Raw genomic sequence first — 57,671 nt, forward strand, 5'->3', positions numbered from 1 at the left:
TTTGGATTAGTTAAAGCAAGGCGTAAGCGTCATCGAGACATTGACGCTTACACCCAACAAATTTGGGCTTTATCTTCTTAAGTTGACACCAATGGCCAGTGCCGTGCCCCTACACCTTGCGATATAATGTTGTACCTCATCTGAATGGGAACCGCTATAAAACACATCTAATTTGCATATTAAAATTTTCTTAATATCTTGTGGGGTGGGCATCTTGCCCGCCCTGATTATGCAAGTTAAATGCCGATTAGCTTAATCGCAGAACTTCTGCATAAATTTGGTTATTGGTCAGCGATCAATAACAAAGGACTAAGTTTTTAGCACAATACTAAGTAAGTCGGCGTTAAAAAATCAACCTATCTAACGAAGTGTAAAATCAGAAAAGAGCTTATAAATGAATCATTTTTTAAATCAGATAATTGCCCTAAAAATAACCCCTACTCACTCCGATTTCATTCAGTCATCAAATCTGGCAAAAATGGTTGTTCCCCATCTTTAGGTGTCTCAGTTTGCTCATCAGCAGCAGGTAGCCAGTTGATAAATGGTAGAGGTAACAACGTGCTGAGGTTAGTAATTAGCACCAATAGCCAAAGTGACTCAAAGTTCGTTGCGGTGATCCCTAGCCAATAGGTGATTAATGCCCCGAATGCATGGGAAACCGTTCCTGCTGAATTAAATATTGACATTAACAAAGCAAATAATGTTGCTTCCACACCAGAGGGACAAAGCCTTGCTGCTAGCACCATCACTTGCATAAAGGCAATTTTCCCCATCACAGTGAGAATCAGGCTATCACCCAAACTAAACCAGTGATCATCTATACCCAACCGCCGGTTTGTGTGAGTCACTAACAACAGCATCGTCATTCCCAAAATTGACGAAAGGACTGTACTCCAAGCAAAAATCACGCGAAAAGGAATGCTTTTGAGGAAACGTTGGAAAATCCAAACACCTGCTAAAGAAGCGAAACTTGTCACCAAATGCACCCGCCCCAAAAATTCTGGTTCAAAGTGTAGTTCGTTGGTAGAGAAGTAGAAAAAGGCTGATTCAGCATTTGGGGTAGCTTGCCAGATGAAGATAAACGCCGTTGGTAGCCAAATTGTTTTTTGGGTAATGGCTTGGCGTAGCTGCTTCAGTTGATGTTTGATTGGTAAAGGGTTGGTGTGATTACTATCTTCAGCATTTTTGCTAACGGGGGACTCAGCAATTAACCAAGCTACCCCTGAGACAATGAGAGGGAATAAGGCGGTAATTCCAAAGACAGTACGGGTAGTAAAGTATTGGAGCAGCAGACCGCTAAAGTATGCTGTTATTAAACCTCCGATCGCAGAAGCACCCCAGCATAGAGATTGTAATGAACCGGCTTTTGCTTGGGATTCGCCTCTAACTCGTTCCACAACTAGCGAGTCAACTATGACATCACTCATGGCGACACTAAGAGAACCAAGGGCGATCGCTAAGGTAGCTGCCCAGCTAGTATGAACTATTGTGGCCAAACTCACCCAAGAAGCACATCCCAGTATCCCAGATAAAATCAAGTAAGGACGCCGACGATAGCCAAAGATCGGCAAGCCATCAGAGATAAAACCAAACACCGGCTTAATCATCCAAGGTAGGAAGACAATTCCCAATAGCGCCGACACCTGCACAGGACTCAGCAGCAGTTCATCTTTGAGGAAAAAGCTCACGGCTAGACGCGATAACCCTAAAATTCCTTGAACAAAGTAAACGGTGAGAATTGCAATCAACTCTGCATTGGGTTCATTACCCAAGAAGAGTTTTTGTGTTAATGAGTCTTTGATCTTGGACAAGCCAGATGATTGAACCACCATTTGATAAATATTTTTTAAATTTTATTTACTTTTCTATCATATCGATTCTTTGATTTTGACATTCTTCCCTTGCTCTCCATCCTCGTGTTTCTCTAGTCAACTATGCCACCTGAGTTTTTTTGACATCGGTAGTAACATGAATTAAACTACCTCTTGCAATCAACAAAAGAATCTTGATCAATGCATCCGACTGAAGAAGTTGCTGTCTCTACTCGCGTTATCGGTTTAATTAGTGGCACATCCGTAGATGGTATAGACGCTGCGTTGGTAGAGATTTCCGGTACAGAATTGGATCTCAAAGTTGAGTTGCTAGCCGGGGCAATATATCCTTATCCCGCCGAACTCAGAGAAAGAATATTAGCAGTTGGTGCAGGTGTTGCCATCTCAATGGCAGAATTGGCAGAAATAGATGATGCGATCGCCATTGTCTTTGCTCAAGCCGCCCAAAATATTCAAATTGGTCATCAGCCAGCCACTCTCATTGGCTCCCACGGTCAAACAGTTTATCATCGACCACCTGCGGATAGGGGAATGGGGAAGAAAACCACTCCCCACTCCCCACTCGGTTACAGTCTGCAACTAGGGCGCGGTGCATTAATTGCCCATCTTACGGGCATTACAACTGTGAGTAACTTCCGCATTGCTGATATCGCTATTGGTGGACATGGTGCGCCTCTCGTGCCCAGAGTAGATGCCTATTTACTCAGTCATCCCCAGGAGGGGCGTTGTATTCAAAATATTGGTGGTATTGGCAATGTTGCTTATATTCCGCCTCGGACTGACGACTGGCTCTCAAAAATTCGCGCTTGGGATACCGGCCCAGGAAATAGTCTGTTGGATCTGGCAGTGGAGCATTTAAGCGATGGTGCGAAAACTTACGATGAAAATGGCAATTGGGCAGCCAGTGGTACTCCTTGCTATCCATTGGTGGAACAATGGCTCAAGCAAGACTACTTTCATCTACCGCCACCCAAATCCACTGGACGAGAGTTATTTGGTGTGACTTACCTGCATGAGTGTTTAAAAGATGCCCAAGTATACCAACTCAATGCTGCCGACGTACTGGCAACTCTTACAGAACTTACAGCTGCTTCAATTGTTCATAGTTACCGCGCTTTTTTGCCGGAAATGCCACAGAGGGTACTATTATGTGGCGGTGGTAGTCGCAATCTCTATTTGAAACAAAGATTACAGATGTTGTTGGCATCAATACCAATTTGGACTACAGATGAAGTCGGCTTGAGTGCAGATTTTAAAGAAGCGATCGCCTTTGCGGTTTTAGCCTACTGGCGAAATTTGGACATTCCTGGCAACCTACCTACTGCCACTGGGGCACCTCAAGAAGTGCTTTTGGGAGAAATTTACCAAGGTCATTTTGATTCTTCACTCAGCACTGGCTCAACGCCCCGCTATCGCTAACGCAACTCAGCCCTGCTATAACTGTAGTCTTCGCAGTACTCGATCAAGGCAGGGTATATAAAAGGTGGCTCATACTTTTTTATTGGAACCAGGACGCTGGATAATACAAGGAAATTGGCTGGAACGCAATGGTATGCCAATCAGCGTCAAGGGTATGACGTTGGTAGCTTGGAATCGAGATAACTGGTTCACTATGGCTACAAAACTCATATTTCCAGGTAGCGATCGCTCCGAAATCTCTCTACAATATAAAGGGCGGCTGCATGAGGGAGAGCGACAGTATACCTTTTTACTCCAACATAATCTTTTAGGGCAGGTTGAAGGTGAAGGCTGGATTGGTCTAGATACTATTGTGCAGCGTTACTGGGTACTAAGCGATCGTCAGCGTCGTAGTGGCTTTGAAACCCTGCATCGGATTTCGGAAGACACATACTACCTCAGTAGTGGCATCTTGGCTGGTCATTTTTTAACTAACACAATGGAAGCTAGCCTAGAACGTCAGTCAACCTAATGGCAGTTAAGTAACTAGTACATCACGGCAAAGATAGAGCAACCATCGCTGCCTAACAAAAGTATTACAGACTACAAAAGCTGACAGCATCCTTGGAGAAAAGTTTGTAATCTTATGTAATGTCTCATACCTGACCTTAACGAGTAATTGTTTATTTTATCTAACTACGAAGTTGTAAGTAAGTAGACAAGAATACATCAAACTATGTTCACAATGTAAATTTAATTAGATAGGCTTTTAGTAAGGGATTCAGCCCTATTTTGAAGGCTAAATCCTGACTACAAAGCTTGATTTATTCGCATCTATACTAAATATGTAGTAATGTATAGTAAAAAGGCAATTGTTAAATTATCAGCAGGATTTTAGCCTTTTTACCTAACCGTGTAGTCAGGAGTTCAGTTTTGTGAATCCTAAAGTCTCAGTCATTATCCCTGCTTACAATACTGAAGCTTATATTGCCAAAGCAATAGAGTCAGCCTTAGAGCAAACCCTCACTGATATTGAAGTTATCATAGTCGATGATGGTTCAACTGATAAAACTGTAGAAGTCGCTAAAAGCTTTACTGACCAACGTCTCAAAGTGATAGTTAATCAACAAAACCTTGGGGTTTCTGCTGCGCGTAATCGTGCCCTCGAAGCAGCCCAAGGAGAATGGATTGCTGTTCTTGATTCAGATGACTGGTATGCTCCTGAAAGATTAGAAAAGCTGGTGTTGCTGGCAGAAGAGACAAATGCAGATATGATTGCTGACGATCTTCATTTAATTCAAGATGGTGCAACATCTCCTTGGAGTACATTGATTCAAGAAAGTGGACAAAATATAGATAAAACTCTCCAAATTGATATCATTCATTTTGTAGAAACTGATGTCTATGGACAAGTAGGGTTACATCTTGGTTTAAGCAAGCCTATATTCAAACGAGAATTTCTGGTGAAGCACGGAATTGAGTACGATGAAACCGTAAAGACAGGTGAAGACTTTTGGCTTGATCTGAAATGCTTAATTAATGGCGCTCGCTTTTTTCTTGTGCCAGAACCCTATTATTTCTACCGCTCACGTACCACTTCTATTCTACATCAAAGCAAATTGTTAATTCTCAATCAATACTGCATAGCTACTAATTCTTTCATGCAACAAGAAGTTGTCAAAAAAAATCCAGCTTTAATACATGCTCTGTCTTATAATCTTGCAGCCTTTAAGAAGAATCTAGCTTACTTTGAAGTTGTAGTGCCTATAAAGCAAGGAAAATGGTTCATAGCATTAACAGAAGCAAGGAAGAACCCGCACTTTTTTCCTTATTTTCTTTCCCGATTTAACAAAATTATCGAACGTCGAATCCAATACTATATAATGGGTAATAAATCAGCTTTTGATATGTCTTATAACCTACAGATAAAACGAAAAACTACCAATTAGTATTAGAGGAATCAGATTTGAATAACGATCAGCATACTGAGACTAAAATCCTTGTTCAGCAAGGCTTTTATCTGAAAACTTTTCATTAATAAAGTCCCATTGCTATAAAATATATTTATCAATAAATAAATAATAGATTCGTTATGAGTCAGGAGAAGCCAGAAGGTTAAACAACTGGGAGCATCCCAATTTTGCAAGAACATATTTGTCATTGCGTATTCCTTCTGCGAGAGTTGGGTACGAAGCGACAGCGTAGTGTTCGCAATGACAATTTATAACCTGAGTTTGATATAACTAGCCAGTTATTTGGGATGCTCCCAAATAACTGGCTAGTTATATCATGTCCGAATAATTAGTTATGATTCCCACCGTCATTGCACCCCACACGCCAGATGCTCCACTTGGGGAGACCCCAGACGCTCTCTACGAGACGCTAAAAGCGAACGCAGACTCGAAGAGGCTGCGCTATCGCTTTTAGCGTCTCCCCTTCTCCCAAAGGGAGAGGCTAGCGCCTGCCGTAGGATGCCCGAAGGACTGTAGGGAGAAGACCGCCAAAGCTCCCCTTAATCCCCTCCCCGCAAGCAGGAGGGGAGACAAAGCATAGCTTTGGCTCTTTGGGGTTCTTCGAGTTTAATAAGTAATCAAGCGGACATGATATTAAAGGGTATCTTTCATTATCCCTACTTACAAAACAAAGGCAGAAGAGAGCCTTGCTGGAGGGACGAGGAAAGTACTAATTTAAAAAAGCTTTAGTTAGGGGTCATTGACCACTAAAATAACAGTTATAAATCCTAATAAGTTAGAGCATTATTTACGAGACATAAGGGCTTGGATCTGATAAAACCTGCCCAGCACCGCTTCATGTCGCCGCATCAGGCTTGATTGATATTCAAAATTCTGCACTCATTACTCAGTTATCAGAACTTTGTGGTGAGTGTGGTACTACGTGATTAAGGTTTTTGCCAGATCCTAAAGTTATCTATTTAGTCAAAATTGGGCAAACTAAAATTACACCATAATTAAAGTGCAAAATGGTACAAAGCGTCATTATAAATATACCCTTTCTACTTGTTTGATTTAGGATGTTGCACCAGTTGTAATAACCGTCTCGGTTCCAAACTGGCAGATAATGGTTTCAATCCTCTTTTAGAGGACTGAAAAAAACTAGTACAGCACCACCTAAATAGAGCAACGATTGGAAATCGCACAAAAGCCTACTCTGTAAGCTTCTTGCCCTCCAACTTCTGCCTCGCGGTACAAGCCGAGAAAGTCATTTATGGGCGCAATAATTCAGATATCAGTTTGAATGCACTTTTCCTCCCAAACACTTACAACCTGCTTTTGGAGTTGAATTTTCTATGTCAGACCCAAACATTGGTCGCTTACTCAGCAAACGCTACCAACTCCAGGAGTTAATCGGTACTGGAGCAATGGGTCGGGTTTATCGTGCTAAAGATACCTTATTGGGGGGTGTACCTGTTGCGGTTAAGTTTCTCGCTCTATCAATCCAAAATGAAAAGATGCAATTGCAAGACCGCTTTGAGCGAGAAGCAAAAACCTGTGCTTTACTAGGGCAAAAAAGCATTCACATTGTCCGAGTTATGGACTATGGCGTAGATGACAATAACACCCCGTTCTACGTCATGGAATACCTACAAGGAGAAAGCCTGAACAATATTATTCGCAAGCAACGACTGCCTTTACCAAGATTCCTGAGTATGGCGCGTCAACTCAGTCTGGGGTTACAGTGCGCTCATAATGGCATCCCAGTTGAGGGCACTATTTGCCCAATTATCCATCGTGATGTCAAGCCAAGCAATATGCTGGTAATTCAAGATCCCAGCTTCGGAGAATTGGTCAAGGTTCTAGATTTTGGGATTGCTAAGTTATTACAGTCAGATGGCGACCATACAAAATTCTATTTGGGGACATTGGCTTATTCTTCTCCCGAACAGATGGAGGGTAAAGAATTAGACAATCGTGCTGATATTTATAGTTTGGGTGTGATGATGTTTGAGATGCTCACAGGCAAAATGCCACTGGTGGCACCAACTCATTCTTTTGGAGCGTGGTATAAAACACATCACTATCAAAAACCGCGTTCTTTTGCTGAGGTTGTGCCTGGATTAGAACTACCAAAAGAAATCGAAAATTTGGTGATGAGTTGTCTAGCTAAGTTACCACGCGATCGCCCCCAAAGTATCACTGAAATCCTCAGAGTTTTAGGATCTCTAGAAAAGCCTGAGCATACACGTAAAATTCAGCAAGACAGCCATGCTCTAGTTCCTACTAATATAGTGAGCAATGAGGTTGAACAAAAGACTAAAGCCGATTTGCGGGTATCATGGTCTAACGATGAAATCGCTCGTGCCATTTCCTGGCCTAAAAATAAACCAATTGCTGATATTGTTTTTCCCCAGCCCATTCATACCAATGGGGAGGTTTTACCAGCTCTGTGGGTGATGCTACCGCAAGAAGAAATTCAAAAGCGCTTACTCTGTACCCGCTATAACCAATTTTTGTTCATCTCTATTCCCCATCCCATGCTGCTATGGATTACTGTCATCTACAACCGTAAGCATGACGCCAAATGGTTACCTTATTACCTTGATCTCAAAACCAGTGCTGGCCAGGAAATTGCTCGGTTACTTCAGCACACAGGTTACTACCGCCTGTTATTCTTTGCCCGAGAAACACCAAGTCGCTGTACCCATATTTTACTTTCTAGCGTCGCTTCTGCCCAGCGCCAACGACTACAAGAGTGGGTCGCAATGAGCAACACCTTAATGTCCTCTGCCGACCCACAAATCAGTAAAAGTTTACTCAAAAACGAGTACGAAAAGATTAAGCCCCAAATTATCACAAAACTTAAAAGTATTGATACAGATTCTCCTTATGATCTTTCCAGCTAACAATAATTTCTTAATGTTACGTATTTTAGATGTAAGTAAGGGGTAGTCACTCCCAGAATGTAAACTTTTATAAACAAAATATATATAAATATGTAAGTTCTAGTTATATGTATAAATAGTGGAATCACTAAGCAGTCAAAGCAATCTGATCTAAATTATGTCTAAATATTCCTGTGTATATGTTCCAGGAGATTTATGAAATTACGCAGGTGTGATTCTCGGACTAGACGAAACAAAAAGAAGTTTGGCTAAAGCAAACAAGGAATTTAGCTTACCATGCTAAAGTTATGTCTAGACTCAAAAAAGTATGCCGTAGACAATGTTTACTTATTCTTAGTTAGGTTTCCCTAATTGAACTTTTGTACTGATATTGTGGAATTACTTATCGAAGTTGACGCCCCGACATCCCCAGCTCTTTTCCTCCTTGGAACCAAGCAAGAGAAGGAGGTCGCCCACTGCGACATCAGAAAGACTCTATGCCATAGTGGAACCGGAATCTAAGCCCCACTGGTGCTTAAGAAGTTCTTGATAAGTTGCCTCGCGCACGACCATTTGCTCATAAAGCTTGACTAAAAAATCTTTAGCTTGATCGTGGCTCATGTTTTGCACCTGAGTAGAGAATGAGCAGATGCTGAATTGCTGTTCCAAGGATAGTTTCATGGGTTGATTCATAGTTAACTCCGAAAAAACAACGTGTAAAGGTGATATCGCTCACAGAAGTCCAAATGGGATAATATTTTGGACTGATATCTGTCCAACATTTGTTCCTCCGTATTAAGAAAGATAACAATTGTTTGACAGGTTTGCCCACATCCAAAGTGTGGAATTTTTCTGCTTTGATATCTTGCACCTAATCCTACTGATATACCACCCAAGTCAGCCGAACCATATTCGGGAAAATAGGCTCTGTTTGGCCTCAGATAGATAGATATAACTACCTCTCTGACTCCTTCCTACTTTGCCCAACTCTCCTTTGAGGAGAAGAGTAGGTGCTATCCTAAAGCGTCTTAGGTTTTGTGTTTAAGAAAAACTAAGATGCTGTCTCCCCCAGTATGGAGGAAGCTTCAGAGGGCAGGGATTTTAAGGAGGTTGGGGAATGAATGGTAATAAGCGTGAATTATAGCCGCTTTATCTTATTACGTGCAAGATGTCAATTTACCAATTGATGCAAATTTAGCCTCTTAATGTGACTTTGGAGGATAAAAGTATTTGTATCAAATTGTAAAAAGGAAAAATGCTCACACTGAACAAATTACTGAGTATATTTACCGGATTAGTCATTTGTCGCTTGTCCTTTCTCTTTGGACAATGACCAATGACTAATGACTAATGACTAATGACTAATGACTAATGACTAATGACTAATGACCAATGACTAATGACCAATGACTAATGACTAATGACTAATGACTAATGACCAATGACTAATGACTAATGACTAATGACTAATGCTCTTCTATGACTCTGAAGAGAGAATAATCCAAGCCATTAGAAATCGCGGCTACACAAACTCTCGTCCGCCTGTGCGGACTAACGCCAAAATAGGGTTTCAAATTTAATCTGGCGAGAGTAATAAAAGAGCGTTAATGACTAATGACTAATGACTATTTTCTTCGAGTGAGACGATGACAACTGTGATGTTATCGTGCCCTCCTTGCTCTTTGGCAGCCTCAACTAGAGAGATGGCAGCTTTATCAACCCAAGGAGTATCTTGGAGGCAGCTAGCAATCTTCTGTTCGACAAGTTCTTCTGTAAGACCATCGCTACATAACAGCAAGCGATCGCCTACTTTTACATCCATTGGTTGCACATCAATCTGATGCAAGTCTTCACGCCCCAAACAGCGCGATAATACGTGACGAAAAGGATGCGATCGCGCTTCATCTAAGGTGATGTCACCGATTTTGATTGCTCGTGCTACCCAAGTGTGGTCTTCTGTTACCTGCTCTAAGTAGGACTCCCGGAAGCGATACAACCGGGAATCGCCAACATGAGCGCACCAGGGCGACTCTGGGGCGCGGAAAATTACCGCTACAACTGTTGTACCCATATCGGCGCGTTCGGGATGACTTTGCTGATCGTGCAAAATCGCTTCATTGGCACCCCACAAAGCTTGCTCTAGCAATTCTTGGGAAGATTTAGGAGATTCCCAATTTGCTACCAAATACGCCTGAATTTCTTCGGTAGCAATCCGACTCGCCTCCTCACCTCCCGCATGACCACCCATGCCATCGGCGACAACGAAAAACCGCCCTTCTGGGTCGATATAGTAAGCATCCTGATTATTAGATCGAATAAGTCCCGGATCGCTAAAACCCGTGAAATTAAGTTTCATATTTTTTTTGCAACAATTAATACATACGATCGTAACGGTCAAGGCGTAAAATTAGTCTGATCAGGATCACTGAAAGCCCTGCTGCAATTAAACCAGGCATTAGTGCCCACCATAGATGGTTGCTAACCACTAAGATCGTAGCTGAAAGTGTGAAACCACTGATTAACAGAGCATAACTTATTGAAAGCTGAATACTGCTCTGTCGCCGCAGTAGGCGTTCAGTTTCTATGGATCGAACGCGCAAGCGCATATCTCCCCGTTCTAGCTTTTCTAGCGTATCCTCTAATCTACGTGGTAGACCAAAGGCAGTAGTACTTACTTGAGCTGCTTGGCGACTTAATTCGTTAAGAAAGCTATTCCCCTCAGAACCATTCATATCGGTCATAAGCTGCATTGCATAGGGTTTGGCAACTTCCATAAAGTTAAACTCTGGATCTAAGCCTTTGCCTACCCCTTCTAGGGTAGAAAAGGCTCGCATCACGAAAGTAAAAGTTGCTGGAAATCTAAATGGCTGATTATAAGCTATTTCATAAAGGTCGTCACTGATTGCGGCAACTGATTGGTTTTCAAAGGGCTTATCCATGAAATTGTCCAGCATATACTGGACGGAACGCCGTACTGGTCCCATGTCATCCGTTGGGGCGATCGCGCCTAAATCGATGAGAGACTGGACAACGCGATCGCCATCTTTTTGGGCAATCCCAAAGAGTGTTTGCATCAATCCTTCGCGGATGTTGGCTTTAATCCGCCCCATCATCCCGAAATCGTAGAATATTAAAGCGCCACTGGCACTAACGGCAATATTGCCTGGGTGGGGATCGGCGTGGAAAAAGCCGCTATTGAGTAATTGGAGTAAGTAGGCTTGAGCGCCTTGACGAGCGATCGCTTTTCGATCCAAACCTGCTGCTTCTAAAGCTTCGTATTGGCTAATTTTAATTCCAGGGAGATATTCTAAAGTCAGCACTCTAGAAGTAGCGTAACGCCAGTATATTCTCGGTACATTTACCCAATCGTAGCCACGAAAATTCCGGCGAAAAGTATCAGCATTTCGACCTTCGTTAAGATAATCAATTTCTTCCCAAAGAATGCGACAACACTCTTCGTAAATACCCAGCCAATCTCGTCCCCTTCCCCATTTGGGATGGTTTTGAAAGTAGCGGGTAATTCCCTTAAGAATCTGTAAATCTATTTCAAATAACTTTTTTAGTCCAGGACGTTGCACCTTGACAACAACTGATTCTCCAGTATGCAGCACAGCTTTGTGTACTTGCCCCAAACTAGCAGCAGCTAAGGGAATCGGTTCAAAATTATGGAATAGTTCAGGAATTTTCTTGCCTAATTCTTTCTCAATGGTCGCTTCTACTAGCTCATAGCTAAATGCCGGTACTTTGTCTTGTAATTTGGCTAGTTCTTCTACATATTCACCAGGGAATATATCAGCACGGGTAGAAAATAATTGCCCAACTTTGATGAAGGTTGGGCCTAAATCCAGTAAGGTAGTCCGAATCCACACCGCTTGGGTTTTGCGTCTTGCAGCTTGCTTTACCTCAGTCACACCACCCGGATAACTCCAAGATTTGTTGTATAGCCAAAGTTTGAATAATAAGGTCAAGACGAAAGACCAAATATCCACAAAACGCCGTCTGCTAGAGTATTTTTCCCGATTCCAACGGTATGCTTTCTCTGAATAACCTTGTTCCATATACTTTGTGTACCGTTGGTTTGCAACCGAATCACTTGGAAGAAAAGACACTCTGATTCCTAAACTATTTTTTCTTAAGTGTCCTTTGTCATTTGTCATTTGTCATTTGTGCATAATTTTTGACCAATACTTCTCTACGAGAGGCTGCGCCAACGACTACGCGGTAGTTGAGCGTAGCGATGCACTGAGCGTAGCCGAAGTGTCGAAACTCAGTACAAGTGACCAATGACTAATGACCAATGACTAAAATTTATGCAGAAGTTCGGCGATGATGTTGCAATTCTGTTCGTAACAGGGCAATTTCGGCTCGTAATTCATCAATATCTGCTTGCAAGTCACCGGAATCAGAACTAGCTTGGCCACTACCTGTGGTAGCTTGACCTGCATTAGCTGATTCTGCTGACCGATTTGCACGTTCTAGGACTTCTTCTGTAAACTGGCGCAATTGCTCTCTAGCTTCGGCATCAAATTTGCCTAAATCACTCAAAGCATCGGTCAAGGCGACCTCTAAACGCTCATTAACTACTTCAGCTACTGCTCTGCCTACGAAAAAGGCTTGCACAAGGGGGTTACTCATAAATTTTTGTGACGTTGCACCGCAAGAGAATTATAACTTGCCTGTATGCTTTGCGGCTCCCATCTAGTCTGCATAGGAGCTTAAGTTTTGAGGTTTTTGGGGAAAATTTGATCTCTTATTTGGGTGAAACCATTTTTTCGCTAGAAATGATGTGCAGATCGATGTTTTTGAGCAAGCGTACCAATTTTTGCGTCAAAGAGCCTTTGAGGAACATTTGCCAGCGCGATCGCTGACTTTCACCAATCACAATTTGGGTGATCCGATATTTCTCGGCAACTTCTGCGATCGCATCGGCTACGTTACCGTTGGTAGAACGAAGAAAAGTACCTTCAAATTCTTTACAAAGTTTCTCACAAGTGTAAATGTGTAAGCTTTCCTCCTTGGTGAGGAAGCGCTCTGGATTGGCAACGAACAAGCTATAAAGTGGCGCGTTCATATAGTTAGCTAGTCTCGCACCCCGGCGTAATAGCTGCACTGAGTTGGGATAGGTGGATACACATACCAAAACCCGCTCGTGAATATTACAGGATTGCCCATTGGGGGTAGTGGCGATCGCATTTCCTTCTACGTTGTCTGCCACTTCCCGCAAAGCCAATTCCCGCAAAGCAATCAGGTTGCGGCGTTGAAAAAAATTATCGAGGGATTCTTGGATTTTTTGCGGTGCGTAGATCTTGCCTTCTAATAACCGTTCTTGCAATGTCTCAGGTGTGACATCTATTACTAGTATTTCGCTAGCTTCATCCAGAATTCTGTCAGGAACACGCTCACGCACTACCACACCTGTAATTCTAGCTACCAAGTCGTTGAGACTTTCCAAATGTTGGACATTCATTGTGGAGTGGACATCAATACCTGCGGCTAAAACTATTTCTACATCTTCATAGCGTTTTTCGCGTGGAGAACCAGGGACATTGGTATGGGCAAGTTCATCGATTAAGACTAATTGGGGCGATCGCTTTAAAATAGCATCTGTATCCATATCCGTTAGCGTCAACTCATCCCGATTAAATTCCTTACGGGGTAGAATCTCTAGTCCCTCTGCCTTCTCAACTGTCTCTTTCCGTCCGTGGGTTTCCAAAAGCCCAACGACGACATCAATTCCTAGATGTTTGAGTGCGTGTCCCTCTTCCAGCATCCGGTAAGTTTTGCCGACTCCAGGAGCCATGCCAATAAATATTTTATGCTTGCCCCGCCGTCGTGGTGGATAAAGGGAGTAACTTGCAGAATTTAAAGGAGTGCCAGCCAAACTAGTATTACTATTATCTGACATTTTATTCTTGGTTCTTATAGCAATCCTATTTTATCGGAAAGCAAAACGGTCTAATGCCCCATGCCCACTTGCCCTGAGCGTACCCCTGCTCTTAAGCAAGCTAGGCGTAGCGTCTCGTAGAGAAGGGATGCCCCATGCCCAATGCCCAATTATTGATTCTGCTGACGATTAATATCTTGCAAGTCCAGAGCATAATTCAATCGGAGAACATTGACTCCTGGTTCGCCGAAAATCAATAGAAATCTGCTATCAGTATACTTATTAATCAAACGTAGGATCTCATCTTCATTTACTTTCCGGGCAACAGCAACCCGCGACAATTGCTGCCGTGCTGCTTTAAAGGAAATATGCGGATCTAAGCCAGAAGCAGAGGTATAAATCATATCAGCTATTGGTTGAAGATTTTCGTCTCGCAATTGATTTGCCTCTTCTAGAATCCGCTTTAGTAGTTCTGGATTGCTAGCAGCGAGATTGCTAGCTCCAGATATGCCAGTTGGCTTGGCTTTTTTTCCTTGGCTATATCTAACGGTGCTGGGACGAGGATGGAAATATCGATCAGATGTGAACACCTGACCAATTAAAGCCGAACCAATTGGTTCATTATTTAGATTCAGCATGATGCTGCCGTTAGCTTGATAAGGTAAAAAAACTTGACCGACTACCAGAATTATTAGAGGATAGATGATTGCAGTCAACAACCAAAGCATCAAAGTTATGAAAATTGCTCTGATAGTTTCTCGAATAATAGCCATAATAAGTTTTCTAATTGCTCCTAAGAATTTAATTTTTAATTTTAATTTTTAATTCTTTTGCCCACCAGCCGGACGTTACAGGGTGCTGTTAGCAACAGCATAAACAACTGGGGCAGTAACCACATTCAAGCACAGCACGATCAAAATAGCGAGTGGTAGGTGTTGTTTACGCCATTGCAACTAAATAAAGGACATCGCCAAAGCTCTGCTGAGTGAAAACGATATTTATTCATATTCTTGTTGTTTTGCCTCTCAACAGGTAAAAGTAAAAATGTTTATTATTTTACTTTGGTTAAGATGCGTGCGATCGCTTCGCTACGTTTATACTTGTGTTATCCTTAAGCCAAGCCGACAACTGAAATCAGCATATCGATCAATTTAATGGCAATAAAGGGCGCAATCAATCCACCTAAGCCATAAATTAAGATATTACGTTGGAGTAGCTGATTAGCTGTCAGAGGTCGAAACCGCACACCCTTTAATGCCAAGGGAATCAAAGCGGGAATAATCAAAGCATTATAAATCAGTGCTGATAGTACAGCAGACTTCGGGCTAGTCAAATTCATAATATTCAGGGTTTGCAGGTTAGCAGCGACAAATATCACTGGGATAATTGCAAAGTATTTAGCAATATCATTAGCGATAGAAAATGTCATTAATGCCCCGCGAGTAATCAACAATTGTTTGCCAATACTAATGATATCGATCAGTTTTGTGGGATCGGAGTCTAAATCAACTATGTTGGCGGCTTCTTTTGCCGCTTGTGTCCCTGTATTCATGGCAACGCCGACGTTGGCTTGGGCTAATGCTGGAGCATCGTTAGTCCCGTCTCCCGTCATGGCAACCAGTCTACCTGCTGCTTGTTCCTTTTTGATGACGTTGATTTTTTCTTCTGGTGTGGCTTCAGCAATAAAGTCATCCACCCCAGTTTCTTGGGCAATCACTGAAGCTGTAATTCGGTTGTCTCCAGTTACCATGATGGTACTCACTCCCATCCGTCGCAGTTGCTCAAAGCGATCGCGGATACCAGGTTTAACTACATCTTTGAGATAAATAACGCCGTAAATTTCGTTATCTAGGCTGACTGCTAGGGGTGTACCTCCCAAGCGAGAAACTCGTTCGTAGGCGGCATCTAATTCTGGCGTATCATATCCATTGCGAGAATGGACAAATCCTCTAATGGCTTCTACTGATCCCTTTCTGGCCTCATACCCACCAGGGAAGTTTGTCCCACTCATCCGGGTTTTGGCGGAAAAACTAACTCCTTCTGCCTGACTGGAGTCAAAATCAAACCGTGCGACTAACTTTTCTGCCAGTCGGACAATTGACTTACCTTCTGGTGTATTGTCAAAAATACTAGCAGCCCACGCAACATTAGCAATTTCCGACATTGAATGACCGTTGATGGTAATAAACTCTTCAGCCAAACGGTTGCCGATGGTAATTGTGCCTGTTTTGTCAAGAACTAAAGTGTTGACATCACCACAGGCTTCAACTGCTCGTCCAGAGGTGGCAATGACGTTAAATTGGGCAACTCGATCCATACCACCAATGCCGATGGTACTTAGTAAACCGCCAATGGTAGTAGGAATTAACGCTACTAATAGGGCAATTAAAACTGGCACACCAATGGGACTGTTGACATAGTAGGCAAGTGCGGGGAGAGTTACCACGACTAATAAAAACAATAAGCTGAGAACTGCCAAGAATACTGTCAGGGCAATTTCATTGGTTGTTTTGCTGCGTTCTGCCCCTTCTAACAAGGCAATCATCCGGTCAATAAAGCCTTTGCCGGCATCAGATGTGATCCGAATAATCAGTTCATCTGAAATAATCCGTGTCCCACCAGTGACGGAACTGGCAACATCGGAGCCTGATTCTTTTAATATTGGTGCGGATTCGCCAGTAATTGCCGATTCATCCACCGAGGCGACACCCATGATTACTTCGCCATCGGCGGGGATGATATCGCCAGCAACGACGTAGATGGTATCGCCTTCCTTGAGGCTGGTGGATGAAGTTTCGCTAATTGTGCCATCGGGAGCAAGTTTTTTAGCGATCGTCTCTGATTTCGTTAACCGTAAGATATCGGCTTGGGCTTTACCTTGCCCTTCTGCTACTGCTTCGGCAAAATTGGCAAACCAAACTGTCGAGAATAAAATCCCCGACAATAAGCCGTTGAAAAGCTGCGGGTTCTTTTGGAGGGCTGGGCCAAATAGGTTGGGATCAATTGTGAGCAATAGGATGATGATTGTCCCCACCCAAACCAGAAATATCACTGGATTTTTGATTGCATACTTAGGGTTAAGCTTGATAAAAGCATCTCTAATTGCCCTTAAGTACAGCCACTTATTACTTGCCCTGGGCTTTTTACGTCCTTGGCGGCGATCGCCAGAACGAGCATTTGGGCGTCTAGCTTTGGAGTTAGTTGCCACTTGATTCATAAGTAAAGTTAGGAGTTAGGAGTGAGAAGTTAGGAGTTAGGAGTTATTCGGAGCTTCTAATAGAAAAATATCCGAACTGTAGGGTGGGTTAGTAACGCAACCTACGAAACCGGATAATTTACTTATTTTTTAGTATTCTCTTAATTCCAAACTTATAACTCATAACTCATAACTTATAACTTTCCTAACTGCCAGATGCTAGCTTTAAACCCTCAGCTATGGGGCCTAAAGCCAGAACTGGAAAGAAAGTCAAGACTCCTAAAACCAGTGTCACTCCAGCCGTGATACTAGTAAATACTAGAGAATCAGTTCTCAGGGTACCAGGGGTTTCTTGTACTTGTTGTTTGCGAGACATCCCATCAGCTAAGAGCAGGATGGCAATCATCGGAATGTAGCGTCCTCCGATTAAGCTAACTAAAGTACTCAAGTTCCACCACAGGGTGTTATTCCCCAACCCTTTTAAGCCGGAGCCATTATTTGCTGCTGCTGAGGCGTATTCATAGACTACTTGGGAAATGCCGTGATAGCCAGGGTTACTAATTCCAGAGAGGGAGATGGGATAAGCTAATGCGATCGCACTGGGAATCAAAACTAGAATTGGATGAATCAACAGCACGACGCTGGCGAGGACGATTTCTCGCTTTTCAATTTTGCGTCCTAAAAACTCTGGGTTGCGTCCCGCCATTAGTCCAGTTAGGAATACTGTGAGAATTAAGTAAATAAATAGGTAAGCTGTTCCGGTTCCCTGTCCACCCCAGATAACTCGGATAAATAAGTTGAAGAGAGTGGAAAATATTCCTTGAGGCATCAAAGAATCGTGCATCCCATTGACAGCCCCAGACATAGTAGCAGTAGTCATTACTGCCCAAAATCCCGTCTGTGCCCAGCCAAATCGAACTTCTTTACCCTCTAAATTGGGCTGTTCTAATCCAAAGGCGGTATTAACTAGGGGATTGCCTTGCAGTTCTCCCACTGTTGTCACTCCCACCAAAACTACAAAAATTACAAACACCATCCAAAAAAGTAGCCAAGCTTGTTTGATGTTGTTGGCAAATATCCCGTAGGTGTAAATTAAGGCGGCTGGGATAGAAATCATGGCAATCATTTCTATCAAGTTAGAAGCGCCATTGGGATTTTCAAAGGGATGTGCTGAGTTGACGCCAAAAAAGCCACCGCCGTTGTCACCGAAAAGTTTGATCATTTCAAAGGATGCCACGGGGCCTCTGGCCAGATATTGCGTCCCGCCTTCTAAGGTTGTCAGATCGAGAGTTTTAGCTAATGTTTGTGGTACACCTGTTACCAGCAAAGCGATCGCGCCAATAATCGAAATCGGCAGCAATATTCGTGTAATTCCCCGGACGAGATCGACGTAAAAGTTGCCCAGTCTTCTACCTGTCAACCCGCGAATAAAGGCAATTCCCACGGCTAAACCAGTGGCTGCGGAGGTAAACATCAAAAAGCCTAAAGCCGCTACCTGGCTAAAATAACTTAAGGTTGTCTCACCAGCATAGTGTTGCTGGTCGGTATTGGTAACAAAGGAAATGGTTGTGTGCAGCAATACATCCCACTTAATCGCACCGAAGCCGTTAGGATTCCAGGGTAAGTGTCTCTGGAAATATATTAGCAAGTACACTGAAATACCCATGACGATGTTGCTGCACAATACAGCCCGGATATACTGCGAACCCGTCATATCATCCTTTCTCCGAACACCCGCCAGGATGAACATACTTCGCTCTATGGGGTTCATTAAAAAATCAAGTAGTGTTCTTTCTCCCAAGAAGACACGCGCTATGTATTTTCCGAGTAGCGGTGTGATTGCTATGACAATACACAACGTTAAGCCAATTTGCAAAAAACCTTGTCCCATATAATTTGCGCTAAATTAAATTTAAGTGTTAGCAAGCCAATTCTTAGAAATAACAAATTAACTGTTGGAGTATTTAATACCGAGGGATTTACTATTTTCAGTTAGGACTATTTTCCAGATACTTGTTAAAGTTATTGTGAAGAATATTTATTTTTTACTCTTAATTCATCTATCTCACTAGTTAGGATTATTTGTTTATACAATAGATTCTGCAAGTTTGCTACTTTCAAAGAATATAAATATCCTAGATTATTTGATTAATGGGATTAAGGATTGGCAAGATTGTGGTAAATAGCCCGCTCCTTGTGGGCAAATACTCAGTTACCACAGGCGCGATTAATCGCGTCTCTACTGGATAATCGTAATTTTCGGGTTAACTCTCAAGTTGGCATTTGCAGATATAGATGGCAGATAGATCATAATTGGTGAATTAAATAGTTATACAGATTTTTAGTAAATCATAAATGACAATGTTAAGTCGATTATTGACTATGAAAGAAACTATAAATGAGCGTGGTGAGACTTATGGGCTAATAGCGATCGCCTTTGCCATCGTGATAGCGTTGGAATATTTGACACCACCTGAATACGTATTTGGCTACCTCTACACAGGGACGATTTTGTTAGCAGATTCTCGATTGAATCGGGGATCGGTATTGGGGATCACTGTTGCAGCTACAGGATTAACATTGTTAAATTTATTTGTCCCTGGAGGAGAAGCGATTCATCTCCCAGCGTTGGCAAATAGGTTGATTGCAGTATTGGCGTTGGTGGTAACGGGTTGGTTGAGCGATCGCAACCACCGCAATGAAGAAGCGATCGCTTATACTCAAGCACAATTACGTTCCCAAGAACAACTAGCTATCATGCGTGAAGATTTTGTTTCTACCCTAACGCATGATTTGAAAACACCCCTACTAGGAGCAATTGAAACACTGAAATATTTTCAAAATGAGCAATTTGGTGAAGTTACGCCAATGCAAGCAAAAGTTTTACAAACAATGGCTCGTAGTCATCGGAGTACACTGAAATTAGTCCAAACACTTTTAGATGTGTACCGCAATGATGCCGAAGGGTTGAAACTACAGATATCACCTGTTAACTTGGTGACAGTGGCGGAGGAGAGCATCGCTACTCTGAATGAACTAGCGAGAACACGTCAGGTTTATATTTCTCTACACTATGGCGAATCAGATTTTCGGAGCTTTATCTGGGTAAATGGCGATTCTTTGCAACTTGGGCGAGTGTTCACCAATCTCCTGATTAATGGTATTAATCATACCCCTCGTGGCGGTAAAGTGGAAGTAGTACTTGAAGGTTATTCTAGCGATCAAGTGGTAAAAATACTCGACACTGGCTCCGGGATTACCGAAGAAGAGTTACCCCACTTGTTTGAAAGGTTTTATCAAGGACATAGCGATCGCCACGTCTCCGGCTCTGGACTAGGGCTTTATTTGACCAGGCAAATTATTGCTGCTCATAGGGGTACAATTTGGGCAGAGAATCGCTCACCACGAGGCGCACTGTTTGGTTTTCGACTCCCTGCTTGTCCACCACCGGGGAATTGAGGGGGATTGGGGACTGGGGACTGGGGACTGGGGACTGGGGACTGGGGACAAGGAGAATAACCTATGCCCAATCCCAAATCCTAAATCCCAAATCCCAAATCCCAATCCCAAATCCCCAATACTTCGGCTTACCTCGGCTTCGCTCGGCACAAGTCGCTCAGTACAAGTCCCCAATCCCCAATACTTCGGCTTACCTCGGCTTCGCTCGGCACAAGTCGCTCAGTACAAGTCCCCAATCCCCAGTCCCCAATGCCCAATGCCCAATTACTAATGACAAAAATCTTACTTGTTGAAGATGATGAATTGTTTCGGCTTGGTTTGCGGATGCGGTTGCAACAAGAAACCACTTTGGAAATTGTCGCAGAAGCGGAAGATGGGGAACAAGCTGTAGAATTAGCAAATCGCTATCCTTTGGATTTGGTGTTGCTGGATATAGGTTTACCAGGAATTGGCGGCATTGAGGCTTGTCGCCAAATCAAGCAGAAGCACCCAACTTTACCAGTTCTGGTTTTAACGTCTCGTTCTGAAAAACCCCTGGTTTCGCGGTTAATTGCCGCAGGTGCCCAAGGTTACTGCCTTAAAGGTATTCCTGCTGAGTCTTTAATATTGGCGGTGCGATCGGTTGCAGCAGGGGCTTCTTGGTGGGATCAAACGGCAACAACAGAAATTAGAGCCGCTTTTGAGGGTAATTCTACTGTAGTGCAGCCCGCAAAAACTGACGGAACTGTAGAAAATCCCCTAACGAAGCGGGAGCAAGAAATTTTAGCACTGGTAGCAACTGGCAAAAGCAATCAAGAAATTGCTGAGATTCTCTACATCGCCCCTGGTACAGTGCGGGTTCATGTCCATGCTATTTTACAGAAACTAGAAGTACGCGATCGCACTCAAGCCGCAGTCTTAGCTATCCAAAAAGGATTGGTAGCACCAGAATTGTTGATTAATTAGATTTCTTGGGGATTGGGAAAACATTTCAAAATATGTTCGGGGTTATGTAATCTAGCGGTACGTTAGGCTAAAGCCGTAACACACCCTACTTAAGATTTACCAAAGAATTGGGTCTAAAGCCCCGTGCTTCACGCAATGCTTTAAAGTAATGAGTAAGGAGTAATGAGTAATGAGTGGATGAAAAATGGGTATTTACTCATTACTTATTACTTATTACTCATTACTCCTTCTTAAGAGCGCCTTTAGGTCGGTGAGGATGTCAATTGATAAATGCTCTCTAATCAGCTAAAACAAACTTCTCAAAAATGTAGCGATCGCCTGTTTTTCCAGTTGATTATTCTTCGGTTAAGAAGATACTTGTTGAGGTTTTTGATGCTTCATCTTCCTCTGCGGCGGCAAAGGAACCTTTTGGTTCTTTGAGGAAGAAGGCACACATAAAAGCACAGACTAGTGCAGCTAAACCCATTGTGGAAAAGAGTGTGGGAGCGTCGGTTAAGCTAAAAATTGTCAGGTAAACTACGCCACCAAAATTACCGTAAGCTCCCACATTACCGGCAATTTGTCCAGTGGCTTCTTTCTTAATTAGGGGTACGATGCTATAGGTTGCACCGCAGCCAGCTTGGGCAAAGTAAGCAGCAACCATTGTCACTGCGATCGCCACCGGAATCGGCCAGTTACTACTAATAAAATGTGCCATCAAATAACTAACACCAATACCAGCACTGATAATTGTCATTGTCCACTTACGAGAGCTAAATTTATCAGAAATTAAGCCTCCACTGGGACGAGAAACCAAATTTAAAAAAGGATAAGTAGCAGCAATCATCCCAGCTACAACATGCTCTAAACCAAAGGTTTTTTCAAAAAATGCTGGGAGCATGGAAACTGCTGCTAGTTCACTACCAAAACTAGTGATGTAAGTAAATTCTAGTAAGGCTACTTGACCAAATTGGAAGCGTTCTGATGGAGTATAAGTTTTCTTGCCAATTAGAAGTTCTCGGTTTACGTCCCAAGCTTTGTAACTTTGATAAGCAAATAATCCTACTAATAGCAACCAAGTCAGGTACATTTGGCTCAAAGTTAGGAAGCGAATATTCTTTTGTTCTAAGCGCCAAGCTAGTAAACCTAGAGCTAAAATCAAACCAAAATTTGAGACAATCATCGCCCAGAAGCTTTTAATGCTGGTTACTTCTAGAGAACCATTTTTTTGAGGTTTCTTGTAGACTTTACCTGTGGGCGTATCTTGGACGCTATTGTAATAAATTACGCCGTAGATGGCTGCGATGATCCCTGTAAGTGCGATCGCTAATCGCCAATTAGAAGCGCCACCAGCCAAAAAACTAGTAGAAACTGCAAGCATCGGTAAGGCAAACTCGGCACCAAAAGCTCCAAAGTTGCCCCAGCCGCCATAAATACCTTGGGCAATTCCCATTTCCTTCGGCTGGAACCATTCGGCCACCATGCGGATACCCACCACAAACCCAGATCCAACAATTCCCATCAGCAAACGACTGATGACTAGTTGATTAAAATCTTGTGCTAGCGCCGTCGCCATACAGGGAATAACCGCAAACATCAGCAGGATTGAGTAGGTGATTCTGGGGCCAAAACGATCCAGAAGCATCCCAATAATTAGCCGTGCGGGAATTGTGAGCGCGAGGTTACAGATACCTAAAGTTTTGATTTGCTCAGGCGCTAGATGTAGTTCTCTGCCAATGGTTGTAGCAAAGGGAGCAAAGTTAAACCAACAAACAAAGGTGAGAAAGAAAGCAAACCAAGTCTGATGTAAGATGCGGTAGCGATCGCTGAATGAAAATAATTTTTTAAGCATTCTAATCTTTCTAAATTGAATCAAACACAGAGAAGAAGTAGGCGAAGTTAAGCCTTTGAACTCGGAAGATGAGCCTTTGAACTTGAAACTTTAATCTTTGAACTCGGAAGATGAGCCTTTGAACTCGGAAGATGAGCCTTTGAACTCGGAAGATGAACCTTTGAACTCGGAACTTGAACCTTTGAACTCGGAACTTGAACCTTTGAACTCGGAAGATGAGCCTTTGAACTCGGAACTTGAACCTTTGAACTCGAAATTTGAGCCTTTGAACTCGGAACTTGAGCCTTTGAACTCGGAACTTGAACCTTTAAGGTTGAATCTTTAGTCAGTCTTGCCCAATCCCCAATACTTCGGCTTACCTCGGCTTCGGCTCCATCGAGCGAAGTCGAGATGCTCGGCACAAGTCGCTCAGTACAAGTCTCCAATCCCCAATCAGTCACTAACTAATAAGGCTTCTTGCTTGAATTTTGCCCCAAAGTTTTTGATGAGTAAGTCTTGCAATACTGGCTGCAAGTCTTCGCATGGTATGCCTTTGATAACACAAGTTCCTAAATGAGCATCTTTGCCAACTTTGCCGCCCATATATATGTCAACGCCTTCGAGGGTTTTGCCATTTTTGCGAATTTTAGTTCCCATTAAGCCGATGTCTGCAACTTGAGGCTGTCCACAAGAATTGGGGCAACCTGTCCAGTGAATTCGCACTGGTTTGGCGAAGGTTAATTCTTCTTCTAAGGCTTTAATCATTGCCAGGGCGCGGTTTTTGGTTTCGATGAGGGCAAAGTTGCAAAATTGTGCGCCTGTGCAAGATACTAGCGATCGCGCCAACAAACCTGGATCAATGGAAAATCTTTCTAGTAAGGTTTCTGTTAAAAATGTTGCTAAACGCGAGTCAGAAATGTTGGGGATAACAATGTTTTGCTCAACTGTAAACCGGATTTCGCCAGTGCCGTAAACTTCTGCTAGCCGAGCAATTTCAAACATATCTTCGGCATACAGCCGACCAACTGGAATGTTCAAGCCTACGTAATTTAATCCTAGTTGCTTTTGTTTATATACCCCGATATGGTCGCGTTTTTCCCAGTCGATCTCGTCTTTAGCTGCTGCGGGTATTAATGATTTACCCAAACAGCTTTCTACTTCGGCTCGAAACTTTTCTAAACCCCATTCATCAATTAGCCACATCAGGCGGGATTTTTGCCGATTAGCGCGTAATCCGTGATCGCGGTAAACTTCCAATATGGCTCTACATACAGCTACCACATCTTCTGGAGCCACCCAAGCATTCAAAGGAATTGCCGCTTCACAACGTTTAGCTGAGAAAAAGCCACCGACAAGGATATTGAAGCCGAATATTGGGGATTGGGAAACTTCTTGCCCAGTACCCAGTAACCATTCCCCAGTCCCCTCCTTAAATGCTGGAACAAAAGCTAAATCGTTGATTTCAGCATGAACTGAATTGTCTCTTCCCCCGGCGATCGCAATATTAAACTTTCGTGGTAGGTTGCTAAACTCTGGGTTCCCTTCTCCTTTGTTGGTGAGCATATCTTGAATTTGCTGTACCAACTCTCGTGTGTCGTACAACTCATCCGCATCCAACCCCGCCACCGCGTCGCCTGTGATATTGCGGACGTTATCCATCCCTGACTGGATAGTGGTTAAACCAACTGTGTCAAATCTATTAAAAATATCTGGTAAATCTTCAATTCTGATCCCCCGTAGTTGGATATTCTGTCTCGTAGTAATATCAGCGCAACCATCATCACCGTAACGCTGCACCACTTGGGCTAAAATACGCATCTGACTGCTGCTGAGAATACCGTTAGGCATCCGTAACCGCATCATAAACTTACCTGGGGTAACTGGGCGAAAAAACACACCCACCCACTTGAGTCGATGATCGCGATCGATTTCGTTCATTGCTTCCCAACCCAGGGCGGCAAATTTCTCTATCTCAGTCTTGATGGCGAGTCCATCTTTTTCTGCTTTTAATTTCTCGAACTTATTGAGGCTGGTGGTAGTTGCTGTATCTGTCATAAAGCTGACTCTGGTTGCAAATTACTGATATGATCAGGATCTATGCTGGTAATTACCCAATACCAATCAATGCGTAGTTACATCAACTGATGTATCTACGATGGCTAAGGATGAAAATTTATAACTGTTTTGAATTATGGGGAATACGGTTGGTTAAGGTAAACTTGCCCCGACTCACATCTTGGGAATTTGTCAAGCAGATTTAGATAATGTTTATGTAACAATCTCGATACTCACCAAGTTAAGAGAAAATTTCTATGGAAATCGTATAAATTGTTACGTTTTTCGGGTAGGATTGCGAAAAATGCATGAATGCTATGCATTTTTTGCATCAATCTCAGCCAAGCAGTGATGTAGAAGCTTAGGGAATAGCGATCGCGATCGCACATAGAGTACAGCAGATTGCGCTCTAATCGAATACACGTAGAGACGTAGCACTGCTACGTCTCTACAAGGTTTCGGGTTTTATATATGTACTTGATTTACCTGAAATCTGCTGTAAGCTCAATCACAAACTCGGTTCCCACTCCCAGTTGAGAAATACACCTTAACCTCCCGCCGTGCTTATCCTCGATAATCTGGCGACTAATTGGCAAGCCTAAGCCTATATCTTTACCTACTGCTTTAATATTAAATAAGTAGTCAAAAGCTTGTTTATTTTCCTCTGACATACCTAGTCCATTATCTTTAATTGACACAATCACACGATTATCGTCTTCTTTAAATTCTGTACGAATTTTAATTAAATTAGGATTGGCTTCAATTTCTGCAAAAGTCCGCTTTTGATTAGATTTCTCCAACGCATCAATAGCATTGGTAAGGATATTCATAAATACCTGATTAAGCTGACTGCCATAGCAATCTATCAGAGGCAGGTTACCATATTCTTGGATAATTTTAATAGCAGGGCGCTTGACGTTAGCTTTCAGGCGGTGATCTAAAATTATCAGAGTACTATTGATACCCTTATGAATATCAAAAATCTCTTTAGATTTTGTACTTGAGCGAGAAAAAGTTCTGACAAATGTACTGATTTTACTAATACGATCAGTTCCCGTCTTCATTGAGGCAATTATCTGAGGTAAGTCTGGCAAAATCAATTTCAAATCAATCTCTTCGGCATGGTTCTCAATTTCGGGTGAGGGATGGGGATAGTGCCGTTGATAAAGTTGCAAGTGTTTCAGAAGTTCTTGAATATAATCTTGGGTATGTTGGAGATTACCCACGATAAAGTTCAGAGGGTTGGTAATTTCCTGTGCTACTGCTGCTATTAATTCACCAAGAGCAGACATTTTTTCTTTTTCAGCTAGTTGCATCTGCATTTTGTAAAGTCGTCGTTGGGTTTCTTTAGTTTGTTCTACGTGTTGCAGTCCTTTTTGGATAGTAAATTCTAAATCTTGGAGGTTAATCGGCTTGGTGAGGAAATCAAATGCACCGGCATTCATCGCCATTCTAATGTTATTCATGTCACCATAAGCTGATATAACTATCGTTTGAAAAAGCGGATTTAGTTCCTGAAGTTTAGCAAGTAAAGTTAGTCCATCCATTTCTGGCATATTAATATCAGTCAGAATCAGGTCTAAATCGGTATTAGTTTTGACTTTTTCGAGAGCTTCAATACCATTAGAAGCAAAAATTAGCTGATATTCACCTTTACTAATATTTTTTTTAAATTTTTGCCTGATTAAAATCTCAATATCAGGCTCGTCGTCAACAAAAAGTATTTTTTTCATCTTCGTATTTTTTTACTTCTATTAACAATGGTTACTAATCAATTGAAATATTTTTTCTTTTAAGCTACTAAAATTTAGTGGCTTATTAATATAACTATCAGCCCCGTATAACATGGCTATTTCTTGCTTTCCATCATTGCCATAAGCAGTATTCATAAATACTTTGAGGTGAGGATATTCTGTTTTGATAATTTTGAGGAGTTGTAGCCCATTCATCCCTGGCATATTGATATCAGACAGAATTAAGACTAAAGATGATGCTTCTGGAGATTTGAGAAACTCTAATGCCTCTTCTGCTGAGAGAACAAAATAAAATTTAATTAGATCAGCTTTAATTTCTTTTCGGAATTTTTGTTTGAACAACAGTTGTACATCAGCTTCGTCGTCTACAATCAAAACTTTCATCATGTTTAATCCAAGATCAAATTTATTTTTTCGGCAGATAAATAATAAACTGTGTGAAACTACCCACATCAGATTCTACTTTTAACTCTCCTTGATGCTGTTGAACGATAATTTCGTAACTGAGAGATAAACCTAAACCTGTGCCTTCACCAGTCGGCTTGGTAGTAAAAAAGTGTTCAAAAATCTTATCGAGTATCTCTGGTGGTATACCAGAACCATTATCAAAAATGCGAATTTCGACTTTTTCGCCGAGATTTTTGGTGCTAACTTTAACTAAGGGTGAAAAGTCTGGGCTGATTTCTTTTTGCTTTTGACAAACAGCATAACAAGCATTACTAATGATATTGAGAAAAGCCCGATTGATATCTTGTATCACTACTGAAATTTCGCCAATTGTCTGATCATATTCAGTTTGCAGAGCAACGTTAAATGAGACATCTTTTGCCCGCATTCCATGATATGCAAGATTTAGTGTTTCTTGTAGCAGATTATTAAGATTAGTTCCTTGCCAACTTCTCTCACCACCGCGAGAATGCATTAACATATTGCTGACAATATTTTCAGCACGTTTACCGTGGAAATCAATTTTGCTAGAATTGATTTGCAAATCGCTAATTATAGCAGTAATCTCTTCCGCGAATTCTGGTTCAATTGCTTGTTTATGCGATTCAATCTCGTCTAATAACTCCTGAGTTAAATCGACAGAGAGTTCAGCAAAGTTATTGATAAAGTTGAGAGGATTTCTAATTTCATGAGCGATACCAGCAGTGAGAGAACCCAGAGAAGCAAGTTTCTCTTGAGCAATCATTTGTTTTTGGGTAGATTGGAGTTTTTTGTTGGCTTTTATTAACTCATCTGCTCGTTGCTCTTTTTCCTGAATAAGTTCTTTAACTCGCTGGATAAGTTCATTAAAAGAATTGGCTAAGATGCCAATTTCATCGTTTGTAGTGACAGCGATTTGTAGTTCAAAGTCAGAGTTTTTGGTGGCTTTTTGGGCAATATCTGTCACGACTTGGAGAGGATTGGCAATACTTTGAGAAATCAAACTGCCAAGAACAAGTGCTAATATAATACAAGTTAAACTGGTTATAGCGATCGCTATTGTAGTAGATTGGGCTGCTGCCAATGCTTCCTGATATATAGGTGTGTATTCTAAAATAATCGCACCGACTATTTGCTTTTCCTCTAGTTTCAGAGGAATGGCAACAAGTTTGATTCCCTGTGGATAATCTCTGCTTTTTTCAATAAAATATCTAGAGACTCCATCCTGAATCGTTTTCGATACTTCATTATTCCGGTCGTGATCAAAAGTTGTACCAATGTTTTCAGGTACAGCATCTGCTAAAATATGCTTTTTGATGTCAACAACTACAATGTCGCGTTTCTGTAAATTATGTAATTTTTCAGTAAAGCTTTGCACTTCCTCTGAGTCTTGATAAAATACGAAATTTCCGGTTTCATCTGATTTATATTTATGTGTAGATGTCAGAAAGTTGGCAATAGTTTCTGCAACCTGTTGAGATTCTTTAATAGCTAACTTTTGAGATATCTGAAACTGCTGGGAGATCGCAACTCCTCCAACAACAGCTGTCAATAAAGAAATGCCAATAAATCCAGATATCAGCTTGTGCCTAATTTTCATAATAATGATTTACCGCCATGAACGGTTATTATTTTTCTGAGGTAAACATTTGAAAATAACAAGCATATCAGTTGATTAGACACGCAAAGAGCCTTGACAAATATAGTGTTCCCCAAAATTTTCTCAAAATAACAGTTTTTAGCCGAATTGATCACAGGTACTAGGTTACATTTACACTTGAGAAGACAGAATAATGGTTCTAAGGCTTTAAAATTAAGTTTAAATTTAGAATTTTAGGTGTCAAAGATGAAACGTCGTGATTTTATAAATTGGGTAGGCTTGGGTTTGATTGCGAGTTCTCTACCTGTAGCGATCGCAGCTTGTTCTTCTCAAACAACTCCAGTATCTAACAATTGGCAAACAGTAGGTACATCAGCAGAATTAGATAAAACAGGTCAATTGCTGGCGAAAAACTCACCTGCTGGACCCGTGCTGGTAGTCGGCACATCTAAAGCCGGAAGTCTGACTGCTGTCAACCCTACCTGTACTCACGCAGGTTGTACTGTAGCATGGAAAGCGGAGGCAAAAAAATTCGCTTGTCCCTGTCATGGTTCAGAATTTGGCGTTGATGGTAAAGTGCAAAAAGGCCCAGCAAAAGACCCTCTGAAAACTTACGCCGTCAAAATTGAGGGTAATTCAGTTGTAGTCAAGCCAACCTAGCCCCCCAAGGCGGAATTCACGCATTAAAAATTCGTAAGTTTAAATTGATGGATGAGCAAGTTCGTAGTCAGGACTTTAGTCCTTCTTTTCTAACAGGTTGTTTCATGTGAGTAACATCAACCAACTTTTGGTGCAAGCAGAGGCAGCATATCATGCAGCTGATTGGTCATTGCTAATTCAATATTTGCAACAATTAATCTTAGGGGCTAACTCTGAACATCCAGAGATAGTTAAAAACCGAGAAAATCTGCTGAAATTAGCACTTTCAATGTTAGAGATGGGGGATTTTCAACAACGCTGGGAAATTACCAAAGTGTTGACTAACTTAGGAAATATTGCCATCGCACCACTCATTGAGATATTAAAAGATGAAGACGCAGAAGAGGAATTACGCTGGTATGCAGCAAGGACTTTGGGCGAATTTCAGCACCCAGAAGCGATCGCGCCTTTGGTTGAATTATTGAAAACCGATGAGGATGAAGAACTCAAAGCGATCGCAGCTACAGTACTAGGGCAAATGGGTACTGTTGCGATTACTGCACTCACTGAACTTCTATTAGATGAAGATACACGGTTTTTCGCAGTGCGATCGCTTTGTTGTATTCGGCAACCAGAAACCATCACACCACTATTGAGTGTAGTGCAAGATTCACAAGCAGCAATCCGCGCCGCCGCAATTGAAGCCCTCAGCAGCTTTCATGACGAACGTGTACCACCAGTATTGTTAAACGCTTTGGATGATATAGCCGCCACAGTTAGGCGTGCAGCAGTGCTTGGTTTAGGTTTTCGCCCCGACTTGTGCGAAGCCTTAGATTTGGTGACGAGATTGCAACCCAAGCTTTACGACTTTAATATTGATGTTTGTTGTGCAGCCGCAGTTTCCCTTTCTCGGATGGGTTGTGATCAGGCAGCCCAGCAATTATTTAAGCTGCTAATATCACCCCATACACTGCTACCACTGCAATTACAAACCATCCGCGCATTGGTTTGGGTGGGAACATCATCCAGTTTGGAATATTTGCAAACAGCATTTAATCGAAGCACTTCAGAGACACTTTGGCAAGAAATTGCTACTGTTTTGGGGCGAGTGCAAAAGCCGCAAACTACACCAGCTACAGAAATATTATTGCAAATCCTGCGATCGCAACATCCAGCCAGAGAGATTGTCAGTGTTAAAAGTGCGATCGCCTTGTCTTTAGGGCAGTTAGGCAAAATGCAAGCAATTGAACCATTGATTTCGCTGCTAGCTGATTCTAATGCATCGGTGAGACTGCATGCGATCGCTGCACTAAAAAATCTGGACAGTGAAGCCACACATCAACAATTGCAGCAGTTAGCAAATAATGCCGCACTCACACCAGATTTGCAACAAGGAATAGCGATCGCTTTAGCAGAGTGGTAAATTTTAAGACTTACCCATTGACAATAAATTAAAAATATATATTCCTTAAGTCTAAAGTAAGACACACCTGGAGTATGAAGTTATAAGTTCTCAGGTGAAATAGGATTATGAAGTATTGCAAATAGAGTTTCAATCACTGGCATCATCTAGATGGTTAAAATTTATTGAACAGAATTCAGGAGTCAGAATTCAGTTGGGTATTCTGAGCGAAAAACCGGATAGCGCAATTTATAAATTATTCTTGTGCAACGCTCCGAAATGTGTAATTCTCTTCATTCTCCTATACTAACTTTAATCCCAAATTAATTCCTTCGATGTATATTGGTTTTATTCCTATGGTAGAAGCCAGGCAAAAAACTAGCAGTTATCTTAAATAAGAAGAACAAAATAATTCATAATAAGTAATTAAAAATGAGGATACTACAAGGGAGTTTTTTTATAAAAATTATTCTCCCTTGTCTCTTGTGAGCAAATGACTTTGGTCGTGGGTTTATAATCCTGAATTAGTAATTACTGATTATGAATTAATCTACTTTGGCGAGTAGGAATTTTTTGTGGGAGCTTCAAATGCTTTCAATTTTCCCAGAATAAACTAGGTGAAATCATCTCAATTTGCCTTGTAAAAATTTACCTAATTTAGCAGTGGATTGAGTAGGCAATATCGGTTTTGAAAATCAATCAAGCACCAAAAAATCTAGAACATAAAAGGAACCTAAGCATGAAGCCTTTTGATTTATCTAAAGCTGTTTTAGCTACTGTCTTTGCCATCAGTTTTACTTCTGTGTCCTTACCTCCTTCTGTTTTTGCCCAAAGCGGAGGCTCCGGTAGCGGAGGCTCTAGTGGTGGTAGTGGTGGTAGTGGTGGTAGTAGCTCAGGTACTGGTACAGGCAGTAGCTCAGGTACTGGAACTACAGGTACTGGTACAGGCAGTAGCTCAGGTAATGGAACTACAGGTACTAGCCCAGGTACTGGAACTACAGGTACTAGCCCAGGTACTGGAACTACAGGTACTAGCCCAGGTACTGGAACTACAGGTACTAGCCCAGGTACTGGAACTACAGGTACCAGCCCAGGTACTGGAACTACAGGTACTAGCCCAGGTAATGGAACTACAGGTACTAGCCCAGGTAATGGAACTACAGGTACTAGCCCAGGTAGTGGTACAGGCACTGGAACTATGGGCACTGGTACAAGCACTGGAAGTGGCACTGGCAATGATACAGGCAGTGGCATCACAGGTAATGGCACTACAGGTAATGGAACTACAGGTAATGGAACTACAGGCAGTGGCAGCACTACAGGTAATGGAACTACAGGCGGTGGCGGCACTACAGGTACTGATACTACAGGCGGTGGCACTACAGGCGGCGGCACTACAGGTGCTGATACTACAGGCAGTGGAACTACAGGTGCTGATACTACAAGCGGTAGTACCACAGATACTAACAGGAATGCAGGCATCACAGCTTCCCAAAGAACCAGCGATCGCGGTTTCGATTGGGGTTGGCTAGGTTTGCTTGGTCTCGCCGGTTTAGGAGGTCTGGTTCGTAATCGCGAAAAAGTCCGGGCTTATAGCGATCCTGATGAAGTAACCGGTTCTCGCTCTAGATAGTATTGACCACATTCTACACCTCGTAGAATCGTCGTCTGTGCCAACTTCAATTTCTACTAACAAAAAGGCTCTTGAGGTTGGCTTATATTTGGGTTCGTAATTCGTAATTTGTAAATGCAAATCTGACGCGATCGCAGCCGTATACACAAGTTGTACGGCTATTTGTTTGAGTCTGCACAACAACTTGTGTTGCTGTGACCTGATAATCCGTCACAAAAATGTGATGAAGTGAAAATCTTATCTAAAAATTTATATATTTTACCAGAAAATAGTCAATTATTTTTTGGCGATATTTTCCGAAAAAATCCGTGCCAAGCGGATATTTGACAATAAAGGCGGTAAAAACTGATTCACTTAAATGTAAATCAGAGAATAAGACCTGTAACAAACTCTACTAAATTATGGATAAAAATCCGTTAACTTAATAAAACCGATAAATGTAATTCAGGCTACATAAAAATGCGCTTAGAGCAGTTGCAAGCCTTTCTAGCGATCGCCCAAACCGGTAGCTTTCAACAAGCAGCGCTAATATGTGGTGTTACCCAATCGACGATTAGCCGGCAAATCCAAGCATTAGAAGCAGATTTGGGGATAGAACTGTTTCACAGAACCAGTCATGCCAAGCTGACACTGGGAGGTGAACGTTTGCTACCCCGCGTCCGCAAAATTTGCCAAGAGTGGCAGATTGCTAGAAAAGAATTAGCCGATTTAATCGCCGGCAAGCAACCAGAACTTTGCATTGCCGTAATTCACTCGCTGTGTGGATCTTACTTACCACCAGTGTTGCAAAAGTTTTGTCATGATTATCCAGATGTGCAATTGCGGGTGACTTCATTGGGAAGCGATCGCGCCCTGAAAGTCCTCAAAGATGGATTGGTGGATTTAGCAATTGTGATGAATAATCGCTTTTTAACCACTAGTAGAGAAATGGTCGTAGAAGTACTTTATGATGAACCTATAGAAGTTCTAACCGGAGCCAATCATCCACTAGCCCAATATGAATTCGTCCCTTGGTCGGAGCTAATTCGTTATCCGCAAGTGGTTTTTAAAGATGGTTATGGAATGCAACGCTTAATACAAGATAGATTTGAGCGAATGGAAGTTCCACTCCAGGCGGGTTTAGAGGTAAATACCCTAGATGCCTTCCGGGGAGTCGTGCGCCAAGGAGAACTGATAGCTTTGCTACCTCAATCAGCATTACTAGAAGCTCGTCTTGACCCTACCCTGGCGATTCGTTCCTTAGCCAGCAATAATACTAGTGGTTTAGCAGATGGTTCTAGTTTAACTCGTCGGGTAGTTATGGTAACAACTCAAGACCGTCTGCAAATTCCCCCCATCAAGCACTTTTGGCAACTCGTGCGGGAAAATATTCCACTGCAAATTGACCAGCAGCGATCGGCTTCTTAAGGCTCATTATTCATTAGACAAGCATGCAAAAGTCCCCTAACACCCCACCCCGCTCTTCGGGAGGGGAGACTTTGACGTAAGTTAAAGGCGGGGTGGGGTTCTTTTTTTTGATTTATGCAAGAAGTCTATTATTCAGCAGTGCCTTGGCTTATTGGCTATCTCTTTAATTTCTGATGGGACTTTTGCAAGATCATAAATAGTTTATAATATATGTACATAAGTATGTACATCATGTAATGTTGCCTTACAAAATCACATCTCCAACCGATGCCAGAAATGACTTTTTTAAGTTGTTAGAACTGGTAGTCGAAAATCATCAGGTATATATGATCAATCGTCGTGATGGTGAAAATGTAGCCTTGATTGCTGAATCAGATTTGGTAAGTTTGCTGGAGACGGTGTATCTTTTGCGTTCCCCTGCTAATGCGCGTCGTTTACTAGATGCAATAGAGGAGTCGAAAACTGGTAATATCCAACCTCAACTCCTCGCAGAACTTCAGCAGGAGTTGGGAATTGAGCAAGAAGAAAAAGAAAGCTGAACCTAGTGAAATTAAGCCACTTGTTATTAATAAAAGTCCTGGTTTTAGTTCTAAATTCAAAGAAGATTTAGCTTGGTGGTTTAAGCAAGATTTCCAGAAAGCATCGAAAATATTGGATTTGGTGACGGCTGTAATGCAAGACCCATTTGAGGGTATTGGTAAACCGGAAGCATTAAAATATATGGATGCAGATATTTGGTCACGGCGAATTGATTTAGAGCATCGGCTTGTGTATCGGGTAGGAAACACTCAGATTGATTTTTTAGCTTGTAGGTATCACTACGAATAATTGGCTTACCTTTCAACTTGAGCGATCGCTTCCTCTGGTGAGAGATTACCATAGATTACAGACAAAATCCCTGGTAGGTATTCATCCATCATCGTGACGTTGGCGTAAACCACCCGTTGAATAAGTGCAAAACTAAGTCTGTCACCTTCGACATCAATGCTGGTTTTGTAGCTAATTTCGCCGTCGGTAAAATCTAGCTCAAAGTTGCCGATCATCATACCATAATTGGCTCTAGTTAAAAACTCTGCGATCGCCAGCCGCTTGTTTTCTGGTGCGTTGACTGGACAAATTGAGTAAAAAACGAATTGACTTTGTTCACTTCTCGCCCTAGCGTAACAATTCCATTTGCCATTTTCACCTTGAAACGATATTTGTAAAGCTGGCTTTCCTGGAAGTTGCACGAAAGGCCAATCATCGGTTGTGAAGAAATTGATTATTGCTTCAAAAATACTATCATCTGTAGGAGATGGGCGAAAATTTGCCTCTATTTTTTGTGTTATTTCATCTGGGTTAATATCAGCTAATTCTGTCAAAAATTTATCGATCCCTTCTAGCATTTTGGTAGCAGATTTTTGAGTTTTGACAGATAAATTTGCCTCAGTCCAATCTTTAAAAAAGTTGACAATACCTTCAGCAATTCCTTCACCAGACGCGCTTGTTTTAGCAAGATTTTCTGGAGTAATATAAGACCAAAGAGTACGATAGCCAATTTCGCCTGATTCCTGTTGCTGTTTAACAGATAAACCCAACCAACTTTCGGTGAAGAGGATTTGGTTATCGGGTTGTTTTTGGCTTAAATTCAGGATATATTTGGCAGTTTCATCAATGTTAACGGCGTGTTCTACTAGTAATGGTAATAAATCCGGTTTCAGGCTGGTAACGATTGTAATATCTGGTTCGCTGAGGAATTTGCCAGATGATAGGGGGTTACGCACATCTGGTTTGAGATTGAATAAGGCGGCGGTGTCGATGCGTTGGTAGAGTTGTGGTGTTACCTCAAAGGTGAGGCGACAGGCGATGAGTTCGTTGTCTTGTTTGGTGAGGGTTAGGGTAATGGCGCGAACGGTTAGGGGGGTTTGGGAGAAGTCGTGTAGGGTTAACTCGGTGTTAAGTTGATGAGTTTCAGTCTTTGCGATCGCGTACATATATGATTATTTTAGGGTTGATAATTTTACTTGATAATTTAGCACCTAATTAGTAGCATTCATCAACTAACCTCGCTTAGTTTTTGAGAGTTTTGCAAATCGTGAAGTGCTTTATTTGCTATTTCAATTATGCAAGTGCTTTCATCTGATGAAGTTTGTTTCCAAACTTCATGCAGCCGAGGACGATTTAGTAATAATAGCGAGTCAGCCGCCAAAATACGCACATAAACATCGCTCTACACATTATCCCACTGCCAAGTCACTATCAGGCGATGCTCCAAAGGAGCCGCCGTAGGCAACGCTTTTGGGTTTTGCACTGATTGCATCATTATCAGTTGGATTGGTGTCAAACGCGATCGCACTAAATCTCAGCGATCGCCGATATATTCGATAATTAATAGCAGACTGAGTTGGTGAGTATTGCTCACCTGAGTTAGTGGAATGTGTTTCGGTAATAAATCGGGTTTTGGCGCGATCGCTCTACACATTATCCCACTGCCAAGTCACTATGAGGCGATGCTCCAAAGGAGCCGAGGTAGGCAACGCATTTAGGTTTTGCAATGATTGCAGTATTATCAGTTAGATTGGCGCGATCGCACTTCCCAAAATCTTGCTATCGCCCTAAGGGACTTCCAGATAAATAAATATCCCATCGCTTTTAAGGCAGGGGAGCAGGGGGAGAAAAAGCCGTTTTGAAGGAGTGAAATTGGATAATTTATTTCTTGGAGTTCCCTAAACTACATCCAAGGGTAAGCTGCTAATACTTGTGGCGGTTCGATCTTCGGCATGACTATCTCAAAAGAAGCACGAGAACAAGTTCAGCATGAAGTTACGGCACAATCCAGGGGCAGCGATGGTAAAGTCAAATATATGTGAAGGTGGTAACTATGACTCAAACCCTAACCAAGTTAGTAACCTTTGAAGAATTTATCGAATGGTACCCCTCAAACGGCGTGCGATACGAACTACATAAAGGAGTCATTGTAGAAATGCCACCCCCAACTGGTGAACACGAAAATGTTGTTGGATTTTTGGCGGCACAGATAACCTTCCAGTTCTTGCAAATGGGACTTCCGTTTCGCATCCCCAAAACTGCCTTTGTCAAAATTCAGAGCAATAACTCAACCTATTCTCCCGACATTTTGCTATTAAATCATGACAATCTCGTGAATGAACCTCTGTGGAGCAAGCAATCGACTGTTATTCAAGCTGCATCTATCCCACTAGCTGTTGAAGTGGTTAGCACCAACTGGCGAGACGATTACTATGACAAGTTCAGGGATTATGAAGAAATGGGGATTCCTGAGTATTGGATCGTAGACTATGCTGCGATCGGTGGCAAAAGATTTACTGGTAATCCTAAACAGCAAACCATTACAATTTGCGAATTAGTTGACGGAGATTATCAAATGACTGTATTTAGGGGAAATAATTTTATTACATCACCTTTATTCCCGCAACTAAACTTGACAGCACAACAAATTTTTGATTCTGCTTTGTAAGTTTTGGTTTGAATATTTATACTTGCATTACTAAGGGGCGAAACTAGGAAGTTACCACTGGATGATTCTGATTATTCGAGCGCGATCGCACTTCCCAATAGCTTGCTATTGCCCTAAACTACATCCAAGGGTATCAGCCGCTAATACTTGGTTAATGGCGATCGCACGAACGGTTAGGGGAGATTGCGAGGAGTCGTGTAGGGTTAGCTCACTGTCTAATTGATGATTTTCAGTTACCATATCCTACAAAATTATGCTTGCATTAATAGTTTTCATAGAATTGCAATTCAACCAGTCGTCAGAATTATAACTTAGATGAAACGAGGCTTTTGGACTAAATATAAGACCAAAAGGCGCGATCGCTCTACACATTATCCCACTGCCAAGTCACTATCAGGCGATGCTCCAAAGGAGCCGCGGTAGGCAACGCTTTTGGGTTTTGCGCTGATTGCACAATTATCAGTTGGATTGGTGGCAAGTGCGATCGCGCTGCTTGTTCCTCGATTTGGGCTAAGTCTGCCAATTATCTTCTAGGTATAGCTTAATCAGACCTGCGTGTGATAAAGGCTTTGACAAGTTGTTTATGTCAGAGTTAGTTTCGTAATCTAGCAAAACAACATTTGTCTGTGCTGCAAGTTTTTTTAATTTGTCTATTAAGTCTGGAACACAGTTCTCTAGTACCCAGCGATAAGTAGGTAAGTATATTTGTTGTCGCGCTTCTTGATATGAAAGTAGTTGATCGCCTGTTAAACCAGTACGATGTCCCAATACTTTTCCATATTTTTTTACTGAACGCTTGATGCCTTTCATATCAGCAATTGACAGTTTACTAGGGTCTACATCTGCGGTTTCAAAAACTTTTAAACCCTGCCAAATCCCTTCTACCGTCATGGTAAATTCTCCTGGGGAGAAGGGAACAGGTATTCCTCCATGAGGATAAAAAGGACTGAAGCGAACCCAAGGTTCAGAACCACGGGAAGTAACATCAATGATTACTGCATCAGGATAAACTTTAGACAAATTATCAATAGATGCACGCCGATTTTTGATGATTAATGGCATAATTCAAATTACTGATGCTGTTGAAGATTCTGGTACAGTAAAGATTTTGGAAAACATAGGTGAAGGTTCGGGTATAGCAAGACCGGCTTCCAAAAAGCTATATTGCTCAGGTGTTAAGGATGTAGGTTCAAAGCCATAATGACGAGCTAAAGCCGCAGCAGCACAGACTGATGGCTCGAATTCAGGATAGTAATTAGGATGAAAGTTGATCCAGTCTCCCTCAGATTCTCCTATCCAGTAATCAGCAATAACTTTGAGAGCCTCTTCTGTTTCTCTATGGTTACGAGTTGGAATACTTTGAGAAAGTTTGAGCCAAGAATCCTCTTCCTCATCATCTATATTTGCAGATACTTCAGGAGCAGGATACCCCGCAATCAAGTACCAGATTATTTGCTCTGATACTTGTTGACTCATGACAGGTTGATTTGGAAGAATTTTCACAAAGTCCCATTCACTTCCAAGAACAGCATATTGAGCAGCATTGTGAATGTCGCCATTAAGAAAAAGGCCAAAGGCTGTTAATGAAGACCAGTGTCTCCATACAGTATGCTCTGCTCCTACTGAGTAAAGAAAGGAAGTTATCTGTAGAACTCTGTTAGTAACAGATTCTGATGCTTCTTTGAAAGTTAATCCTCCATCCCTCAATAAATCATCTACAGAATTTAAGTTGCTTTGAATGTAGTCAGTAAAGCTATCAGCATATTCTAAAGCACCTAGTTTGCGAACTTGTCCTTGAGGTATAACAATCCTGTTAAGTTCTTGAGACACTTGTGAACGAAACGTTTCATAGTTTAAGATTACCATGCGCCTAGCTTACCTCCTGCTTTGGATTTTGCTGCTGCTTTTGCCTCTTGTGCTAATTGTGTCTCATTTTTATCAGAGGTAGCATCGAGTTTGTCTACCTGATATTGTCCGGGAATACTACCGCTAAAGGTGATCTCTTGTTGGTTAAACGTCGCTTGAGAAGGTTTAATCTTTTTATTCTTTGTTAATTGCTGTACATCATATCCTTTCGTCTTCAGGTAATCAGCATCAAATAGATATACAGATAGCTCACCAACTTTTGCTCCTTTATTGCTTGAAGCACTTAATTTATCCATGCTTACCGTTCCTAAGGCAAACTTAGCAGCTATTTCTGGGTTTTTAGAGGTAGAGATAAATGGATTTTTCTTCAGCTTGTTCCCAGATTTTGCAGACAGTTCCTCCTTAAACTTATTGTACGTAACAATATACCTTTGAAGTAAAGCGTATTCCATATTATCGAAAGTCTTGAATTTGTCTTTTTTATCTTGGAGATTCCACCACTTTTTAACTTGTCCCGATTCGTTCAATTCGCTTAATTTCTGACGTATCTCTTCGGCACTTGCTTCCAAATCAGCTTCCGTTAGTTGAGATATACTATCTTTATCTTTTTTTTCTACTGCAAGACCAATGGCTGCTTCACTGAATGTAGACTTACTACTTGTCAATATATTTTTTACTTGTGGATCTAAATCCTGATATCGTTTTTCCTGTCCCTCAAGATTAGTTCCCCGATATAAATCAAATACTTCAGAAGTATCGACCTTTTGTTTTTTAATTGGAGGTCCTTCTGTTTCTGGGTTGACTTTGCCCTCAATGTGAACAGTTTCCTCTTTAGCTGTCTCATTATCTATAACAAGTTTGAGCGAGGTCATCTTATACTTACTCTTGATAGTAGGTAGCTTTTCCTTAACCTCCTCAAGTGATATTTTTTCGTCTTGCAACAACTTATGGGCTGCTGCCACGCCCTGTTTAAGGTCGGCTTGTTTCTGCTGGGCAGTCCGATCATCAAGTTTGCCACTTTTGCCAGTTTTCTTATTATTGTCCTTACTTTTCTCAGTATTATTACCAAACCCAAACTTATCTTTGACCTTATTGCCAAACTTGTCAAACTTGTCCTTGACGGATTTCTTCTTACCCTCAACCCAATTGTGGGCAGCTTCTTTTTTATCTTCAACCCACTGCTTACCTGCTTTATATTTCTCCTTCGCTGATTCTGCAACGGCTCCTACCTTCTTACCAAACTTGCTATTTTTAAACTTATTCTTGACACCCTCTTTCTTGTCATTAACCCACTGTTCGGCTGTTGCTTTCTTATCATTAACCCAATTTTGACCAGCTTCCTTCTTATCCTCAACCCACTGCTTACCGGCTTGATATTTCTCCTTCGCCGTATCTTTAGCAGCGTTGAATTTCTTTCCAACCTTACTCTTGTTAAATTTGTTGCCAACAGACTTAAACGCCTTTGCACCTTTATCAATTACCCAATCAACTGCTTTTTCCATCGGTTTCCGCAGCTTCTTGAATATTCCCTGAATCTTGCCGGCAATTCCATCTAAGCCCAAAAGACTTGCCAAGAAACTGATAACAACTGGTAAAGATTTAGCTAGGGCATTTTCAACACCCTTGATTGCTTGATCGATCGCACCACTAGCGATCGCACCAATGGCATCCAGTATCGCATTAATTAAATCGGCAATCTGCTGGGCGCGTTCAATAAAGAATTTGACAATCTCATAAATCCCCTTAGCAGCTTTAATGAAGCCTGCCCCCGGTATTAACAAGCTGATAACCCACTCAATCCCGGCTGTAATCACCTTTTCAATGATAAAGTTCTTGATGGGTTCGATCACCAAGGCGTTGAGGTCGCCCATTTTCTCTTGGACAAACTCCCACATCCCAGCCACTCCCTTACTGGCTAAGACTTGAAATATCTCAACAGTTTGTTCCAATCGGCAGACCTTTTCTTCGCCCAATCGTTTCACAGCTTGGGCGCGAATTGCTTCGTAAGTGAAGCCCAAAAGCTGCATTGCTAGGCTAAAGATCCCTTTGAAGTCAAAGTTTTCTGGCATTTGAATACCAGCTTCTCCCATTGTGCCTGTCAGCCAGCCAATTAATCCTTGCTGGAGGTGCTTCCCGATATTATTCATAAAGTTGAGGAAGCCTTGCTTCAGCGCCTGAATCAAATTACCCAAGAAACCAATGGGGTCTTGGAGGATTTTCCCAACTACGCCAGCAACTCGCGCTAGCACTTCCAAGAGCATTTTGGCCAGTTCAATGATCGTCTTGATGACTCCCACAATGAAGTCGAAAGCTTTTTGAATAAAACCTTTATTTGCCTGCTTCATCTCTTCAATGCGGGCATCTACAGCATCCAGGTTTTCTTTATACTTCTGCGCTAGGGTGTCAATTAGATCATCCTGCTTATCGTCAACACTTTGTTGCAATTCTTCAAATTTGCTGTCAATGTCTGCGGCGGCTTGTTGACCAACTCCTTTCAAGTCTTGCGGCAGTTGGTTAATATAATTCTGAATTTCCAGCTTCCCACTGGCAATTTCTCCTTTAGCTTGGGTTAGTCCTTTGCTAATAATGGCGACAACGTTGTTAATTACACCATCCATCTGATTGATGTAAAGCTGGCGACCATCTTGATAGAAGACGTTAACCTCTGAGGGCATACCAGCCAATTTGTCCCACACCCATTTTGCTGGGCCCAAAATGCCGCTATAGCGATCGCTCTTATAATCGTCCATCCGCTTGCCAACGTAATCCTCGAAGACTTTCTTGGCTTCCGCAGCACCATTATCAAAGGCTTGTATAACTTGTCCGTCTAGATCGCCGAGGGTTTTCTCAACTTTGCCTTTGGTTTTGTCATAAATTTTATTAATCTCCCCTGCAACTTTTGCCCGTGCTTGCTCATCCTTGCCCTTGGCACCCACCTGCTGCTCTCCTACCTGACCCAGGTTTTGAGTACGGATACCGTGCATTGCTTGCAGATGTTGCTGGGCTGTAGCTTCCGCCGTAGCTTGAGCGGTTGCGAGTATGCCTTGTTCTTGCTGGCGATATTGTGGCGGCGCTTCTTGTGCATTAGTTTGGGCATCTTTCTTGGCTGTGAGTGCCCCTTTAAACTCCGGTTCATTGGAGTTGGCTAATTGCTCGTCGGTAACATCCGCCTCTTTCATTTGCTGGTCAAGTTTTTTACTGTCATCTTGCAGTGGTGCTTCAACTTCACCCTGTCCCTTAGATTTGGGTGCAGCTTGATCTGCCCCAATCGGTGCCGGCGGTGCCCCTGGGTCTTTTGGTGGCAGTGGTGTTACTTGTTTGGCCTCAATGCCACTGGTATCAGGTTTTTCTTTAGTTTTCTCTTCTACCTGACCTTGAGAGGTTTTCTGCTCTTCTTTGACCTTGCCACTCAAATCGCCTTTAACAGAGTCAAGTTTGTTGTTATTTTTAAAGTTGTCCGCCTCTTCCAAGTTTTTGGGAGCCATATCAGCAATGCGCTCCATCAATTTAGCTTTGAAGGCGGCCCCGTCAAATCCTGGTGTTGGGGCTTGTTCCATCTCACCAACTTGATTAGCCTGTGCCTTGCTGTCTACTTCATTCCCTGGGGGTAAGGCCGCCCCTTGAGCTTCTTGGGCTTTGCTATTGGCAGGTGCGTGTTTTTTCTGTTGTCCGGCAACCTCTTTGGCAGTGCCGACTACTGCTTGGAATGCTGGGTCATCCTTAGGGGAAGTTGGAGCTTTTTCACCATCAGCAACTGCTGCACCAGGTAATTTTACTGACCCAGGGGCTATATCTGCTCCCGGTAATGCTGCGATCGCTTTCCCTGCATTTCCTCCAGGTAATCCTGGATCGGCTCCTGGTAATGCTGCTTGACTTTTAGCTTGCTGTGGTGAATCGACTTTTTCTGTATTAGCTTTAGTATCTTTTGACTCCGGCTGTTTTGGTTGATTTCCCTCAACCTGTTTTTGAGTTGCTGATGGATTTCCAGAAGATTCTACTGCTGCATCAACCTTTTTTGTTGGGGGTGGATCTGTTGCCCCATTACCTTTATCATCTGGTGGTGTGGGAGTAGCTTGAGATTTTTGTGTCGTCGCCTGATTTTGTTGTTGGCCGTTTTCTGTATCAGTTTTGGATTCTACGGCGTCTGAATTTTTTTGGTTATCTTCCTCAGCTGGTTTTTGGGAGTTCTCCCGCAGTTGGATAGGTAGCCGATTCCCCGCAGAGGTTGTCGGCATCAGTTTTGTCTGGAGTTTATTTTCTTTTGGTGCTACATGAAGGGATTTCGGCTGTACTGCACTGCCATTCTGTTGGACAACGTGCGTCAACTCATGGGCTAATAATTCCTTGCCTGCATTACTTTCCGGTGAGTATTCGCCCTGACGGAAGAATACATCCTGCCCTGTGGTGAAAGCACGAGCTTGTATAGATTCATTCAGACTATTAGATTGAGCATCCGTATGAACCCGGACGCTGCCGAAATCAGCCCCAAATGCTTGCTCCATTGGTTGCTTAATATCATCTCCCAGGGGCTGCCCATTTCCACGAGCTTGTTGGATAGAACTTTCTAGCTCTGATGTTGCTGCTATCCCCCCTCTACCTTTACGCTGTACTACAGGAGTAATGGAATCTGCGAGGGATTTCATTTGTAATTGGTCTTCTGACTCTGGCAATGCTTCTCGTTGGATAGACTGGCGATTTCCCGGTTCGCTCATCCTCTGCATTACCTGCCCTGCTACTCTATCAGCTTCCTGCTCGTAAACGTCTCCTGGCTGGTTAACTGTGAGTTTGGTTTGTGGACGCCGCAGTGACATTCGACTAATGTCGTGGGTGAGAGGTTTGTTTAAGGGTTGCATCCCAGTAACTGCTTGAGGCGAAGCAGTAAGGGATTTCATTTGTAATTCTTCCTCTTCCTCTGGCAATGCTTCCCGTTGCGGGGAAATATTGGAATCTGCCAGGGATTTCATTTGTAATTCTTCCTCTTCCTCTGGCAATGCTTCCCGTTGCAGGGAAATATTGGAATCTGCCAGGGATTTCATTTGTAATTCTTCCTCTTCCTCTGGCAATGCTTCCCGTTGCAGGGAAATATTGGAACCCGCCAGGGATTTCATTTGTAATTCTTCTTCCTCTTCCTCTGGCAATGCTTCCCGTTGCAGGAATTGTTGATTTACAGGTTTGCTCATCGTCTGCACCACCTGCCCTGGTACTCTATCAGCTTCCTGCTCGTAAACATCTCCTGGCTGGTTAACTGTGAGTTTGGTTTGTGAACGCAGTGATATTCGACTAATGTCGTGGCTTACAGGTTTGTTGAGGGGTTGCACCAATGAAACTGTTTGGGACGAAGTACCAGGAGAATCTAAACCAAAACCGCGTGTAGGTTGTTTGAATGCAGGTATTGAGAAGGAACCTGTGGGAGCTTTTTTGGGCTGAGTTACGCGTTCTGTCATTTACTTCTCCTGATGCCCGATCAGTCGGTGAATGAGTATTTGCTGGTTAATATATCTAGACTACTGCGATCGCACTCATAACACAATTCACCCAAAGTCTATTGCCAAACAAAGGTAACTGTCGTCGGTTATATTGATTCCGCACCTGTTAACGCACCTGACAAGAGCGATTTTTCTTCATACAGTTTGCTTTTATTGCGCCGACTTACTTACAATATCAGCGATCGCACTTCGCACTTCACACTCTACAAGATTGGCGATGCCTGGGTTGGGCTGCGCCTACGCACTACAAGATCAATGATCGCACTTTAAAAGCTTCTTGAGAAGTTAAGGTACGTTTTCCGTTTAATATGTCTAAAATTATTTTTTCTTGCTCAAATATGCCTAATAAATCTTGTGTTTTCAGATTATACTCGTCCATTAATGTTTTTAATAATTCGCTATCGGTTAATTTAGGAAAAGGTTCATTTTTTTCTTCATAATCATACACTAATATTCCTAATACCCTGAGATAATCTCGATCATCTTGGTTAAGATTTTTTTGATCTATTATTGAGTTAATTCTTTGTTGAGTTTCCATAAATTCTGCCTCATTGGTAATAGGACGAGGGGCAAATTCTGTGATTAAATTAAGGTAATAAGGGCTAGGAGTTGTTAAACCAGTTGTCATTTTGCCAGTTCTCTTTGTCGTAATCTGCGTGAGTTAAAACGGCACGAATAAAAATGATCTGTGCTTGATAGTCAATGTAAGTAATTAAGCGATAATTATTGCCACCAATATTAAAAACGGTGAAGTTCTTAACCACATCAGCCGAGGCAAACAGTTGACACAATTGAGCAAAGTTCTCAAGGTCAGATTTACCGATTCTCTCATACCATAATAATAGGCTATTTCTCGCTGTTGAGTGCTTTTCCCAAAATTCTCGCAAAGTCCTCCGACTAATCACCCGCATGGTTTTAAAAGATCAACGATCACGGTTAATAATAGCTCATTGGTAAATCAATAGATGGTGCGTTACATTTCATTAATGCACGCTACAAGATCAGGCGATCGCACTATTAAGACAGTCGCTACAAGATCGACGATCGCACCATGATAAACGTAGGGTGTGTTAGCGATCGCGGCGTAACACACCGAATATTAGCAACAATAAGGTGCGTTACACTTCGTTAATGCACCCTACAAGATCTGCGATCGCACTCTACAATATCAGGCGATCGCACTTCCCGCTTCGGACTCGGATTCAGAGTCATCATTCCAATATTTTCCGACAGCCGTTGTTGGGTCTTCCACCGCTTGAGAGAGATCCTCCAAAGATTTGTACATAAACAAATCGTTTTCTTCCGTATATGTGCCACACATCTCTCCAAACCTAAAATATTCAAACTCTATCTCGGTAGCCGTCTTCCCATCTTCTTTAACACCCGTAATTACGTCGCCCTCCTCAATTCGTCTGTTAAATGTTGGATCGTATAACCCTAATTCTCCAACACGTACATATGCGTGGTATTCTTCAAAAAACCAATATCTTAGTCCCCTCGTATTCCCATCTCGGTCGCCGCCTGGTATCGTTCCACCTCTTACTAACACATGGCTTTGACTATTAACCGCCTCACATCCAACCACTTTCTTGCATAGCAAGTCGGAGATCGTATTACACTGCCACTCCTCGCCATAGTTGCTTCCATCCCATCCCTTCTCCGTCATAATCTCCGTAATCACCGTTGATAAATCCTCGATACTCCCGACTTCCACCGGGTCTGTACTTTCATTTTCATTAGTCATTCGTTGCATATGATTGCCTTTTTGCTGCACCACATGGGTCAACTCATGCGCCAACAACTCCTGCCCGCCGCGACTCCCAGGATTATATTCCCCCTGCCGAAAGAACACATCTTGTCCCGTCGTGAAAGCACGCGCCTGAATTGACCGATTCAACTGGTCAGATTGACCATCGGTGTGAACCTTCACCCCACTGAAATCAGCGCCAAACGCCTGTTCCATCGGTTCGCGGATGTTGTCTGCGATCGCCACTCCACCCCCCCGCGCTTGGTTAATGGACGCTTCCAAGTCTGGCGCAGCAGCCATCCCAGCCTTAGACTGACGCTGCACCATCGACTTCATTTGCAATTCTTCCTCTTCCTCTGGCAATGCTTCTCGTTGCAATGTGCTATTGTCCAGAGATTTCATTTGCAATTCTTCTTCCTCTTCCTCTGGCAATGCCTCCCGTTGCAATGTGCTATTGTCCAGAGACTTCATTTGCAATTCTTCTTCTTCCTCTGGCAATGCCTCCCGTTGCAATGTGCTATTGTCCAGAGACTTCATTTGCAATTCTTCTTCTTCCTCTGGCAACGCTTCTCGTTGCAATGTGCTAATGTCCAGAGGTTTCATCTGCAATTCTTCTTCTTCCTCTGGCAATGCTTCTCGTTGCAATGTGCTAATGTCCAGAGGCTTCATTTGTAATTCTTCTTCTTCCTCTGGCAACGCTTCTCGTTGCAATGTGCTAATGTTCAGAGGTTTCATTTGCAATTCTTCTTCTTCCTCTGGCAATGCTTCTCGTTGCAATGTGCTAATGTCCAGAGGCTTCATTTGTAATTCTTCTTCTTCCTCTGGCAACGCTTCTCGTTGCAATGTGCTAATGTTCAGAGGTTTCATTTGCAATTCTTCTTCTTCCTCTGGCGCTTCTTCTCGTTGGATAGACTTACTATTTACAGGCTGCGCCATTCTTTGCATTACCTGTTGTGCTACACTATCGGCTTCTTGTTCGTAAATGTCTCCAGGCTGGCTAATTGAGAGTTTTGCTTGGGTACGCAGTGGTATGCGACTGATATCGTGAGTAACTGGTTTATGAAGTGGTTGTATACCAGGAACCGCTTGGCGTGAAATTGCCGACGACTTCAAACCAAAGCCAGGTATCGGGTGTTTCAGGGATGGAATTGAGAAGCCTGTAGTAGTTGTTTTTTTCTCCCGACTGACATATTCTCTCATTTTCTTCTCCAGATGCCCAAGCCGTAGCTAAATAAATATTTTTGGTGTTACTTACATCTAGGGTACTGCGATCGCACTCATAACACAATTACTCAAAAGTCTAAATCCAGGCAAAAACTAAGTTCGACTTTTGGCTACTTTTGATTCTGATGCACTAGCTTTAGCCTGGATTCTAGGAGAGTTTTTTTATTTATGGACTCAAATCAGCAAAAAACTTCTTTCAACTTTGATGGAGATGTTGGCGGGACTGCTGGCTATGCTGGGGTTTCGGCGATGTCTGATGCTAACAAGACGGCTAAAACGGCAAGTAAATACCTCAACGACTCAATGCTGATGAACCAGCTTACAGAACGCGTGTATAAACTCTTGCTTGAAGATTTGCGATCGCAGCGAGAAAGGACAGGTAATTATAGTTCCCAAAGGTGGTTGTGATGGCTACAGGCGCTAATAATGGCAACATTACTCACGAATTAAATTATGTCACTACTAATCGTTTCTACGTTGAGATAGACAGTTCTATTGCTGCATCTTTCGCAGAATGTTCAGCATTAAGTGTGCAAATTAAGAAAAATGTTTTTCAGGAAGGTGGTGTCAACGACCAGCAAAGAATTTATTTAGGTCATACAGAATTTGCAGACGTAACTCTTAAACGTGGAGTTACCGATCATCCTGGTTTTTGGAACTGGATCAATGCAGTTTTTGATGAACAAAAGAAAACATCTCGACGCAATGTAAATATTTTGATTTTCAATCAAGCTGGCGAAACCATGATGAGTTGGACTTTGATTGGTGCTATTCCTATAACCTGGAAAACACCTGCACTCCAAGCAGATGGAAAGGCAGTTGGCATTGAAGAATTAACTTTAGCTTATGAAGGTTTACAAGTTGCAAGAGCTACAGGAGGAGGCATTTCTGTACAACGAAATCAAAAAACAGGGTATTTTGTTTCTAGCTAATTGGTGATTATTCAACTATATGCAAATTATTCAACCTTTATTAGGAAACAATATTCATCCTCTTGGGATTAGATCATCTTTATCTAATTCTCACAACATGGTATTGAGAAAGGAGTCTAACTTTCTCAATTCACCTTTTATACAAAATAAAATACCATTAGCCACATCCTCAAAATTTTTCTTGTCTCGTAAATATGAAGCATCAATTCAACCCTTAATAGGTTGGGATACTCAGGATATAAATATAAACAATGAGTTTCCATTATTTGAGTTTGATTCTTTGGAAGCTCCAGCAGAAAATAGTAATATTAATAAATCAGTAAAAGACAGTACTCCAGAGATAATGCCAACTCGCATTGAGAACAATACGAGTAACGATACATCATCAGAACTAAATATTAAAGGTAAATCTAAATCAAAAAAAACAAATAAATCTCAACAGCCAACAGAAAAAAAGTCAAAGCCGAAATCTAAGACTAAAAAAGCAGCCAAATCATCAGCAGTTAAGAATGTTGATCAAACCAATGTTAATTTTAATTTAAATGGAGATAACTTATTAGCATCAGATGAGCCTTTGTCCGTTAAAGCTAGGTTAGAAAATCCTAATTTACAACTTGATATTGCTTCAGACAATCATCTAATTAGTGATGATTCTATTAGTACTATAATATCTGGGATAACGGCATCCACTTCGCCTATTCTTGAAGATGAATCGACTTTGTTTAGGAATATTGCTAACGATGAACTAGCAGAATCTGAATTATCATCTAGTTTGCCTAGTGCCGAGTTGTCTGGAAGAGAAAGTATTTCGCAATTACAAGAAGAAAATGAATTAGATGAAAACACAAGTGAATTGCCAGGAACCTCACTTGGAGAATTTACTGAGCCTAATAATGAGGAAATATTTACCCAGTCAATTATTCCCAATAATGAACAACAAGTAGTTGCTGAAGTATTAGAATCATTTAATATATCAGATATCCCAGTCAGCCCAACACCATCAAAACAGAATATCGAAACTTCTCTTGCTCCTTCGATAGTTGATAATCAAACCACTGCTTCTCCAACAAATTTAATCCAAGCTAAAAAGGCATCGCCAAGCTTAAACTCTCCATCGCCGACAGAAAACTTATCACAGACAAATAGTAGTTTTGAGGCAATTAAAGATGTTGGAGCAAACTTAATATCAGAAAGCACCACAAATGATTTTGTCACAGTTAATGGTGTTGCTGATAATTTTCTAGAAAATGCAGGTTTTTCCTCAGCATTTACCTTAGACGATGTTGATGAAGCACCTACAATACTCCATCCTTTAGCAGATGATGAAAATACCGTAGAGGCGGACGTTACTGTACGTAATTCTGAGTCTTCAGTTGCAAAAAGCGCTATTAAAATACAACAAGAAATTGGCTCCAGTGTCACGAGTGAGCCTCCAGCCATTGCGCCTGTTCAGTTAACACCTACTTCAGTTGATGTTACCGCCACATCATCTGAGATTGATGAAGCACTACTTCCCGCTACGTCACCTGAGATTGATGAATTACCAATAGTTAGAGCGATATCACCTGAGATTGATGAATTACCAATAGTTAGAGCGATATCACCTGAAATTGATGAATTACCAGTAGTTAGAGCCACATCATCTGAGATTGTTGAAGAACCACTTCCATCACCTGAGATTGATGAATTACCAGTAATTAGAACCACATCATCTGAGATTATTGAAGAACCAGTTCCCACCACATCGCCTGAAATTGATGAATTACCAGTAGTTAGAGCGATATCACCTGAGATTGATGAATTACCAGTAATTAGAGCCACATCATCTGAGATTGTTGAAGAACCACTTCCATCACCTGAGATTGATGAATTACCAATAGTTAGAGCCACATCATCTGAGATTATTGAAGAACCATTTCCCACTACATCGCCTGAGATTGATGAATTACCAGTAGTTAGAGCGATATCGCCTGAGATTGATGAATTACCAATAGTTAGAGCCACATCATCTGAGATTATTGAAGAACCAGTTCCCACCACATCATCTGAGATTGATGAATTACCAGTAGTTAGAGCCACATCACCTGAGATTATTGAAGAACCACTTCGCACCACATCACCTGAGATTGGCGAAACTGCAAGTATTTTCAGGGAAATTATTGACAATGAACCAACGGTGGAATCAGAATTTTTCCCTGTGGTAACAAATCCTGAAATGTCAACCTTTGTTGATACTTCAGAAAATCCAACTTCCCCACAAAATGAGGTAAGCACGCCACCTGAAGTTGAGCAAAATGCGATCGCAGAAAATTTGCCAGCACTTAAAGGTTATGCTACTGGTGGTCAAGTAACAGACTCCCGCGTTGAAATTCGCCAGCAGATAGCACCCTCGGATACAGTACCAGCAATGCTTACGCCTGGGGAGTTTGTGATTAATACCAGAGATGCACAGAAGCATTTACCTCTACTACATCACATCAATACTGGTGGAACACCGCAAGATATTATCCTTCCCAGTTTACAGACACCCAATGCCACAGAACCAGAAGAAACAACTTCTCCAGAAACTCCGACTAAAGTCGATTCTTTTCCTGACACTTCATTGCAGCTAAAAAGCGCTGAGACTGACTCACCTCAGATATCTAATTCTTTAATTCCTTCTTCTTTGGGGTTGAATATTAGTAGACAAAAGCTTTCGATACTCAATTCTCCACAGCTTAATCCTCTGCAAAACGAAACTATTGGTGTGGATGAACCCTCACCTCAATACTCATCGCCTCCGATGATTTTCCGAAAAGTAAATCCTACCAATAATACACCTTCCCAATGGTCAAACACACCTTCTCAATGGTCAAGTGTGGAAGATTTACTAAATGGAAATAATGATGAATTCACTAACTTTAACTTTAGTGGCGGGGAATCTAATAGCCAAAATTCTGAGTTTTCTCATGCTTCCGAATCGCCACAAGTTTTTGCGAAACACCTTCCTTCATTTAGAGGTTTTGCTGATGGAGGAGAAGTTACCCCACCGGATATATCTAGAGAAATACAACCGGTAACTGAGACGATAGAGAGCGCATCTTTATCTTCTCAAGGAAATCACAAAGATGATCCGGCTGATTTGGAAGCTCTAGCTCGTGAAATTTATCATAGATTACGACAACGGATAGAAATTGAGCGAGAACGTCATGGCGGTTCCTCAGGTCGATTATCTTGGTAAATCACCATTCAATAATTAATTTTTAGGAGAAATACTCACATGGCAACTCCAGCAATTATTGTTATTCAAAAACGTCAACCACAACTTGAAAAAGCCAAACTTGTAGCTTATAACGGTGAAGCGCCAGATATCGAATTAATGTTTAATCCTACAGATATTAGTTTCGCTCGAACTGTTAAATGGGAAAGTAAGGACGGTAATAGAGGAACGACTCTACTTCCTAAGGTAAACTTTTCTGGTGTTGAGCCTTACAAGTTTACACTTAAACAGTTACTATATGATACTTATGAAACTAAAGAATCGGTGATGAAGAAGTATATAGACAACATTAAAAAAGGTGTAGAAACTATCAATACAACAACTGATAAACGTCCACCAGTTTATATATTTACATGGGGAAGTGAATATTTTTATTGTGTAATTACGAGTTTAACTTATACTTTAAATATGTTTATGAGTGATGGTACACCAGTTAGGGCACTGGTAGATATAGCCTTGCAAGAAGTAGATAAAAATAACCTTCCTGGAGGACGTGAATCTGCATCTAAAGGCGACGCTCGTCAGGAAGATAAAAGGCTGTAAAAAACAAATTTAAATTTTTAGTGAGCTATTCATCCCTACAAGCAAGGATTATTAGGACTAAAGTCCTGACTACAAACTTTAATTTAAATTTATAGATTAGTAACTTATGACTAAAAAAAGCCTTTATTTAAGCGAACCTAAAATCCAGATAGATGGACAACCGGCTTCTCCTGAATTAATCAAGGATTTGTTGCAAATCACAATCGAAGAAAGCCTTCATTTACCAGCAATGTTTACGCTAGTAATACATAATAGCTATATTCCCACATCTGCTCGATCAGAAAACAAGCCTTGGCGATATGAGCAGTTGTTTAAGATTGGTAAAAAAGTTAAGTTGGGTTTTACTTCCAGTACTACTCTAGATAATAATTTTCAAGATGAGGTAGGAGATTTCCTGATTGAAGGCGAAATTACAGCGATGGAAGTTCACTTTAATGAAAAGTCTGAAGCTGATATCATTGTTCGCGGTTATGATATTTCCCATCGTCTTCACAGAGGTCGTTATAATCGCTCTTTTTTGAATGAAACTGATAGCGATATAGTTAAAAAAATAGTTCAAGAAGTAGGTATACGAACTGGTGATATCGACTCAACAGGCGAAGTTAATAAGTATGTCTTCCAAGAAAACCAAACTAATATGGAGTTTTTGCGGGAAAGGGCAGCGCGTAATGGTTTTGAACTATTTGTTACAGAGGAAAAAATCAATTTTTGCAAACCAAAAATTGAGAAATCTCTAGCATTAGAATGGCTAGATGATATTAGTAAATTTAGTAGCCGCGTCACCAGTGCTGAACAGGTGAGTTCTGTAGAAGTACGTGCCTGGGACTATACTAATAAAAAATTGATTAGCCAAACAGCTAATAAAGAGAAGCAAGTAACCGAGACAGGTAATCAACTAGGAAGTAGTACCAGTACTGCATTTTCTAATCTTAAGTCTCCCAAAATGATTGTTGTAGATAAACCTGTTGCCAGTGAAAATCAAGCAAAGGCTATGGCTCAGGCTTTATGTGATGAATTGGGAGGAGAATTTGTTTATGCAGATGCCAAAGCAGTAGGGAATCCTGAGATTCGTCCAGGAAGAGTTGTGACTCTTAAGGGTATGGGCGATCGCTATAATGGGAAGTATTATGTTACAGAAACACGCCATTTCTTCAGTGGGCGGGTTTATGAAACTGATTTCAGCGTCCGGGGACTACGTTCTGGTAACTTATTCACAACTCTATCTCCAGAAAAACGCCTACAGCCATCTGAGACTTTATTAGTAGGAATTGTGACTAATAACAAAGATCCACAGAAATGGGGTAGAGTCAAGGTCAAGTTTCCCACAATGACAGAAGAACATGAAAGTGACTGGGCGAGAGTTGTCGCTTTGGGAGCAGGCCCCAACAGAGGTTTTGACTGTTTACCAGAGGTAAACGATGAAGTTTTGGTAGGTTTTGAGCATGGCGATATCCACCGTCCCTACGTCATTGGCGGGGTATGGAACGGTAAGGATGCACCACCGGAAAGCGTGGATGACTCAGTTACAAGCGGTGTCAGATTACGCACCATTAAGACTCGTGTGGGTCATACTCTCCAGTTTGTCGAAGAGGATAAAGGAAGTAGTAAAAAAGGTATTCGCGTAGAAACTACAGGGGGTCACAAAATATATCTCAATGATAGCGATCGCTGTATAGAAATTGAAACCACAGGCGGTCATAAAATCAAAATGGACGACATGGGTCAATCTGTTTCAGTGAAATCAACAGGTAATATGTCATTAGATGCTGCCGGCAATATAGATATTACAGCCAACGGCGTGATTACAGTTAAAGGTGCGATGATTCGCCTTAATTAGGCTTTTTTCAAGTTTGGTAAGGGACTTCCAACAAATAAATTACCCAATCTTGTGGGGTGGGCGTCTCGCCCGCCCTTGTATATGGGCGCTCATGTTGCCCACCCCACAAGAAGTAGTTGAGTATTTTTTTATTTGTCAGTCCCTAATTAAAAACACTATCGGAGGTTGTCATGGGTAAAGCAGCAGCAAGAATTACTGACAATGTGGCGCATCCCTTACCGCCAGTTTTAACAGGAGGTCCGGGTAGTCCCAATGTGTTGATTGGGTCTTTACCTGCGTGGCGAGGTGTGCTTGCAGCCGCAGTACCAGCTTTGCAATCCGCCAAACAAATTTCTGATGTAGCTATTCAAGTGGCTGAGACTGCTACCAAGGCGGCGGCGGGTACACCGGGGGCACCTGCTGCTTTAGCCGCAGAACAAACTACAAAGGCCACATCAGCAGCTACTATGGGTAGTGCGATCGCAGCTGCTGCTCTCGGTGCTGATATTCATAATTGCCTCACACCTTTACCCATACCTCCCCACGGCCCTGGGGTTGTGATTGACGGTAGTCAGACTGTGCTGATTAACAACCTACCGGCTTCTCGGATGGGCGACACCATTTTAGAAGCTTTAGGGCCACCGAATAAAATTACCAAAGGTGATTTTACTGTTTTGATTGGCGGCTGATTGGAGAGGCAGGGGGCAGGGGGCAGGGGAATGGAAAAAGAACCAATTAAAAGTCATGAAGACTTGGAAGTATACAAAATGGCATTTGATACAGCCATGAAAATATTTGAACTATCCAAGAAGTTTCCTGTAGAAGAGAGATATTCGTTGACCGACCCTCCGGGTTCAGCAGTCGCTCATGGGGGAAACCCCCAAGACCGCGCTGCTTCACCAAATTCGTAGATCGTCACGTTCTGTATGTGCAAATCTGGCGGAGGCATGGAGAAAACGTCGATATGAAGCTGCTTTTGTAGCTAAGTTAAATGATTCGGAAGCAGAGGCAGCAGAGACTCAGACTTGGTTAAAATTTGCTGTCAAGTGTAGTTATTTAGATGTTGATACAGGTAGAGAACTTTATGGAAATTACAACCGAGTTTTAGGCATTCTAGTAATCATAATCAACAATCCATTCCCCTGGCTCATAAAACGCTAATTATCCATCATCTCCCTGCCCCCTGCCCCCTGCCCCCTGCACCCCGCCTCCTCAACCTCGACCTTTGGCGAATAGGCTTAAACCTTCTGTGCCGATATCTTTGAAGATATCCATGTAAAAACTGTCTAAGTGCCAGATATGGTTTATGGTCGTGAACGAGCCTATTTGGGAAAAGGTTGGGCTTATCCACTGCATTTAAGTGTGCAAGGTGGGATACAACTTAGCCATGAAGATCAAAAAGTTAAAGAATCTATTTGGATTATCCTCCGCACGGGAGTAGGTGAGCGGGTTTATCGACCTACCTTTGGTTCGCGCTTGTCGGAACTGGCGTTTGCACCTTTGAATAGCGATACCCTACTGCGAATCCGTCTTTATGTCTTGGAAGCTTTAGAAGTTTGGGAACCACGCATTACAATCGATGAAATTATTACTGATGCTGACCCTGTGCGTGGCAGAGTAGACATCATCATCAATTATCGACTCAAAGATAGTCCCAATATTTATAGTTTTGTTTATCCTTATTATTTGGTTTCAGCTGGGGAGGAATCGTGAACTTTGATTTTTTACCGAAATTACCTTCTTCCAACTTAGACGATCGCGCCTTCGACGATTTAGTGGAAGAATGTATTATGCGTATTCCTCGCTACTGTCCAGAATGGACAGACCACAACCTCAGTGACCCAGGAATTACGCTAATTGAGTTATTTGCTTGGTTAACTGACCAGATGTTGCTCAGATTTAACCAAGTACCTCGAAAAAATTATGTCGCTTTCTTAGAATTACTGGGTATTCGTCTCCAGCCTCCCGCCCCAGCCCGCACGGAATTAACTTTTTATTTAAGCGCTGCACTACCTGAAGCCTACACGGTTCCAGCCGGATTAGAAGCTTCAACTATCCGCACTGAAACCACAGAAGCGATTACCTTTAGTACAGATGCTCCGCTAATTATCGGCAAACCCCGCATCCAACACTTATTAACTGCCCAAACTACCGAAGATATTCCCCAATCTCTGCGCGAAAGAGTCACAACTTCATGGACTCGTCAATCTAACGGTTACTGGACAGGTAATGAACAACCGATATTTGAAGAGGAACCCCAGCCCGGTAACTGCTTTTATTTAGCGATCGCTTCTGATGATCCTTTAGATGGTAATGTTTTAGAAATTATTTTCCAAGGGGCTGCGGCTACCCCTGCTGGAATTAACCCCAATCAACCGCCCCGGAAGTGGGAAGCTTGGGATGGAGAAAATTGGCAACGAGTTTTATTACAAGAGTCAGATGATAAGACTCGTGGCTTCAGTTTTTATGAAATCGCCCAACAGGGTGGAAACCCATCTCAAGGTGCAGAGGTACGTTTGCATCTACCGCAAGTTTGGCCTGTGGCTAACTTTACCTCATACCGGGGTCGCTGGTTACGCTGTAGCTTTATTTCCACAGAAGCCAATGAATCTGGTTATAATCGTCCGCCACGAATTATTGGTTTAGCAGTGCGGTCAATTGGCGGTACTGTTAGGGCTAGTCATAGTACGCTGATTCAAGATGAGCGATTGGGAATTAGTGATGGTACACCCGGTCAGAGTTTCCAGTTACAAACTTCCCCAATTTTAGAACGCCGAGAAAATGAGTATATTTTAGTTACCCCCAGTGGGGGATTGCCTCAAAAGTGGATTGAGGTGAGAGATTTTGCTGATTCTGGGCCGCATAACTTTCATTACACCATCGATTCCATCACTGGTACGATCCAATTTGGGCCGCTAATTCGGGAACCTAGCCAACTTAAACAGCATACCCAAATGCGATCGCGAATTCAGCAACCATCATTAGATGACACATCTGTACAATTTAATACCCTAGAAAATAACCAGTCTGAACACCAATATGG

47 protein-coding genes and 1 pseudogene (1 of these 48 running past the window's edge) are annotated in these 57,671 nt (G+C 42.0%); 23 read left to right on the top strand and 25 right to left on the bottom strand.

Annotation, left to right across the window (positions count from 1 at the left end; all coding sequences use genetic code 11):
- Positions 1–452 precede the first annotated feature (452 nt).
- Positions 453–1,832, bottom strand: coding sequence for a folate/biopterin family MFS transporter (locus V7K50_RS19620; protein ID WP_334962885.1), 1,380 nt, complete (start codon positions 1,830–1,832; stop codon positions 453–455).
- 180 nt (positions 1,833–2,012) lie between these two features.
- Here V7K50_RS19620 and V7K50_RS19625 point away from each other — a divergent pair, with 180 nt between their 5' ends.
- The 4 genes from V7K50_RS19625 to V7K50_RS19640 all read left to right on the top strand — a co-directional run bounded on the left by V7K50_RS19625 (position 2,013) and on the right by V7K50_RS19640 (position 8,091).
- Positions 2,013–3,251, top strand: a complete 1,239-nt coding sequence (locus V7K50_RS19625; protein WP_334962886.1) for an anhydro-N-acetylmuramic acid kinase — start codon at positions 2,013–2,015, stop codon at positions 3,249–3,251.
- A 64-nt stretch (positions 3,252–3,315) separates the two neighbouring features.
- Positions 3,316–3,762, top strand: coding sequence for a hypothetical protein (locus V7K50_RS19630; RefSeq protein WP_334800444.1), 447 nt, complete (start codon positions 3,316–3,318; stop codon positions 3,760–3,762).
- 403 nt (positions 3,763–4,165) lie between these two features.
- A complete protein-coding gene (locus V7K50_RS19635) occupies positions 4,166–5,179 on the top strand; it encodes a glycosyltransferase family 2 protein (RefSeq protein WP_334962888.1) in 1,014 nt (337 codons plus the stop codon).
- A gap of 1,358 nt (positions 5,180–6,537) precedes the next feature.
- Positions 6,538–8,091 carry a serine/threonine-protein kinase gene (locus tag V7K50_RS19640; protein WP_334962890.1) on the top strand — a complete coding sequence of 518 codons (1,554 nt, stop codon included), beginning with the start codon at positions 6,538–6,540 and terminating at the stop codon, positions 8,089–8,091.
- A 474-nt stretch (positions 8,092–8,565) separates the two neighbouring features.
- Here V7K50_RS19640 and V7K50_RS19645 read toward each other — a convergent pair whose 3' ends face one another.
- From V7K50_RS19645 to kdpA, 8 genes are all read right to left on the bottom strand, one after another.
- The gene (locus V7K50_RS19645; protein WP_104908243.1) at positions 8,566–8,763 is read right to left on the bottom strand and encodes an NblA/ycf18 family protein; all 198 of its coding nucleotides are present in this window, start codon (positions 8,761–8,763) and stop codon (positions 8,566–8,568) included.
- Between the two features lie 925 nt (positions 8,764–9,688).
- Positions 9,689–10,426 carry a Stp1/IreP family PP2C-type Ser/Thr phosphatase gene (locus V7K50_RS19650; RefSeq protein ID WP_334962892.1) on the bottom strand — a complete coding sequence of 246 codons (738 nt, stop codon included), beginning with the start codon at positions 10,424–10,426 and terminating at the stop codon, positions 9,689–9,691.
- Between the two features lie 16 nt (positions 10,427–10,442).
- On the bottom strand, positions 10,443–12,128 hold the full coding sequence (locus V7K50_RS19655; protein ID WP_334962977.1) for an ABC1 kinase family protein: 1,686 nt from the start codon (positions 12,126–12,128) through the stop codon (positions 10,443–10,445).
- A 250-nt stretch (positions 12,129–12,378) separates the two neighbouring features.
- On the bottom strand, positions 12,379–12,705 hold the full coding sequence (locus V7K50_RS19660; RefSeq protein WP_334962894.1) for a DUF6825 family protein: 327 nt from the start codon (positions 12,703–12,705) through the stop codon (positions 12,379–12,381).
- Positions 12,706–12,820: 115 nt separating this feature from the next.
- Positions 12,821–13,975 carry a universal stress protein gene (locus V7K50_RS19665; protein ID WP_334962895.1) on the bottom strand — a complete coding sequence of 385 codons (1,155 nt, stop codon included), beginning with the start codon at positions 13,973–13,975 and terminating at the stop codon, positions 12,821–12,823.
- A 149-nt stretch (positions 13,976–14,124) separates the two neighbouring features.
- Positions 14,125–14,727 (bottom strand): K(+)-transporting ATPase subunit C, encoded by a 603-nt coding sequence (gene kdpC, locus V7K50_RS19670; RefSeq protein WP_334962897.1) that lies wholly within the window; start codon positions 14,725–14,727, stop codon positions 14,125–14,127.
- Between the two features lie 338 nt (positions 14,728–15,065).
- On the bottom strand, positions 15,066–17,171 hold the full coding sequence (gene kdpB / locus V7K50_RS19675) for a potassium-transporting ATPase subunit KdpB (protein ID WP_334962899.1): 2,106 nt from the start codon (positions 17,169–17,171) through the stop codon (positions 15,066–15,068).
- A 184-nt stretch (positions 17,172–17,355) separates the two neighbouring features.
- A complete protein-coding gene (kdpA, locus tag V7K50_RS19680; protein WP_334962901.1) occupies positions 17,356–19,041 on the bottom strand; it encodes a potassium-transporting ATPase subunit KdpA in 1,686 nt (561 codons plus the stop codon).
- Between the two features lie 470 nt (positions 19,042–19,511).
- Here kdpA and V7K50_RS19685 point away from each other — a divergent pair, with 470 nt between their 5' ends.
- Together V7K50_RS19685 and V7K50_RS19690 are read left to right on the top strand one after the other, a co-directional pair.
- Positions 19,512–20,609, top strand: coding sequence for a sensor histidine kinase (locus V7K50_RS19685; protein WP_334962903.1), 1,098 nt, complete (start codon positions 19,512–19,514; stop codon positions 20,607–20,609).
- A gap of 270 nt (positions 20,610–20,879) precedes the next feature.
- Positions 20,880–21,554, top strand: a complete 675-nt coding sequence (locus tag V7K50_RS19690; RefSeq protein ID WP_334962905.1) for a response regulator transcription factor — start codon at positions 20,880–20,882, stop codon at positions 21,552–21,554.
- A gap of 334 nt (positions 21,555–21,888) precedes the next feature.
- Here the strand turns inward: V7K50_RS19690 and V7K50_RS19695 are convergent, their stop codons facing one another.
- The gene (locus tag V7K50_RS19695; protein ID WP_334962907.1) at positions 21,889–23,385 is read right to left on the bottom strand and encodes a NarK family nitrate/nitrite MFS transporter; all 1,497 of its coding nucleotides are present in this window, start codon (positions 23,383–23,385) and stop codon (positions 21,889–21,891) included.
- 97 nt (positions 23,386–23,482) lie between these two features.
- Here V7K50_RS19695 and V7K50_RS19700 point away from each other — a divergent pair, with 97 nt between their 5' ends.
- Positions 23,483–23,710, top strand: a complete 228-nt coding sequence (locus V7K50_RS19700; RefSeq protein ID WP_334962909.1) for a hypothetical protein — start codon at positions 23,483–23,485, stop codon at positions 23,708–23,710.
- Positions 23,711–23,817: 107 nt separating this feature from the next.
- On the opposite strand, the gene V7K50_RS19705 is transcribed toward V7K50_RS19700, so the two are convergent.
- The 5 genes from V7K50_RS19705 to V7K50_RS19725 form a co-directional block, all read right to left on the bottom strand.
- Positions 23,818–25,419, bottom strand: a complete 1,602-nt coding sequence (locus V7K50_RS19705) for a ferredoxin--nitrite reductase (protein ID WP_334962911.1) — start codon at positions 25,417–25,419, stop codon at positions 23,818–23,820.
- Positions 25,420–25,734: 315 nt separating this feature from the next.
- Positions 25,735–25,857 carry a hypothetical protein gene (locus V7K50_RS19710; RefSeq protein WP_334962913.1) on the bottom strand — a complete coding sequence of 41 codons (123 nt, stop codon included), beginning with the start codon at positions 25,855–25,857 and terminating at the stop codon, positions 25,735–25,737.
- Positions 25,858–25,901: 44 nt separating this feature from the next.
- The gene (locus V7K50_RS19715) at positions 25,902–27,152 is read right to left on the bottom strand and encodes a hybrid sensor histidine kinase/response regulator (RefSeq protein WP_334962915.1); all 1,251 of its coding nucleotides are present in this window, start codon (positions 27,150–27,152) and stop codon (positions 25,902–25,904) included.
- Positions 27,153–27,173: 21 nt separating this feature from the next.
- Positions 27,174–27,560 carry a response regulator gene (locus V7K50_RS19720; protein WP_334962917.1) on the bottom strand — a complete coding sequence of 129 codons (387 nt, stop codon included), beginning with the start codon at positions 27,558–27,560 and terminating at the stop codon, positions 27,174–27,176.
- Between the two features lie 19 nt (positions 27,561–27,579).
- A complete protein-coding gene (locus V7K50_RS19725; RefSeq protein ID WP_334962919.1) occupies positions 27,580–29,199 on the bottom strand; it encodes a sensor histidine kinase in 1,620 nt (539 codons plus the stop codon).
- Between the two features lie 246 nt (positions 29,200–29,445).
- Between V7K50_RS19725 and V7K50_RS19730 the strand changes: the two genes are divergently transcribed.
- From V7K50_RS19730 to V7K50_RS19740, 3 genes are all read left to right on the top strand, one after another.
- Complete coding sequence (locus tag V7K50_RS19730) at positions 29,446–29,859, top strand: QcrA and Rieske domain-containing protein (RefSeq protein WP_334962921.1); 414 nt, start codon at positions 29,446–29,448, stop codon at positions 29,857–29,859.
- Between the two features lie 106 nt (positions 29,860–29,965).
- Positions 29,966–31,261 (top strand): HEAT repeat domain-containing protein, encoded by a 1,296-nt coding sequence (locus V7K50_RS19735; protein WP_334962922.1) that lies wholly within the window; start codon positions 29,966–29,968, stop codon positions 31,259–31,261.
- A gap of 718 nt (positions 31,262–31,979) precedes the next feature.
- Positions 31,980–32,873 (top strand): hypothetical protein, encoded by an 894-nt coding sequence (locus V7K50_RS19740; protein WP_334962924.1) that lies wholly within the window; start codon positions 31,980–31,982, stop codon positions 32,871–32,873.
- 82 nt (positions 32,874–32,955) lie between these two features.
- On the opposite strand, the gene V7K50_RS19745 is transcribed toward V7K50_RS19740, so the two are convergent.
- A complete protein-coding gene (locus V7K50_RS19745) occupies positions 32,956–33,087 on the bottom strand; it encodes a hypothetical protein (RefSeq protein ID WP_334962926.1) in 132 nt (43 codons plus the stop codon).
- A gap of 245 nt (positions 33,088–33,332) precedes the next feature.
- Here V7K50_RS19745 and V7K50_RS19750 point away from each other — a divergent pair, with 245 nt between their 5' ends.
- The 3 genes from V7K50_RS19750 to V7K50_RS19760 all read left to right on the top strand — a co-directional run bounded on the left by V7K50_RS19750 (position 33,333) and on the right by V7K50_RS19760 (position 35,108).
- Positions 33,333–34,280 carry a LysR family transcriptional regulator gene (locus tag V7K50_RS19750; RefSeq protein ID WP_334962927.1) on the top strand — a complete coding sequence of 316 codons (948 nt, stop codon included), beginning with the start codon at positions 33,333–33,335 and terminating at the stop codon, positions 34,278–34,280.
- A gap of 236 nt (positions 34,281–34,516) precedes the next feature.
- Positions 34,517–34,819 carry a type II toxin-antitoxin system Phd/YefM family antitoxin gene (locus V7K50_RS19755; protein WP_334962929.1) on the top strand — a complete coding sequence of 101 codons (303 nt, stop codon included), beginning with the start codon at positions 34,517–34,519 and terminating at the stop codon, positions 34,817–34,819.
- Positions 34,794–35,108: a Txe/YoeB family addiction module toxin gene (locus V7K50_RS19760; protein ID WP_334962931.1), complete on the top strand. Its 315-nt coding sequence runs from the start codon at positions 34,794–34,796 to the stop codon at positions 35,106–35,108. Before V7K50_RS19755 ends, V7K50_RS19760 begins: the two co-directional genes overlap by 26 nt.
- A gap of 5 nt (positions 35,109–35,113) precedes the next feature.
- Here the strand turns inward: V7K50_RS19760 and V7K50_RS19765 are convergent, their stop codons facing one another.
- Positions 35,114–36,253 carry a YbjN domain-containing protein gene (locus V7K50_RS19765; RefSeq protein WP_334962933.1) on the bottom strand — a complete coding sequence of 380 codons (1,140 nt, stop codon included), beginning with the start codon at positions 36,251–36,253 and terminating at the stop codon, positions 35,114–35,116.
- Positions 36,254–37,140: 887 nt separating this feature from the next.
- Between V7K50_RS19765 and V7K50_RS19770 the strand changes: the two genes are divergently transcribed.
- The gene (locus V7K50_RS19770; RefSeq protein ID WP_334962935.1) at positions 37,141–37,755 is read left to right on the top strand and encodes a Uma2 family endonuclease; all 615 of its coding nucleotides are present in this window, start codon (positions 37,141–37,143) and stop codon (positions 37,753–37,755) included.
- 105 nt (positions 37,756–37,860) lie between these two features.
- Here V7K50_RS19770 and V7K50_RS19775 read toward each other — a convergent pair whose 3' ends face one another.
- The 8 genes from V7K50_RS19775 to V7K50_RS19810 form a co-directional block, all read right to left on the bottom strand.
- Positions 37,861–37,995 (bottom strand): hypothetical protein, encoded by a 135-nt coding sequence (locus V7K50_RS19775; protein ID WP_334962937.1) that lies wholly within the window; start codon positions 37,993–37,995, stop codon positions 37,861–37,863.
- Between the two features lie 124 nt (positions 37,996–38,119).
- Positions 38,120–38,278: a hypothetical protein gene (locus V7K50_RS19780; RefSeq protein ID WP_334962939.1), complete on the bottom strand. Its 159-nt coding sequence runs from the start codon at positions 38,276–38,278 to the stop codon at positions 38,120–38,122.
- Positions 38,266–38,817 (bottom strand): DUF6939 family protein, encoded by a 552-nt coding sequence (locus V7K50_RS19785; RefSeq protein ID WP_334962941.1) that lies wholly within the window; start codon positions 38,815–38,817, stop codon positions 38,266–38,268. Before V7K50_RS19785 ends, V7K50_RS19780 begins: the two co-directional genes overlap by 13 nt.
- 3 nt (positions 38,818–38,820) lie before the next feature.
- Positions 38,821–39,621, bottom strand: coding sequence for a hypothetical protein (locus V7K50_RS19790; protein WP_334962943.1), 801 nt, complete (start codon positions 39,619–39,621; stop codon positions 38,821–38,823).
- Complete coding sequence (locus tag V7K50_RS19795) at positions 39,615–45,065, bottom strand: eCIS core domain-containing protein (protein ID WP_334962944.1); 5,451 nt, start codon at positions 45,063–45,065, stop codon at positions 39,615–39,617. Before V7K50_RS19795 ends, V7K50_RS19790 begins: the two co-directional genes overlap by 7 nt.
- 286 nt (positions 45,066–45,351) lie before the next feature.
- Positions 45,352–45,735, bottom strand: a complete 384-nt coding sequence (locus V7K50_RS19800; protein ID WP_334962946.1) for a helix-turn-helix domain-containing protein — start codon at positions 45,733–45,735, stop codon at positions 45,352–45,354.
- Positions 45,710–46,018: a type II toxin-antitoxin system HigB family toxin gene (locus tag V7K50_RS19805; RefSeq protein WP_334962948.1), complete on the bottom strand. Its 309-nt coding sequence runs from the start codon at positions 46,016–46,018 to the stop codon at positions 45,710–45,712. The genes V7K50_RS19800 and V7K50_RS19805 overlap by 26 nt, the downstream gene beginning before the upstream one ends.
- Before the next feature lie 257 nt (positions 46,019–46,275).
- On the bottom strand, positions 46,276–48,054 hold the full coding sequence (locus V7K50_RS19810; RefSeq protein WP_334962950.1) for an eCIS core domain-containing protein: 1,779 nt from the start codon (positions 48,052–48,054) through the stop codon (positions 46,276–46,278).
- Between the two features lie 192 nt (positions 48,055–48,246).
- On the opposite strand from V7K50_RS19810, the gene V7K50_RS19815 reads away from it, so the two are divergent.
- From V7K50_RS19815 to V7K50_RS19855, 9 genes and pseudogenes are all read left to right on the top strand, one after another.
- Entirely contained in the window at positions 48,247–48,486 is a 240-nt protein-coding gene (locus tag V7K50_RS19815; RefSeq protein WP_334962952.1) for a hypothetical protein, read from the top strand.
- A complete protein-coding gene (locus V7K50_RS19820; protein WP_334962954.1) occupies positions 48,486–49,010 on the top strand; it encodes a phage tail protein in 525 nt (174 codons plus the stop codon). Before V7K50_RS19815 ends, V7K50_RS19820 begins: the two co-directional genes overlap by 1 nt.
- A 181-nt stretch (positions 49,011–49,191) precedes the next feature.
- Positions 49,192–52,230, top strand: a complete 3,039-nt coding sequence (locus tag V7K50_RS19825) for a hypothetical protein (RefSeq protein ID WP_334962956.1) — start codon at positions 49,192–49,194, stop codon at positions 52,228–52,230.
- 39 nt (positions 52,231–52,269) lie between these two features.
- Positions 52,270–52,812 carry a CIS tube protein gene (locus tag V7K50_RS19830; RefSeq protein WP_334962957.1) on the top strand — a complete coding sequence of 181 codons (543 nt, stop codon included), beginning with the start codon at positions 52,270–52,272 and terminating at the stop codon, positions 52,810–52,812.
- A 106-nt stretch (positions 52,813–52,918) separates the two neighbouring features.
- Entirely contained in the window at positions 52,919–54,649 is a 1,731-nt protein-coding gene (locus V7K50_RS19835; RefSeq protein WP_334962959.1) for a VgrG-related protein, read from the top strand.
- Between the two features lie 170 nt (positions 54,650–54,819).
- Entirely contained in the window at positions 54,820–55,317 is a 498-nt protein-coding gene (locus V7K50_RS19840) for a PAAR domain-containing protein (protein ID WP_334962961.1), read from the top strand.
- 30 nt (positions 55,318–55,347) lie between these two features.
- A pseudogene (locus V7K50_RS19845) lies at positions 55,348–55,789 on the top strand (four helix bundle protein).
- 138 nt (positions 55,790–55,927) lie between these two features.
- Positions 55,928–56,341: a GPW/gp25 family protein gene (locus tag V7K50_RS19850; RefSeq protein ID WP_334802797.1), complete on the top strand. Its 414-nt coding sequence runs from the start codon at positions 55,928–55,930 to the stop codon at positions 56,339–56,341.
- Positions 56,338–57,671: the 5' portion of a putative baseplate assembly protein gene (locus V7K50_RS19855; RefSeq protein ID WP_334962963.1), read on the top strand. It continues 868 nt past the right edge of the window; only the first 1,334 of its 2,202 coding nucleotides appear in the window; its start codon is at positions 56,338–56,340; its stop codon lies off the right edge, out of view. The genes V7K50_RS19850 and V7K50_RS19855 overlap by 4 nt, the downstream gene beginning before the upstream one ends.

This window comes from Nostoc sp. (assembly GCF_036917135.1).
Classification (GTDB): Bacteria; Cyanobacteriota; Cyanobacteriia; order Cyanobacteriales; family Nostocaceae; genus Nostoc.

Excerpts from the sequence above, each read along its gene's own strand:
- V7K50_RS19620 (WP_334962885.1), bottom strand. The coding sequence starts at position 1,832 with ATGGTGGTTCAATCATCTGGCTTGTCCAAGATCAAAGACTCATTAACA.
- V7K50_RS19625 (WP_334962886.1), top strand. The coding sequence starts at position 2,013 with ATGCATCCGACTGAAGAAGTTGCTGTCTCTACTCGCGTTATCGGTTTA.
- V7K50_RS19640 (WP_334962890.1), top strand. The coding sequence starts at position 6,538 with ATGTCAGACCCAAACATTGGTCGCTTACTCAGCAAACGCTACCAACTC.
- V7K50_RS19645 (WP_104908243.1), bottom strand. The coding sequence starts at position 8,763 with ATGAATCAACCCATGAAACTATCCTTGGAACAGCAATTCAGCATCTGC.
- V7K50_RS19650 (WP_334962892.1), bottom strand. The coding sequence starts at position 10,426 with ATGAAACTTAATTTCACGGGTTTTAGCGATCCGGGACTTATTCGATCT.
- V7K50_RS19655 (WP_334962977.1), bottom strand. The coding sequence starts at position 12,128 with ATGGAACAAGGTTATTCAGAGAAAGCATACCGTTGGAATCGGGAAAAA.
- V7K50_RS19660 (WP_334962894.1), bottom strand. The coding sequence starts at position 12,705 with ATGAGTAACCCCCTTGTGCAAGCCTTTTTCGTAGGCAGAGCAGTAGCT.
- V7K50_RS19665 (WP_334962895.1), bottom strand. The coding sequence starts at position 13,975 with ATGTCAGATAATAGTAATACTAGTTTGGCTGGCACTCCTTTAAATTCT.
- kdpC (WP_334962897.1), bottom strand. The coding sequence starts at position 14,727 with ATGGCTATTATTCGAGAAACTATCAGAGCAATTTTCATAACTTTGATG.
- kdpB (WP_334962899.1), bottom strand. The coding sequence starts at position 17,171 with ATGAATCAAGTGGCAACTAACTCCAAAGCTAGACGCCCAAATGCTCGT.
- kdpA (WP_334962901.1), bottom strand. The coding sequence starts at position 19,041 with ATGGGACAAGGTTTTTTGCAAATTGGCTTAACGTTGTGTATTGTCATA.
- V7K50_RS19685 (WP_334962903.1), top strand. The coding sequence starts at position 19,512 with ATGTTAAGTCGATTATTGACTATGAAAGAAACTATAAATGAGCGTGGT.
- V7K50_RS19690 (WP_334962905.1), top strand. The coding sequence starts at position 20,880 with ATGACAAAAATCTTACTTGTTGAAGATGATGAATTGTTTCGGCTTGGT.
- V7K50_RS19695 (WP_334962907.1), bottom strand. The coding sequence starts at position 23,385 with ATGCTTAAAAAATTATTTTCATTCAGCGATCGCTACCGCATCTTACAT.
- V7K50_RS19705 (WP_334962911.1), bottom strand. The coding sequence starts at position 25,419 with ATGACAGATACAGCAACTACCACCAGCCTCAATAAGTTCGAGAAATTA.
- V7K50_RS19715 (WP_334962915.1), bottom strand. The coding sequence starts at position 27,152 with ATGAAAAAAATACTTTTTGTTGACGACGAGCCTGATATTGAGATTTTA.
- V7K50_RS19720 (WP_334962917.1), bottom strand. The coding sequence starts at position 27,560 with ATGATGAAAGTTTTGATTGTAGACGACGAAGCTGATGTACAACTGTTG.
- V7K50_RS19725 (WP_334962919.1), bottom strand. The coding sequence starts at position 29,199 with ATGAAAATTAGGCACAAGCTGATATCTGGATTTATTGGCATTTCTTTA.
- V7K50_RS19730 (WP_334962921.1), top strand. The coding sequence starts at position 29,446 with ATGAAACGTCGTGATTTTATAAATTGGGTAGGCTTGGGTTTGATTGCG.
- V7K50_RS19740 (WP_334962924.1), top strand. The coding sequence starts at position 31,980 with ATGAAGCCTTTTGATTTATCTAAAGCTGTTTTAGCTACTGTCTTTGCC.
- V7K50_RS19750 (WP_334962927.1), top strand. The coding sequence starts at position 33,333 with ATGCGCTTAGAGCAGTTGCAAGCCTTTCTAGCGATCGCCCAAACCGGT.
- V7K50_RS19755 (WP_334962929.1), top strand. The coding sequence starts at position 34,517 with ATGTTGCCTTACAAAATCACATCTCCAACCGATGCCAGAAATGACTTT.
- V7K50_RS19765 (WP_334962933.1), bottom strand. The coding sequence starts at position 36,253 with ATGTACGCGATCGCAAAGACTGAAACTCATCAACTTAACACCGAGTTA.
- V7K50_RS19770 (WP_334962935.1), top strand. The coding sequence starts at position 37,141 with ATGACTCAAACCCTAACCAAGTTAGTAACCTTTGAAGAATTTATCGAA.
- V7K50_RS19775 (WP_334962937.1), bottom strand. The coding sequence starts at position 37,995 with ATGGTAACTGAAAATCATCAATTAGACAGTGAGCTAACCCTACACGAC.
- V7K50_RS19785 (WP_334962941.1), bottom strand. The coding sequence starts at position 38,817 with ATGCCATTAATCATCAAAAATCGGCGTGCATCTATTGATAATTTGTCT.
- V7K50_RS19790 (WP_334962943.1), bottom strand. The coding sequence starts at position 39,621 with ATGGTAATCTTAAACTATGAAACGTTTCGTTCACAAGTGTCTCAAGAA.
- V7K50_RS19795 (WP_334962944.1), bottom strand. The coding sequence starts at position 45,065 with ATGACAGAACGCGTAACTCAGCCCAAAAAAGCTCCCACAGGTTCCTTC.
- V7K50_RS19800 (WP_334962946.1), bottom strand. The coding sequence starts at position 45,735 with ATGACAACTGGTTTAACAACTCCTAGCCCTTATTACCTTAATTTAATC.
- V7K50_RS19805 (WP_334962948.1), bottom strand. The coding sequence starts at position 46,018 with ATGCGGGTGATTAGTCGGAGGACTTTGCGAGAATTTTGGGAAAAGCAC.
- V7K50_RS19810 (WP_334962950.1), bottom strand. The coding sequence starts at position 48,054 with ATGAGAGAATATGTCAGTCGGGAGAAAAAAACAACTACTACAGGCTTC.
- V7K50_RS19815 (WP_334962952.1), top strand. The coding sequence starts at position 48,247 with ATGGACTCAAATCAGCAAAAAACTTCTTTCAACTTTGATGGAGATGTT.
- V7K50_RS19820 (WP_334962954.1), top strand. The coding sequence starts at position 48,486 with ATGGCTACAGGCGCTAATAATGGCAACATTACTCACGAATTAAATTAT.
- V7K50_RS19830 (WP_334962957.1), top strand. The coding sequence starts at position 52,270 with ATGGCAACTCCAGCAATTATTGTTATTCAAAAACGTCAACCACAACTT.
- V7K50_RS19835 (WP_334962959.1), top strand. The coding sequence starts at position 52,919 with ATGACTAAAAAAAGCCTTTATTTAAGCGAACCTAAAATCCAGATAGAT.
- V7K50_RS19840 (WP_334962961.1), top strand. The coding sequence starts at position 54,820 with ATGGGTAAAGCAGCAGCAAGAATTACTGACAATGTGGCGCATCCCTTA.
- V7K50_RS19850 (WP_334802797.1), top strand. The coding sequence starts at position 55,928 with ATGGTTTATGGTCGTGAACGAGCCTATTTGGGAAAAGGTTGGGCTTAT.